We start from the raw sequence: 51,540 nt of genomic DNA, 5'->3' as shown, positions 1-51,540 counted from the left end.
GAGCAGCAGGCACCGCGCCGAAGCGCGACACGATGCTCAGGCCCAGGAACCAGTCGCCGTAACCGCTCTTGTTCGGCTGGCTCTTGTCGTCCCAGTCGTAGCGGTAACCGCCTTCCACGCGCACATCGGAGCTGTCGGTGATCGACTTGGACAGGCCCAGACCCAGTTCGGCCGCCGGATCCCAGCCGCTGTCCGCCGGGTTCTTGTGATGGCTGCCCATCACGCCCGCCAGCAGGTAGGGGCGCCACGCGGTGCTGCCCAGGTAGTAGCGCACGGCGACGCCCACGTTGTTGCTGGCCCAGTTGCCGGCGTTGTGGTCGATCTTGCGCTTGGTACGGTCGAAGAACAGATCCAGCGAGGTGTTGGACGAAATGAACTTGCCCACGCCGAGGCCATAGTAGAACTGGCGGCTGTGGGTATTGCGGTCCGTGTCGTTGTAGTAGCCGCCGATGGTCGGGGCGATGTACCAACGGTCATCGAAGCCGTTCGGCCACGCCGGTGCGGCGGTGCTGTCGCTGCTGCCCGTCGTCGTCGCCGTGTTGTCCTGCGCATGGACGGCACCCACGCCGCCCAAGGCCAGGGCAACCATGAAATAAAGGCCCTTGTGCTTCATCAGGTCTCTCCCTTTTTTGGTATTGAAACAATCGCGACTGCTTTCCGATGCGGCGACTCTCGCTCGTACCGGATTGATCCATTCGTCTTTACATAAATATAACACGTTACGAATGTCGTGACAATTTGCGCTGCCTGTTATTGCCAGGCAGAGCAAGCCTTGGCGAGATTTGCCGCCAGTGCGTATTCAGAGCGTGAACAGGCCGAGGAACTCCTGGATCGGCATCGCGTCCAGCTTCGCCGGATCGCGGCTGGCTTCGAGGATCGCCCTGACCTTGTGCGCCGGCAGATGGCTGCGCATGGCCGCCTCGAATTTCTTCAGCAGCACCGGGATGCCCTCGGCGCGGCGCTTGCGGTGGCCGATCGGGTAGTCGATGGACACCTTCCCGGTGCTGCTGCCGTCCTTGAAGAACACCTGCACCGAATTGCCGATGTAGCGCTTGTCGGGATCGAAGTAGTCCCTGGTGAACTGCGGGTTCTCGCTCACCGTCATCTTGTCGCGCAGCGCGTCGATGCGCGGATCGGCGGCCACGTCGTCGTTGTAGTCGTCCGCGGTGAGGCGCCCGAAGATCAGCGGCACCGCCACCATGTACTGGATGCAGTGGTCGCGATCGGCGTAGTTCGCCAGCGGGCCGGTCTTGTCGATGATGCGGCAGCCGGCCTCCTGGGTCTCGATCGCCACCTTGTCGATCTGGTCGAGCTTGCCGGCGACCTGGGCGTGCAGCTGCATCGCGCACTCCACCGCGGTCTGCGCGTGGAACTCGGCCGGAAAGCTGATCTTGAACAACACGTTCTCCATCACGTAGCTGCCGAACGGACGCTCGAACGCGAACGCGTCGCCCTTGAACGCCACGTCGTAGTAGCCCCAGGTCTTCGCCGACAGCGCCGACGGATAGCCCACCACGCCGCGGTACACCGCGTTGATCGCATGGGTGACGGCGCGGCGGCAGGCGTCGCCCGCGGCCCAGCTCTTGCGAGGCCCGGTGTTCGGCGCGTGGCGGTAGGTGCGCAGCGCGCCGTTGTCGATCCAGCTGTGCGACACGGCGGTGACGATCTGCTCCTTGTCGCCACCCAGCATGTGCGTGGCCACCGCGGTGGAAGCCAGCCGCACCAGGATCACGTGGTCCTGGCCCACGCGGTTGAAGCTGTTCTTCAGCGCGTAGCAACCCTGGATCTCGTGCGCCTTGATCGCGTAGCCCAGCACGTCGCCCACGGTCAGCGCAAGGCCGCCCTCGCGTGCGGCCTTGCGGCCCAGCCAGTCAGCCACGGCGAGGATGGCGCCGAGGTTGTCCGACGGATGGCCCCATTCGGCCGCCAGCCAGGTGTCGTTGAAGTCCAGCCAGCGGATCTGCGTGCCGATCGCGAACGCAGCCTGCACCGGATCCAACTCGTGGCTGGTGCCAGGCACGCGGGCGCCGCCCGGCAGCGTGGCGCCAGGCACCACGGGGCCGAGGTGCTTCACGCACTCGGGGAACCTCATCGCCATCATCGCGGTGGCCAGCGAATCCAGCAGCATGTAGCGCGCGGTGTCGTAGGCTTCCTTCGACTCGATCCGGCAGTCGGCCACGTAATCGGCGATGTCGACCATCGGCTGGTCGGGATCGGGGCGGACGGCGGAACGGATGTCGTGAGTGCTCATGACGGTTCTCGCGGCGAGGAGAAACGCCCATTGTAGCCGGCCCACGTCACCGGCAGGAGCGCAGCGCGCTTGACCCCTGCCCCGGCCGCCACGAAAATGACCGGACTACCACCCAAAGGGGAGTAGTTCCGGATGCGGCCATGCATCCGTGCGGTGTTCGTCATCACGAGCGATGCCTTGCTCCGGACACCGCGGCGGCCGATGTCGCGAACGAGACTTTTGCGGTGACGACGGTCCTGCGCGCGTCCGTCGTCGCTGCATGTGCTCGGCGCGTCGGACCCTCGCATGGAATTCCCAGCCAACTTTCTCTCCGGCCTGTCCACCATCATCCTGCTCGACCTCGTGCTGGCCGGCGACAACGCCATCGTGATCGCGCTGGCCGCGCGCAAGCTGCCCCCGCTGCTGCAGAAGAAGGCCGTGTTCTGGGGCAGCTTCGGTGCCGTCGCCGTGCGCATCGCGCTTACCGCCGTGGTGGTCTGGCTGCTGGAGTTGCCCGGCCTGATGCTGGCCGGCGGCCTGTTGCTGCTGCCGATCGCCTGGAAGCTGCTGAAGCAGGACGAGGCGTCGCACGACATCGCCGCCGCCGACGGCTTCTGGGCCGCGTTGCGCACCATCATCGTCGCCGACGCGCTGATGGGGCTGGACAACGTGCTGGCGATCGCCGGCGCATCGCACGGCAACCTGCTGCTGGTGGTGCTTGGCCTGGCCATCAGCGTGCCGCTGGTGGTGTGGGGCTCGACCCTGATCCTGAAGCTGATCGAGCGCTTCCCCGTCATCGTCTACCTCGGCGCCGGCGCGATCGCCTGGACCGCGGCGCGCATGGTTGCCCACGACCACCTGTGGTCGGGCTGGTTCGCGACACATGCCTGGGTCAAATACCTGCTCGACGCGGCGCTGGTGGTCGGCGTCTGTGGTGGCGGCTGGCTGCGGCGGCGTCGGTGCCGACCCGCAGCAACCTGACCGGCCGGCGCTACCCTCAGAACGCCATCGGCATGCGCAACGTCATCAGCACATCGGGTGTATCGCGGGTCACGCCGACGCCCAGCGTGAAGTTCAAGGTCCGCTTGGGGTTGATGCGATAGGAGCCGCCCACCAGCAGCGAGCCCAGCCAGATCTTGGTCGAGCCCGGCACCTTGGAGCCGGCCTCGCGCGTCACGCCGATGAAGCTCTGGTCGTAACCGAGGCTCAACGACACCTTGTCGTTCATCGCGAAACCGACGCCGATGCTGGCATCGGCGACATTGCCCACCTTCACGTTGCCGATGAACTGCTTGCCGACCACCAGGTTCTCGGACACGTTGTGCCGTTCGAAGTTGTACATGTAGCTGAGGTTGCCGAAGATCACCACGGGATCGGACGGCAGCAGCCAGGTGAGTCCGGGCTGCAGGGAATAGAAGCCCGAGCCGGTCGGCAACTCCAGCGGCAGGCCCGTGCCGGTGACATTCTCGATGCAGCGCGTCTGGCAGTCGGTGCGCACGTCGAAGGGGTCCTGGCCGGTACGGGATTTGAAACGGAGCCAGCCGATGTAATACGGCTTGTCCGCGCCACCGTCGTTGAACTGATAGCGCGCGGTGGCCTCGATGTCGCCGAGGCCGCTGCCGCTGGAACTCAGCACGTTGTTCGTCGCCGTGCCGGTGAACACCTCGCGGCTGACGATGTTGCTGCCCTCCCAGACATACGGCACGCGCACCTCCAGTTCGAGGCGATTGGTGAGGCCATAGCGCCCGGTGAGCGTCACGGTGTGGCTGGTGGTGCGCACCGTGCGGATGTCGATCAGGCCGATCAGGATGGCCGGGATGATGGTGTAGCCCACCAGATCGACCTGGTTGGCGGCGGAGTAACCGAACTGGTACGAGGGCTCCAGCACGAAGCTGTGCCTCGGCGTCAACACGCCGGGCTGGTTGGTGATGGGGGCCACCTCGGGTGGACGGGTATCCTTCGGCGGCGCCTGGCCAACCTCCTGAGGATGGGCGGCCGTCACCGTTTGCACGGCGGATGCGACCGGCATGGCTTGCGTCGGCGAATTCACCCCGGTCGTTTGCAGGTTGCCACCACGCTGTTGATCCAGCTCGCGCACGCCGACCGCGTGACGCAGCGATGCATAGTCGGCCGCTTGCTGGGCCAGCTGCTGGCGCATCAGCTTGAGCTGCGCCATCTGCGCATCGATCTGGTGGCGCATCGCGTCGATCTCCGCATCCTGCTGCTGCAACCGCTGGCGTATCGACGCGGAAGACGATGGATCGCCATGTCCTGCATCGGCGGACGACCCGTGTCCCGCCTCGGCGGGCGACGCGGGCGGCGACGCTTCCTGCGCGCTCGCCAAACCACCGAACGCCATCAACCCGACGCAGCTGGCCGCGCATGCCCATTGCCGACTTTTGCGTTCCATTTCAGCTCCTTGTCTAACCGATCGTGGGAGACTTCGGCACCATCAGGCACGCGCAGGCAGCGTTCGCGTGGCGCTCAATGCCCGAACGAGAGCATTTGCGCCGACTGCAAGGTGCTCTGCAGATTCATCTGGCGCAGCGCCTGCAACGTGTTCACCGAGACGTTGAGCGTGGTCAAGGTCTGGATGGATTGATTGTCCAAGGTGTTCTGAATGACTTGTGCCAATCCCCCACCCTGCACGAGCGCGGATGCCGCGGCTGCGGCGCCCAGGTTGTTCCGGGTGGCTGCCGAACCCACGCCGCCGGCACCGAGCACAGGCACGCCAACCGTTTCCGGTGGCGCATCCACGGCGGGCGTGATGGTGCTCCGCTGATTCGGAACATGCGCGACGACGGCGCCGTTCGATGCGTTCGATCCGGTCACTGCCGCCGGAGGGCTGGATGACTGGGCGGTCGAACCGGTATTGGGCGCGGTGGCTGACTTGCCGGGAACGACTCCGTTGTCCGGTCCGTTCTGCACGAGGTTCAAGCCGTCGAGCGTCGATGCCAGAGCGGCGGCCTGTTGCTGCGTGATCTTGCTGATGTCCGGGATATTGATGCTCGTGGACATCACCAGGAGGCCGTTGATGTAGGTCTCCTCCTGCAGGCCGAACGAGGCCACCAAGCCGCCGCCGAGATCGAAACCGCCACGCGCATGGTCGAGGTTGGCGTCGCTGACCGGCTGCCCGAGGCCGGCGATATCGGGCGGTGCCTGATCCGCCGACGGCGCCGTCGATGGCTGTGGCTGGGGGGCGGCGTTGCCCGCCTCGCTGCCGGGCATGGCATGGGCGACGCCTGCGCTGCCGAGCAGACACAAGGGCAACACGACTCGCAGACCCGTTCTCGATTTTGGATTCTTGCTTTGCATCACCATCACCTCAGTACTGCCCGGGCCCGAACTTCGGCATGGTGGTGTAATCCATCAGGCGTCGGTCGATGCCCATGCCCAGCGGCGCAAGAGGCGCCGCGCGCCAGTCGCTGACCAGGTTGAAGTGCGCTTCATCGCGCCGGTTGTGAATCACGAACAGCAACTTGTCCTGCCACATTTTTTCGAACCGTTCGCGCGGAATCGAGCGCGTGCCCAAGGCGGGATCGCCCACCAGCACGCGACCGTCCAGCAGACCCTTGACGACCACGAAATGGTGGTAGCGATTCACCACGATCAGCACGATCGCCGGCAGGTGCTCCTGGGCGAGCTTGTCCAGCGACAGGCGGAAGCCGTCGGCCTCGAAACCGAGCGTCTGCAGGTAGTTCTTGATGTCCAGCAGGGAGAAGCCTTCCTTGCTGATCTTGGCGCGGTCGCCGTGTGCGTACATCTGCGCGAATGCCGCCTGCTCGGTGACCGGATAGCCGTACTGGTAGGTCAGCAAGGTGGCCACGGCGGCGGAGCCGCAACTGAAGTCGTACCTCTGCCGGATGGTGTTCCTGAATTTCGCTTCCTTGATGGTGGTCAGATGCAGCGTGTAGGTCGAGCCCGTACCGCCGTTGATCTCCACCGACCCGGCCAGCACGCCGCCGGACCAGGCCAGAGCCAGCACGATCGCAAGCGCCGGGAGCATCCTGCTCATGGCTTGAACTGCACGTTGACGATGATGCCGGACTGGATCAGCACGTTGTTGCCGGAGTTCTGGATCACCGTCGGCAAGCCAACCGCACCACTGAACGCGCCGCCGTCGATCAGGTTGGATCCGGTCACCACGTGGTTGTCGGTGTTGTGGTCCACCGAGCCGTTGAGCGTCATGGTTTCGGTGGTCGTCTCGATGCCGCCGCGCGATTGCGCCAGGGTGGAACCGCTGACGCTGGTGCCCAGGCCGTCGACATAGGCGGACTGCGCCGGTGCCGCCACGAGAGCTGTCGTGGCGCCCGTCCGGGGCGCCGGCACGGCGGACCGCGGCGCGTCCGTCGCCAGCGCATCAAGACTTGCGACGCAAAGCAACAGCAGGAACCCGCAACCGAATCGGAACGTTCGCATGATTCTGTACTCCCGCCGCGACTGCCTGTCGCGGAGGACGCCGTCGGGTGTCACGCACGGCTGCCCATGCATGGCTGCCCACTTCCGGCTCCCTCGTGGCACGCAGTCGCCGCAAAGCCGCGGTGGGGCGTTCGCGCCCCACCGCGGGAGGTTCCATCAGTGGCCGACCGTGAGGTTGGCCTGCACATTCACGCTCTGCTGCACGAGTGCCGCCGCGCCGCTGTTCTGCGCGATCACTGCGATGCCGGCTGCGCCCACGGCCGTACCGGTCATCTGGTTGGACATGTCGAAACTGCCGGCATCCGCCGCGGCCGTCCCGCCAGCGCCGCCCATGCCGCCCGCGCCCATGCCCGAGCCGCCCGTGCCACCGGCGCCGCCCGCGCCGCCCATGCTGGCGCTGTCGCCGCTGTTGCCGCCCGTGCCCGAGCCCGAGCCGCTGCTCGCGTCGGCGGAGCCGCTGCCGCCTGCGCCGCCTGCCCATGAGCCGTTGCCGCCACCGGCCGAACTCGAGTTGTTACCACCGTTGCCACCATTGCCCGAACCATGGTGACCACCGTTCGCCGCCAGACTGCCGTTCGTGCCGTCGCCAGCGCTGCCGTTGCTGTTGCCGCCATCAGCCGAGTTGGAGCCGCCTACCGCGGCGCTCAGGCCCAGCCCCGCTCCGCCGTCACCGCTATGGCTGTGCGCATCGCCGCCGTTGCCGCCTGGGGCAGAGGTGGCACCCACGCCCAAGCCGAGCCCGCCGTGACCGCCATTGGCGTTGCCCGAGTTCATCGCGCTGTTGCCGATGCCGGAGACGCCGACGCCCGATACCGAACCATTGAGCACGCTGTTCGCCACAACGGTGTTGAGCGTGGTCGTGGTGTTGTTGGAACTGCTGGTGTTGTTCGAATTGCTGGTGTTGTTGGAGTTGTTCTGGTTGGCCACGTTCTGCAGCGCCGCCGAGCTGTCCTGGGCGTTGGTGCCGCCGGCGTTGGTCTGATGGTTGTGGTCGGCCATGGCCGAGATGCTGAAACCCAGGCCCAGGCAGATGGCGGTAGCGATGAGTGTCTTGCGCATGGTTCGTTCTCCTTGGAAAAGCCCGATCAGGACTTGCATCGTCAATTCCGGCTGATGCCGGAACCGGTTGCCTGCAGCGCCAGACACCGCCGCCACTTCCCGGCTTGTGCCGGATTGCGGTTGTGCTCGGGAATCCCCTGGTTGACTTGGGCTATCCCGCCTAGTCTTGCGTGTGCAGCAAGCTGAACTGGCAAGGGCAATGCCAAGCGGACATGCGCGAATAATTCATCTGCAAATCAGGTAGTTGGGGTCATTGCATCGGCAACGTGGCATCAGCCCGCCGCATGCACTGTTCCAGCCGCGTTACAGGTTGCATCGGGCGGGATTGCCGCCTCATCTCCTCCGATGCTGCAGAACAAGGCTCCGGAGCCCAGGGATTCGTGATGTCGAGACCTGTATCAAATCTGCAACACCTGTAACGAGTGCAAGCGCCGGCAGCGCGAACGCCTCGGCACGGCCACGAAAAAGGGAGCCTCGCGGCTCCCTCCCTGTTTCGGATTACCGACGCTTCAACGCTTGTCGATCGGCACGTAAACCTGGTCTTCCGGCCCGGTGTAGTTCGCGCTGGGACGGATGATCTTGCCGTCCTGGCGCTGCTCGATCACGTGCGCGCTCCAGCCGGAGGTACGCGCGATCACGAACAGCGGCGTGAACATCGCCGTCGGCACGCCCATCATGTGGTACGCACTGGCCGAGAACCAGTCGAGGTTCGGGAACATCTTCTTGATCTCGCCCATCACCTTCTCGATGCGCTCGGACACCTCGAACAGCACCGGGTTGCCGCCGTCCGTGCACAGCTTGCGCGAGATCTCCTTGATGATCTCGTTGCGCGGATCGGACACCGTGTAGACCGGATGGCCGAAGCCGATCACGATCTCCTTGCGCTCGACGCGGGCGCGGATGTCGGCCTCGGCCTCGGCGGCGTTGCGGTAGCGCGCGATGATCTCCATCGCCACCTCGTTCGCGCCGCCGTGCTTGGGGCCACGCAGCGCGCCGATCGCGCCGGTCAGCGCCGAATACATGTCCGAACCGGTGCCGGCGATCACGCGTGCGGCGAAAGTGGAGGCGTTGAACTCGTGCTCGGCGTACAGCACCAGCGACTTGTCCAGCGCGTTCGCGTGCAGCTCGCTGGGCTTCCTGCCGTGCAGCACGTGCAGGAAGTGCGCGGCGATGGAGTCGTCGTCGGTTTGGGTCTCGACGCGCTTGCCGTTGTGGCTGAAGTGGTACCAGTACAGCAGCATCGAGCCGAAGCTGGCCATCAGACGGTCGGCGATGTCGCGCGCGCCGGTGATGTTGTGATCGTCCTTTTCCGGCAGCACGGTGCCCAGCACCGAGCAGCCGGTGCGGAGCACGTCCATCGGGTGGGTGGCGGCGGGCAGCAGTTCCAGCGCACTCTTCACCGGTGCCGGCAGGCCGCGCAGGCGCTTCAGCCTGGCCTTGTAGTTCTGCAGTTCGGTCCAGTTCGGCAGCACGCCGTAAACCAAGAGGTGTGCCACTTCCTCGAAGCAGCCCTTTGCCGCCAGGTCATGGATGTCATAGCCGCGGTAGTGCAGGTCGTTGCCGCTGCGGCCCACCGTGCACAGCGCGGTGTTGCCCGCGGCCACGCCGGACAGGGCGACGGACTTCTTGGCCTTGGGAAGGACTTGCTCGGTCATCGGGTGTCTCCTGTGATGCAGGGATTGCGAAACGGCGGAAAACGGAGCGTGTAGGAGCGCACCCTGTGCGCGAAAGCTCTTCGCGAAAAGCGTCATCGCGCACAGGGTGCGCTCCTACAGCGACCGCGTGTCAGCTCTTGTTGGAAAACAGCGCGTCGAGCTTGTCCTCGTAGGCGTGGTAGCCCAGGAAGTCGTACAGCTCCTCGCGCGTCTGCAAGGTGTCGATGATGTGCCTCTGCGTGCCCTCGCGGCGCACCGTCTCGTAGAAGTGCAGCGCCGCCTTGTTCATGGCGCGGTAGGCGCCGCAGCAGTACAGCGCGATGTCCACGTCGGCCGAACGCAGCTCGTCGGTGGTGAAGAACGGGGTGGAACCGAACTCGGTGAGGTTGGCGAGGATCGGCACCTTCACCGCAGCCTTGAACCGGCGGTAGTCGTCCAGCGTCTTCATCGCCTCGGGAAAGATCATGTCGGCGCCGGCCTCGACGTAGGCCACCGCGCGCTCGATCGCCGCGTCGATGCCCTCCACCGCCGCCGCGTCGGTACGCGCCATGATCACGAAGCCGGGATCGGTGCGCGCGTCCACCGCAGCCTTCACGCGATCGACCATCTCTTCCTTCGGCACCACTTCCTTGCCCGGGCGATGGCCGCAGCGCTTCTGGCCGACCTGGTCCTCGATGTGCACGGCGGCCACGCCGACGCGCTCGAAGTTGCGGATGGTGCGCGCGATGTTGAAGGCGCCACCCCAGCCGGTGTCGATGTCGACCAGCAGCGGCAGGCCAGTGGCCTCGACGATACGGCGCGCGTCGGTGAGCACGTCCTCCATCGTCGAGATGCCCAGGTCCGGCATGCCCAGCGAATTGGCGGCCACGCCGCCACCGGACAGGTACAGCGCCCGGTAGCCCACCCGCTTGGCCATCAGGCCGGCGTAGGCAGTGATCGCGCCGATCACCTGCAACGGGGATTCGGCGGCAAGCGCGGCGCGGAAGCGGGCGCCCGCAGTGGCTGGCTGTGTCATGTGGCCTCCGTCAAAACGCCCATTTTAGCCCACTCGGCAAGAAGCCATGCCTGCACCTTGGTCGCAGCCCCGCTCGACGCTCCGGGTACATCATCGCGAGGGCCGGCAGAGTATCGAAAAATCCTGCGTGACCGCGCCGCGACCACCCCGTACAGTCGGATGGATGAGCACAACGACGACACTCGCAAAACGCATCCTGTGGGGCCTGATGATCGGCGTGGCGGCCGCGGTGGCCACGCTCGGCATCGGCCAGCTGCATCCGCCGGCCTTGGTGCTGATGCAGAAGTTCTCCGGCGCAGTACTCGACCCGTTCGGACAGATCTTCCTGCGCATGCTGTTCTTCGTGGTGATCCCGCTGGTGTTCACCTCGCTGGCCTCCGGCGTGACCCAGCTCGGCCGGCTCGACCGGCTGGGCCCGCTGGCCGGGCGCACGTTCGCGCTGTTCTTCGCCAACATGGCGATCGCCGTGGCGATCGGCCTCGTGCTGATGAACACCTTGCAGCCCGGCCACCACCTGGACGACGCCGCGCGCACCCAGCTGATGGCCGAATACGGCAACAAGGCGCAGCAAGCCATCTCCCGCGAAGCCACCCGGCCCGGCATGAGCCTGGCCACGCTGGTGGAGATGTTCATGCCGCGCAACCTGTTCGGTGCCGTGGCCGGCTCCAGCCGCGACGCGCTGGGCGAGGTGCTGCCGCTGATCCTGTTCGCGATCCTGGTGGGCGCCGCCGCCACCCAACTGCCGGGGAAGCAACGCAAGCGGGTGCAGATGGCGCTGGACACGGTCACCGACCTGATGACGCGGATCGTGGGCTTCGCGCTGCAGTTGGCGCCACTGGCGGTGCCGGCGATGATCTACAGCGTGATCGTCAAGGTGGGCGTGGACGTGCTGCTGGCGCTGTCGGTGTTCGTCGTCGGCTGCACTGCGGCGCTGGCGCTGCACCTGTTCGGCACCATGTCGCTGTGGATCCGCTTCCTGGCGCGGCGCTCGCCGCGGGAATATTTCCGGCAGATCCGTTCGCTGCTGATCGCCGCGTTCTCCACCAGCTCAAGCAACGCCTGCCTGCCCGCCTCGCTGGCGGTGGCGCATGACGAGCTGAAGCTCGCGCCGAGCACCGCCGGCTTCGTGCTGCCACTGGGCGCGACCATGAACATGAGCGGCACCGCGCTGTTCGAGGGCTGCGTGGTGCTGTTCGTGGCGCAGGCTTTCGGCGTGGAGCTCGGCCTCGCGCACCAGGCCATCCTGATGCTGCTCGCGGTGCTGAGCGCGGTGGCGGTGGCCGGCATTCCCGGCGGCTCGCTGCCGCTGATCGCGGGCCTGCTGGCCACCTTCGGCATACCGCCGGAAGGCATCGGCATCGTGATCGGCGTGGACCGCATCCTCGACATGGCGCGCACCACGGTGAACGTGGGCAGCGACATCGTCACCGCCACCGTGGTCGATCAGCAGCTGCGCGAGCGCTTCGCCGCCGCGCCCTGAACCGTCCGGAACACGCCTTGCGCGGCACCGCCGAGTCGAGCCGGCGGCGCCATAGCCTGCACCGATTGCCCCCATGCCAACTATCAATTGGACTAATCGTGAACGCCCCCTACAATTGAACCCATCGATTCATCCATTACCCACAACGGAGGCTGCAAAGTGTCTTTGATCAATACCGAAGTAAAGCCGTTCAAGGCGCAGGCGTTCAAGGCTGGCCAGTTCATCGAAGTGACCGAAGCCGACCTCAAGGGCAAGTGGTCCGTGGTGTTCTTCTACCCCGCCGACTTCACCTTCGTCTGCCCGACTGAGTTGGAGGACCTCGCCGACCACTACGCCGAGTTCCAGAAGCTGGGCGTGGAAATCTACAGCGTCTCGACCGACACGCATTTCTCGCACAAGGCGTGGCACGACACCTCCGACGCGATCAGGAAGATCGGCTACACCATGGTGGGCGACCCGACCCACGCGATCAGCCGCAACTTCGAGGTGCTGATCGAGGACGCCGGCCTGGCCGACCGCGGCAGCTTCGTGGTCGACCCGCAGGGCAAGATCCAGATCGTCGAGATCACCGCCGGCGGCATCGGCCGCGACGCCAAGGAACTGCTGCGCAAGGTGAAGGCGGCGCAGTACGTCGCCAGCCACCCGGGTGAAGTGTGCCCGGCCAAGTGGAAGGAAGGCGAGAAGACCCTGGCGCCCTCGCTGGACCTCGTCGGCAAGATCTGATCCATCGCTGCACCTGCAACACCGGACCCGGGCGCGCTGCGCCCGGGTTCCACCGAGGATGCTTGTGCCAGCGGCCAGCGCCCGGCTTCGCTTCCCCTCCGCAGCCGCCCTCCCCACGGCGCCGGCCGCTGCCACAAGTCTCTCTCTTTTCCCATCCCACCGGAGTGGTCACCATGCTTGATGCCGCCATCAAGGCCCAACTCGCGGGCTACCTGGAAAAACTCACCCAGCCGATCGAACTCGTCGCCGCGCTCGACGAGGGCACGAAGTCGCGCGAGCTGGACGAACTGCTGCACGAGATCGCCGCGATGAGCGACAAGATTGCCCTGCGCCGCGACGACAGCGAGACGCGCAAACCCTCGTTCGCGATCAATCGCATCGGGACCGACATCGGTGTGCGCTTCGCCGGCATCCCGATGGGCCACGAGTTCACCTCGCTGGTGCTGGCGCTCTTGCAGGTAGGCGGCCATCCGTCCAAGGCCACGGCGGAAACCATCGCGCAGGTGCAGAACCTCGAAGGCGAGTTCCACTTCGAAACCTATTTTTCGTTGTCCTGCCAGAACTGCCCGGACGTGGTGCAGGCGCTCAACCTGATGAGCGTGCTTAACCCCAACATCCGGCATGTGGCCATCGACGGCGCGCTGTACCAGGACGAAGTGGATCGCCGCCAGATCATGTCGGTGCCCACCGTGTACCTGAACGGCGAAGTGTTCGACCAGGGCCGCATGAGCCTGGAGCAGATCGTGGCGAAGCTCGACACCGGCGCCGCCGCGCGCGCCGCCGAAACGATCAAGACCAAGGACGCCTTCGACGTGCTGGTGGTGGGCGGCGGGCCGGCCGGTGCCGCGGCGGCGGTCTACGCCGCGCGCAAGGGCATCCGCACCGGCGTGGCGGCCGAGCGTTTCGGCGGCCAGGTGCTGGACACCATGGCGATCGAGAACTTCATCTCGGTGGACTACACCGAAGGCCCGAAGCTGGGCGCCGCGCTGGAAAACCACGTTCGCAACTACGACGTGGACATCATGAACCTGCAGCGCGCCACCCAGCTGGTGCCCGCCGCTGAATCCGACAGCGGCCTGATCGAGATCGAGCTCGAGAACGGCGCCACGCTGAAGTCGAAGTCGGTGGTGTTGTCCACCGGTGCACGCTGGCGGCAGATCGGCGTGCCCGGCGAGAGCGAGTACCGCAACAAGGGCGTGGCCTATTGCCCGCACTGCGACGGCCCGCTGTTCAAGGGCAAGCGCGTGGCGGTGATCGGTGGCGGCAACTCCGGCGTCGAGGCGGCCATCGACCTGGCCGGCCTGGTGGCCCACGTCACCCTGGTCGAGTTCGACCACCACCTGCGCGCGGACGAAGTGCTGCAGCGCAAGCTGCGCAGCCTGCCCAACGTGGAGGTGATTGTCAGCGCGCAGACCACCGAAGTGCTGGGCGACGGCCAGAAGGTCAACGGCTTGGTTTACAAGGACCGCACCGACGGCACCATGCACAGTCTCTCGCTGGAAGGCATCTTCGTGCAGATCGGCCTGCTGCCGAACACCGAATGGCTGAAGGGGACGCTGGAACTCAGCCCGCGCGGCGAGATCGTGATCGATGCCCGCGGCCAGACCTCGCTGCCCGGCGTGTTCGCCGCCGGCGACGCCACCACGGTGCCGTACAAGCAGATCGTGATCGCGATGGGCGCCGGTTCCACCGCCGCGCTGGGCGCGTTCGACCATCTGATCCGCAGCTCGGCGCCGGTGGCGGAGGCGATCACGGCTTGAGGATTGTTGCAAGGCTGGTCGTACCTGCCTTGCTCCAGATGCCCTTCGACTTCGGCCCTCCGGGCCTACGCTCAGCGTGAACGGACAGATGTCGCCTCATCCGTTCGCCCTGAGCGTAGCGAAGCGAAGTCGAAGGGCTATCCCGATCCCATCTTTCAGCATCCCTGATCCGGGCCGCGCTCCAGCGCCTTGCGGATCTCCTCCAGCGCCGCCGGGTCGTCCAACGTCGACAGGTCGCCCGGATCGCGCTGCTCGGCCAAGGCCTGCAGCGAACGCCGCAGCAGCTTGCCCGAGCGCGTCTTGGGCAAGGCATTCACCACGTACACCCGCGCGGGTTTCGCCACGCTGCCGAGCTGGTCCACCACGCATTGCTGCATGCCGCGCGCGACTTCCGCGGCGCCGCTGCCGGCATCCTGCTTCAATGTGACGAACACCACCGGCACCTGGCCCTTCAGCTCGTCGCGCACGCCGACCACCGCCGCTTCGGCCACCGCCGGGTGGCCGGCCACGGACTCCTCGATCTCGCGTGTGCCCAGCCGGTGCCCGGCCACGTTGATCACGTCGTCGGTGCGGCCGAGGATGAAGGTGTAGCCGTCCGCGTCGCGGATCGCCCAGTCCAGCGAGCTGTACAAGAGTTCGCGGAAGTGGCTGAAGTAGCTGTGCACGTAGCGGTCGTCGTCGCGCCAGATCGTGCTGAGGCAACCTGGCGGCAGCGGCGGCTCCAGCACCAGCACGCCCTTCTCGCCGGCGGGTACTTCCTTGCCGGTGTTCTCGTCGATCACCTTCATCTTGTAGCCGGGTGCCGGCAGGCCGGGCGAGCCGAGCTTGGCCGGTTTCATGTCCAGCCCCGGCATCAAGGTGATCGCCGGCCAGCCGGTCTCGGTCTGCCAGTAGTTGTCGATCACCGGCACGCCCAGTTCCGTGTTGATCCATTGCGAGGTGGGCTCGTCCAGCGGCTCGCCGGCGAGGAACAGCCACTTCAGTTTCGACAGGTCGTGCGCGTGCAGGAAGCGTGCGTCCTGCTTCTTCAGCACGCGGATCGCGGTGGGCGAGGAGAACATGCTGCGCACGCCGTATTGCTCGCACAGCCCCCGCCACACGCCCGGGTCGGGCCGCGTGGGCAGGCCTTCGTAGAGCAGCGAGGTGGCGCCGCCGATCAGCGGGCCATACACGTTGTAGGAATGCCCCACCGCCCAGCCCACGTCGGAAGTGGAGAACATCACCTGCCCCGGCGCGATGTCGAAGATGCAGCGGATCGACATCGCCATCGCCACCGCGTAGCCGCCGGTGTCGCGCTGCACGCCCTTGGGCTTGCCGGTGGTGCCCGAGGTGTAGAGCAGATAACTCGGCTCGTTCGACTCCAGCCACGCCACCGGCACCTCGGCGCCATCATGCTTCGCGCGAAGTTCGGCGTAGTCCACGTCGCGACCTTTGATGCGGGTCATCTGCGGGTCGAGCCCGCGGTTCACCACCAGCACCTTCGGCGGCGGCGCCGAGGCCTCGTTCAAGGCCGCATCCACCAGCGGTTTGTACGGAATCACCTTGCCCGCGCGCATGCCGGCGTCCGCGCAGATCAGCAGCTTCGGCTGCGCGTCGTCGATGCGCAAAGCGAGGTTGTGTGCCGCGAAGCCGCCGAAAACCACCGAGTGGATCGCGCCGATGCGCGCGCACGCCAGCATCGCGAACACCGCCTCGGCGATGTTCGGCAGGTAGATCACCACGCGGTCGCCGCGGCCCACGTCCAGCGACTGCAGCACCGCGGCAAACGCGTTCACCTCGCGGTGCAGCTCGCGGTAGGTGAACTCACGCGTGATGCCGGTCTCGCTGGACACGGCCACCAGCGCCAACTGCTCCGCGCGTTCGGCCAAATGCCGGTCCACCGCGTTGTGGCAGAGGTTGGTGGTGCCGCCGACGAACCAGCGGCGGAACGGCGGATTGGACTGGTCGAGGATCTGCCGCGGTGGCGTTTCCCAGTGGATGCGCCGCGCCTGCTCGGCCCAGAACAGTTCCGGCTGTTCGACCGACTGCCGGTAGAACGATTCGTAGTCCATGCCGCCTCCCGTGCCGACCCGCCTCAAGCCTAGCCTCGGCATTGCCGCCTGGGCAGCGCGACGATGGTCGAAACAACGGGCGCCCCGCCCCGAAACGAAGAAGGGCGGCCCATGGCCGCCCTTCGGTTCACTCTGGCGCGTCGCGCTTACTTCGCGAACAGGTGCTCGACGCCCGCGCGCTCCTCGCGCAGCTCCTTCTCGGTGGCGTCGATGCGCGCCTGCGAGAACGCGTTGATCGCCAAGCCCTGCACGATGGCGTACTTGCCGTCCTTCACCGTCACCGGGTAGCCGAAGATCACGCCCGGCTTGACGCCGTAGGAGCCATCGGACGGAATGCCCATCGACACCCAGTCGCCCTCGACCGTGCCTTGCGCCCAGGTGCGCATGTGATCGATCGCGGCGGAAGCGGCCGACGCCGCCGACGAAGCGCCACGCGCCTTGATGATGGCCGCGCCGCGCTGCTGCACGGTGGGGATGAAATCGCTCTCGTACCAGGCCTGGTCGACCAGCGACAGCGCCGGCTTGCCGTCCACGGTGGCGTGGTGCAGGTCGGGATACTGGGTGGAGCTGTGGTTGCCCCAGATCGTCATCTTGCGGACGTCGGTGTTGTGCTTGCCGGTCTTCTCGGCCAGCTGGCTCTTGGCGCGGTTGTGGTCCAGGCGCACCATCGCGGTGAAGCACTTCGGATCCAGGCTCGGGGCGTTCTGCTGCGCGATCAGTGCGTTGGTGTTGGCCGGGTTTCCCACCACCAGCACCTTCACGTCGCGCTTGGCGTGGTCGTTCAGCGCCTTGCCCTGCGGGGCGAAGATCGCACCGTTCGCTTCCAGCAGATCCTTGCGCTCCATGCCCGGGCCGCGCGGACGGGCGCCAACCAGCAGCGCGTAATCCACGTCCTTGAAGGCCACGTTGACGTCGTCGGTGGCGACGACGCCGGCCAGGGTCGGGAACGCGCAGTCGTTGAGCTCCATCACCACGCCCTGCAGCGCGGGCAGCGCCGGGGTGATCTCCAGCAGGTGCAGGATCACCGGCTGGTCGGGGCCCAGCATGTCGCCAGCGGCGATGCGGAACAGCAAGGCATAGCCGATCTGGCCGGCGGCACCGGTAACGGCAACTCGAACGGGGGCTTTCATGATGACGACTCCTTCGATGATGTGTTCAATGCGTCGTATTTCGCAGGAGCGCACCCTGTGCGCGAAGCTTCGTGCCTCAAAGAGCGTCGCGCACAGGGTGCGCTCCTACAGGTGATGTATTCAAACGAGTTCGGCGAAGAACTCCTGGATGCGTTGCAAGCCGGGCTGCAACTGGGCTGCCGGGCAGGTGTAGGAAATGCGCAGGGCGCGCGGTTCGCCGAAGGCGGAACCAGGCACGCAGGCCACGCCCTTGGCTTCCAGCAGCGCGGCGCAGAACTCCACGTCGTTGGAAATCCTGGTGCCGTTGTGGCTCTTGCCGAATGCCACGGAAATATCCGGGAATGCGTAGAACGCGCCCTGCGGCCGCGGGCAGGTCACGCCCGGGATCGCGTTGAGCGCGGCGACCACGGTGTCGCGGCGCGCGGCGAATTCGGCGCACTTGGCCTGAGGAACGTCCTGCGGGCCGGTGAACGCGGCCACCGCGGCGGCGGTGATCACTTCCGGCACGCTGGTGATGTGGTTGGAGTTGAGCGTGGTGACCGCCTTGGCCACCGACTCCGGCCCGGCCAGCAGGCCCACGCGCCAGCCCGGCATGCCGTAGGTCTTGGACACCGAATCGACGAAGATCAGGCGCTCCTTCAGCTCCGGCTTCGCGAACACGAAGTTGTGGTAGCCGATGCCGTCGAACACCATCGAGTTGTAGATGTCGTCGGTGATGATCCAGGTATCCGGATGCTTCGCCAGCACCGCGGCCAGCGCGGCGATTTCCTCGCGCGTGTAGACCATGCCCGTGGGGTTGGACGGATTGTTGAACAGGAACACCTTGGGCTTGCGCACCAGCGCCGCGTCGAGTTGGGCCGGGGTGAGCTTGTAGTGCTGCTCCGGCCCGCAATGCAGCACGTTGGTCTTCGCGCCCACGATGTCGGCGATGTCGCGGTAGGTGGTCCAGTACGGCGCGGCGAAGGCGATCTCGTCGCCCTCGTCCAGCAGCGCCTCGGCCAGGTTGTACAGCACCTGCTTGGCACCGATGCCCACCGACAGGTTGGCATGGCCGTAGCCGGTGAAGCCCAGCGCCTCGATGTGTTTCAGGAACGCGTCCAGCAGCGGCTCGGCGCCGCGGTTGCTGCCGTACTGGCCACTGTCGTGGCTGAGCGCCTCACGCGCCGCCGCATACACGTGTTCGCCGGGCAGGAAGTTCGGCACACCGATGGAGAAGCTGATGATGTCGCGGCCGGCGGCCTTGAGCTGCTTCGCCTTGGCGGCGATGACCATGATCGCGCTGGGCTTCGCGCGGCCGACACGCTGGGCGAGCTGGGGCATGACTTCCTCGGGTTCGTGGGGGACGGAAGCGGCAAACCCGGCGATTTTAGCATGCGATATCGCATCCCCCGAGACCCCCGCAAAAGCTTGCGTCATCACGATCCGTGGATGCATGCCCATGTTCGCGGATGGCATGATGCCGCCGCTGCCACGCCTTCAACACGGTGCGCGGCAGGGGCCGCAGGGAGGCGCGGCTTCCGCACTATCCAGGGGACTTCATCAACCACGCATGGGGACACACGGATATGCATTGGCTCTGGGTCATCATCATCGGCTTCATCGTCGGCGTCATCGCCAAGTTCATCCGCGGCGGCAAGGACTCGGTCGGCTTCATCGTCACCATCATCATCGGCATCGTGGGCTCGATCCTCGCCACCTGGGTGGGCGAGCGGCTGGGCTGGTGGCCCGCGCACGGCTTCGTTCATTTCATCGCTTCGGTGGTGGGCGCGATCATCCTGCTCGCGATCTACCACGTGCTGTTCAAGCCCAGCGCCTCCTCGTGAGACGTGGCCGTGCGGGCGGGGCATGCCTCGCCCGCACGGCCCCATGACGTGTCGGCGAAGCTCAGCCGAACAGCTTGCCGGCCAGCCCCGCCAGCGAGCCGAGATCGAAACCACCGCCCTGCCCCTGCGCCGGCACCTGGCCGCCGGGAGTCAGGTGGTCGACCACATGCGGCAACACCTGCGCCAGCGCACCGGACAGCTGGCCTTGATCCATGCCCAGCTTGCCGGCCGCCTCCTGCAGCACCGAACCCAGGCCGCCGCTCTGCAACGCCTGGTTGAGCTGGTCGCCGGACACTGCCTGGTTGGTGCCATTGCCGACCCACGACTGCACGGCTTCGCCGAGCCCGCCCTGGTGCAGCATGCCGGCCAGCCCCTGCACGCCGCCCGCCTGCTGGATCAGCTGCCCCGCCACCGACACCAGATCCGAACCGCCGGCCTGACCGCCGCCGCCCAGCAAACTACCGAGTAATGACATGACTGCTCTCCCTGGATGATGGAAACCGCGCGCTGATGACGTGTGCGGCCTGCGGATTCTATGGGGCACATGCAGTCGCCGCCGTGACCGGTGCGTGAAAAAGCCACCGCCCGGGGACGGTGGCTTGCAGGGGTGACGCCTGTCGCGGATCAACCGCGCTGGTCGAGCACGCTGTTCCATTCCTTCACGCGGTCGGCCTTGGCCGCCAGCAGCGCGTCCACGTCGCCCTCGACCGTGACCTTCTCGATCACGTCGTTCTGGCGGATCGCGTCGACCACCTGCTGGTCGTTCGCATCGATCACTTCGCCGAACACGCTGTGCTTGCCGTCCAGCCACGGCGTGGCGCCGTGGGTGATGAAGAACTGGCTGCCGTTGGTGCGCGGACCGGCGTTCGCCATCGACAGCACGCCGGGCTTGTCGTGACGCAGCGAGGGATGGAATTCGTCCTCGAACTTGTAGCCCGGGCCACCGCGGCCGCTGCCCTCGGGGCAACCGCCCTGGACCATGAAGTCGGCGATCACGCGATGGAACGACAGGCCGTCGTAATAGCCGCGCTTGGCCAGGTTCACGAAATTCGCCACGGTCAGCGGCGCCTTGTCGTCGTGCAGGCGCAGGCGGATCGGGCCGCGGTTGGTGTGCAGGGTGACTTGAATGGCCATGGGCGTTCCTCGGCTTTGGACGGAGTCGATACGCCGCAGGCACGGCGCGTGGATCGCCAAGCATAACGCAGCCCGACGGGACGATCGAAAAGATACGGGCAAACCTTCGCACGAGTGCGTATAATCGACCGATTCGCCTTCCGAAAACCTACGTGACGACCCCGCGTCGCCCGAGCCGATCCCATGTCCATCGAAAACCTGCGCAATATCGCCATCGTCGCCCACGTCGACCACGGCAAGACCACCCTCGTCGACCAGCTGCTGAAGCAGTCCGGCACGCTCAACGAGCGCACCGTGCTGGCCGAGCGCGTGATGGACTCGAACGACCAGGAAAAGGAGCGTGGCATCACGATCCTGGCCAAGAACACGGCCATCACCTGGACGGACAAGAAGACCGGCACCAAGAACCGCATCAACATCGTCGACACCCCCGGGCACGCCGACTTCGGCGGCGAGGTGGAGCGCGTGCTGTCGATGGTGGACACGGTGCTGATCCTGGTCGACGCGATGGACGGCCCGATGCCGCAGACGCGTTTCGTGACCCAGAAGGCGTTCGCCATGGGCTTCAAGCCCATCGTCGTGGTCAACAAGGTGGATCGCCCGGGCTCGCGTCCGGAGTGGGTGGTCGAACAGGTGTGGGATTTGTTCGAGAAGCTCGGCGCCACCGACGAGCAGATGGAATTTCCGATCGTCTACGCCTCGGCGCTGAACGGTTACGCCTCGCTGGACGAAAACGCCCGCGAAGGCGACATGACCCCGCTGTACGAAGCGATCATGCAGCACGCGCCCAAGCCGGACGTCGATCCGGAAGGCGCCTTCCAGATGCGTATCAGCCAGCTGGACCACAACAACTTCGTCGGCGTCATCGGCATCGGCCGCATCCAGCGCGGCACCCTGAAGAAGGGCATGCAGGTCGCCGTCATCGACCGTCATGGCAAGAAGCGCCAGGGCAAGATCGGCCAGGTGCTCGGCTTCATGGGCCTGGAGCGCATCGAGCAGGACAGCGCCGAAGCCGGCGACATCGTCGCCATCTCGGGCATCCCCGAGCTGACCATTTCGGACACCATCACCTCGCCGGACGTGCCCGAAGCGCTGCCGGCGCTGAGCGTCGACGAGCCGATGATCAGCATGACCTTCCAGGTCAACAACTCGCCGTTCGTCGGCAACAAGGATCTGTCGGGCGGCAAGTTCCTCACCAGCCGCCAGCTGCGTGAGCGCCTGGACCGCGAAAAGGTGCACAACGTGGCGCTGCGCGTGGAAGATGGCTCCGACGCCGACAAGTTCCTGGTCTCGGGCCGTGGCGAACTGCACCTTTCGGTGCTGATCGAAAACATGCGCCGCGAAGGCTACGAGCTGGCCGTGTCGCGTCCGGAAGTGATCATCAAGGAAATCGACGGCCAGAAGATGGAGCCGATCGAGCAACTGGTGGTCGACATCGAAGAGCAGCACCAGGGCGGCGTGATGGAGCGCTTGGGCATCCGCAAGGGCGACCTGAAGAACATGGTGTCGGACGGCAAGGGCCGCGTGCGACTCGAGTACATGATCCCGGCGCGCGGCCTGATCGGCTTCCAGAACCAGTTCAAGACCCTCACCCAGGGTTCGGGCCTGCTGTTCCACGTGTTCGACCACTACGGTCCGTACACGCCGGTCGCGATCGCCAAGCGCCTCAACGGCGTGATGATCGCCAATGCCGGCGGCACCACTCCGGCCTACTCGCTCGGGCCGCTGCAGGATCGCGGCAAGCTGTTCGCTGCCGAAGGCGACTCGGTGTACGAAGGCCAGTTGGTCGGCATCCACGCCAAGGACAACGACCTCACCGTCAACGCCATCAAGCCCAAGCCGCTGACCAACATGCGCGCCTCGGGCAAGGACGACGCGATCCAGCTGACCCCGGCGACCAAGTTCTCGCTGGAGCAGGCACTGGACTTCATCGACGATGACGAGCTGGTCGAAGTCACCCCGAAAGAAATCCGCATGCGCAAGAAGCACCTCACCGAGAACGATCGCAAGCGCGCCTCGCGCGGCGGCTGAGCAAGCGTTCGACGCAATGCAACCAAAGGCCGCCGCAAGGCGGCCTTCGGTTGATGGGGTGCTTACGAGCGACGATGCGGAAGCGTAGGATGCAGCGCGCCTTCATCGAAGCATGCGACCGCGACTGTGTGCGCGGACGGATCGCCTCGCCCCATTCTCATCCGGAGAACTCGCCATGCAGACACATATCCAGGGCACCACCATGCCGGTGCTCGAAGTGCAGCTCGATCCCGGCGAAAGCGTATTTGCCGAAAGCGGCGAGCTGTCGTGGATGAGCGCATCGGTGCAGATGACCACCCACACCCAGATGAGTGGCGGCGGCGGCCTGCTTGGCATGTTCAAGCGCGTGGTCGGCGGCGGCAGCCTGTTCATGACGGACTACCGCGCCGTCCAGTCCCCCGGCACCGTGGCGTTCGCCACCAAGGTACCCGGGCACATCGTGCCGGTGCCGGTGGCACCGGGCAGCGAATACATGGTGCATCGCCACGGTTTCCTCTGCGCCACGCCGCAGGTCGCCATCGGCGTGGGCTTCCAGCAATCGCTGGGCGCCGGCATCTTCGGCGGCAGCGGCTTCCTGCTCCAGCACATCGGTGGCAGCGGCACCGCCTGGCTGGAACTGTCCGGCGAACTGATCCAGAAGGACCTGGCCCCCGGCGAGACGCTGCGCGTGCATCCCGGCCACGTCGGAGCCTTCCAGGCCTCGGTGGGCTTCCAGATCACCACCGTGCCCGGCATCAAGAACGCCATCTTCGGCGGCGACGGCATCTTCCTGGCATCGCTCACCGGCCCCGGCACGGTGTGGCTGCAGACCCTGCCGATCTCGCGCCTGGCCCACCAGATCGCCGAATACCTCCCGCGTGACGGCAACCGGGCGGCATCGACCGGCATCGGCGCCGGCCTGCTCGGCGGCGTCGTCGGTTCGCTGCTGGGCGGCGACAACAACTAGCGGACCCCGCGTCCCGGCGATGCAAGCCGCCGGGCACGTAGCAAGACGCGCATCCGATGCGGCACGGTGTGCCGGCAGGCAAGGCAGGAGACGCAAGAATGCGCGTCGTGGCGGCCAGGTCGCAGCTCAGGCTGCGCCGTGCGGAAGCCGCCAACGTGCGGTCACACCACCTCGTCAGCCGCGATTCACGCGCCGGATTGCGGCGCTGCGCCATGCCTGTCCGCGACGATACGCCAGCCCTCGCGATGGCTCATCCGGATACGTTGACAGCCCCGGTAGCGCCGACTACAGTGCGCGCGCCTTCGGCCCGGCTGACGGCTTCCTTGGCCACTTCCAGCGAGAAATGGACAGTATTCCCAGTCGATGCGTCGGCGACCGCAAGCCCCTGCGGATGCCGACGTCGCACAACCCGATGAACGCCTGCGACCGCCTGCGGTCGGCCCGCGCTTTCCTCAACTGAGGAACGGGCCGCCCCCATGCGCCGCGGGCGCATGCAGAGGCGAGCCCATGCTGCTTCACCGCTTTCCTGTCTCAAGAACATCGCGCGCGACGCCATTGCGTCGCGTGTTCGCGCGTGCCTGCCATCTGCCCGCCACCGGCGCACGGCACGATGCACTCCGCCATGCCGCGGATCACGGAGGCCCCTGATGCCCGGCGACAGTCGACCTCCCTCCGCGCCCCGTCCGGGCGCATCACCCACGAATCCACCTCCCACCGGGCCACGGCGCCCGGCGTGATGCACGGCTGAATGCCCGTTTGCATCCGCCGCCGCCCGCCCGGCCGCCACGGATGCAAGCCATGTCCAAGAACATCCTCCATCGGCGTATCGCCGCGTGCACGTTCGCCATCGCCTCCGCCCTCGCCTGCCTGCTTGGCGGCGCACTCGCGCTTTCCTGCAACGCTCGCGCCGACGACGCCCCGCTGTTCATCCCGCAGTGGCTGGGCGCGCAATACACCTTCGTCGACCAGCATCAGGGCACGGTGCATTCGCCCTACGCCGGCCCGTTGAGCCTGCAAGCCCGAAGCGACACCGAACGCTCGCACACCTTCGGCGCCTACTTCGGCGTGGCGCTGCCGTGGCACCTGGCGTTCTATTTCGACGTGGAGATGTTCCGCGGCGAAGGCGTGAGCGGCGCCACCGGCCTGGGCGGCCTCACCAACGGCGACGTGATCCGCGCCGGGGTGGCCGGGCTGGGCCGCGGCGCCTACGTGGCACGGCGCTACCTGCAATGGTCGCTGCCGCTGGGTGGCGACAGCGAAGCGGTGGAGCGCAGCCAGGACCACCTGCCCGGCACGCAGGCCACGCGACGCCTCGACGTGAAGCTGGGCAAGCTGGCGGTGAACGACGACTTCGACCGCAACCGCTACGCCGATGGCACGCGCACCCAGTTCATGAACTGGGATCTGTTCAACGCCACCGCCTGGGATTTCGCCGCCGACACCCGCGGCTACACCGATGGCCTGATGCTGGCCTGGGCCAACCCGGCCTGGACCCTGCGCTACGGCGTCTACCGCATGCCTTACGAAGCGAACGGCCAGCGACTGGAAAGCGACCTGTTCCACGCGCGCGGCGAGCAGCTGCAACTGAGCCTGCACCCGCAGCCGAACGGCTGGGTGCTGCGCCTGCTCGCCTTCCGCAACATCGCGCGCATGGGCAACTACCGCGACGCCCTCGCGCAGGCGCCGGCCATGGGCCGCGTGCCCGACGTGCATGCGGACGATGCCCCCGGGCGGCGCAAATTCGGCTTCGTCGTCAACGGCGAACTGCCGCTGACCGACGGCGGCGACACCGGCCTGTTCGCCCGCGCCGGCTGGAACGACGGCCACACCGAATCCTTCGTGTTCACCGAGGTGGACCGCACCGTCAGCGGCGGCTTCCAGCTCTCCGGCGTGCACTGGGGCCGCAGTGCCGACCACCTCGGCGTGGCCTTCGCGCTCAACGCACTCTCGCCCGCGCACCGCGACTATCTCGAAGCCGGCGGCAGCGGCTTCGTGCTGGGCGACGGCGCGCTGAACTACGCGCACGAGGAAATCGCCGAGGTCTACTACAGCTACGCACCGTTCGCCCACCTCACGCTCAGCCCCGATTTCCAGTGGATTCGCCACCCCGGCTACAACCGCGACCGCGGGCCGGCGGCGTTCGCGGGGCTGCGTGCGCACGTGGAGTTCTAGGCGCACGTAGGTCGGGATTCATCCCGACACCGGGCTCGCCGGAAAGGCGGCGTCGGGATAAATCCCGACCTACGCACGCGATGCCCGGGCCGGCATCTGCGCCCGCTCCAGCGCCGCGATATGCCGCTCCAGCCGCGGCCCGAGATAGCAATGCGAACCGCAAGGCAGCAGCCCCACCTTGCCGAACTCGCGCAGATACCAGGCCGGCGCGCGTGACACGAAGCCGTGGCGGTCACCGTCCACGTCGTCGCGGCTGGTGAACAGTTCGAGGAAGGCGATGCCTTCGAGCATCTCGCCGATGCCGACGAGGCCGGCGCGGATTTCCGCGGGCTTCAGGTAATGCAGCACGTCGGTGCACACGATGAGATCGAAGCGCGTGTCAAAGCGCAGGTGTTCGAGCTGGCCGAAGCGCGCGAGGCCGAGGTTGCGGCTGCGCCCGTAGCGGGCCACCGCGTACTCGCTGGCGTCCAGCCCGCGGTAGTCGAGGCCGGGCCGCAGCGCACGCAGCGGCGCGCGCCAGGTGCCTTCGCCGCAGCCCACATCGAGCACGTTGCGGATCGGCCGGCCGAGGTAGTACTCCGCCTGCGCCACCACCATCGCCACCTTGCGCCTGAGCTCGGCCGGCGAGCCCACCGCATGCGCGGGGTCGCGGTACCACTTGTCGAAATAGGCGCGGTCGTAGGTCTTGGGCATCGCATCGCTCCGGCGGGGAGCGCATGGTAACCGGCGCACCGCCGCGCAAGATGCTGCGAAAGATGAATCGCCAGCGAATCCACTCGATGCGTCACGGCGGCGGCGTCATCCGCTGCGGCATCCTCGCCGTTGAAGCCACCCGACACCAACACCGGAGAACGGACGCATGCCTGCCGCACCGCTACGCCGCCGCCTTGCGCTGGGCTTGTTGCTGGGCTGCCTGCCCGCGCTGGCCTGCGCGGGTCAGGCCACGCCGCAACGCCTGCCGGTCGCCACCGTCACCGCGAAGGTAGACGGGCTGAGCCTCTCCGACATCGCCTGGCTGCGCCGCGACGGTTTCGGCCTGGACAGCGCCACGCTGGCGCGTTACCGCCAGCTCGGTAGCACGCGCTTCCTCGACGAACAGTTGGCCGGCGGCGACGACCGCCTGCCCCCACAGGTCGCCGCACAGATCCGCTCCTTCCCCGTGGTGAACACACCGCTGCCCGAGCTGTGGGCGGATTTCCGCGAGCGCCAGAAACAATACAAGGACACGCCCGCCGGCCCGGCCAAGGACACCGCGAAGAAGGCGCTTGCGCAATACCGCCGCGGACTCGAACAGCAGGCCGCACAGGCCGAGCTGCTGCATGCGATCTATGGCGGTGACCAGCTCAAGGAGCAGCTGGTGTGGTTCTGGCTGAACCACTTCAGCGTTTACGCGAACAAGGGTCCGGTGCGCGTGTTCGCCGCCGACTACGAGGAGAACGTGATACGCCCGCGTGCGCTGGGCAAGTTCAAGGACCTGGTGATGGCCACGCTGAAGAGCCCGGCCATGCTGGTGTTTCTCGACAACGTGCACAACGTCAAGGACAAGACCAACGAGAACTACGCACGCGAGCTGATGGAGCTGCACACGCTGGGCGTGGGTTCGGGTTACACCCAGGCCGACGTGCAGCAGCTGATGCGCGTGCTGACCGGCGCCGGCATCGTGCCGCCCAGGCTCGCCGCGCGCGAGGGTCGCTTCGCGCGCATACCGCCGGGCGTCGTGCGCGAGGGCTTGTTCCAATTCAACTCGCGCCAGCACGACTACGGCGACAAGAGCTTCCTGGGCCAGACGATCAAGGGCAGCGGCTACGCCGAGATCGAACAGGCGGTGGACCTCATCACGCAGCAACCCGCTTGTGCGCACTTCGTCTCGCAGCAGCTCGCCGAATACTTCGTCGACGACAAGCCCTCGCCCGCCCTGGTGGACGCGATGGCGCAGACCTTCCAGCGCACCGATGGCGACATCGCCCAAGTCATGCGCACGATGTTCCTGTCGAAGGAGGCGGCTGCCGTGGGCGGACACAAGTTCAAGGACCCGACGCGCTTCCTGGTCTCCGCGATGCGCCTGACCTATGACGGCCAGCCCATCCCCAATGCGGTGCCGCTGGTGAACTGGCTGCGCCAGATGGGCGAACCGCTGTACGGCCGCATCACGCCCGACGGCTGGCCGCTGGACTCGGCGAGCTGGACCGGCTCGGGCCAGCTCAGCAAGCGCTTCGACTTCGCCCGCGTGATCGGCAGTGGCCGCAACCGGCTGTTCGCGGATGACGGAGGCGCGAACGCCGCGAACGATCCGCCGCCCGGCGCGCCCGACCTGCAAGGCTCCGCGCTGTACCGCGACGCGATAGCGCCGCGACTTGCCGATGCCACCCGCGACGCGTTGGCCAAGGCGAAATCGCCGATGGAGTGGAACACCTTCCTGTTGTCCTCGCCTGACTTCAACTACCGCTGAGGTGCTGCCATGAACCGCCGCGAATTCCTGCTTGCCGCCGCTGGCGCAGCCGCTGCCTCTACGTTGAGTTTCTCCGGCCGACTGTTCGCTGCGCCGGCAAACACGCCGCGCTTCCTGCTGGTGTTCCTGCGTGGCGGCTACGACTGCAACAACCTGCTGGTGCCTACCGGCAGCGATTTCTACTACGACTCGCGCCCTACCCTCGCCATCGCGAAACCCGACGCGAACAACCCCGACAGCGCGGTGGCGCTGGATGCGAACTGGGGTCTGAACCCGGTGGTGCGCGACTCGCTCTACCCGCTGTGGCAGAAGAAGCAGCTCGCCTTCATTCCCTTCGCCGGCACCAATGATCTTTCACGCAGCCACTTCGAGACGCAGGACCACATCGAGCGCGGCCAGCCGGTGGGCGTGAACGGCAACTTTCGCTCCGGCTTCCTAGCGCGGCTCTCGGGTCTGCTCACCGGCGTGCCGGCGATCGCCTTCACCGACAACCTGCCGCTGTCCTTCCAGGGCGCCGCGCGAGACATTCCCAACATCGCGCTGAAGGCCGATCCCAAGGCGCATTTCAACGAACGCCAAGCGGCCATCCTCGCCGGCATGTACAAGGGCACGTCGCTTGCGCAAGCCAGCGCCGACGGCCTCGCGCTGCCGCAGTCCATCTCCAGGGATCTGCGCGACGAGATGGTGGCGGCCAGCCGCGGCGCGCCCAGCGCGCACAACTTCGCCGCCGAGACGCGGCGCATCGCCACCCTGATGCGCGACCAATACCGCCTCGGCTTCGTGGACGTGGGCGGCTGGGACACCCACGTCAACCAGGGCAGCACCAAGGGCGGCCTCGCCAACAACCTCAAGAACCTCGGCGAAGGCCTCGCCGCCTACGCCGACGCGCTGGGCGACGCCTGGAACGACACCACCGTGGTGGTGCTCTCCGAGTTCGGCCGCACCTTCCGCGAAAACGGCGACCACGGCACCGACCACGGCCACGGCACCGTGCACTGGGTGCTCGGCGGCAAAGTGGCAGGTGGCCAGATCGCGGGCGAGCAGATGGCGGTGACGCAAGCGAACCTGTTCCAGAACCGCGACTACCCCATCTTGAACGACTACCGCGACGTGCTGGGCGGCATGTTCGCGCGGCTGTGGGGCCTCAACCAGAGCCAGTTGCAGACGGTGTTTCCGCAGGCGAGGCCGAGGGATCTGCGGCTGGTGTGAGCGCTCCATTTCGAACGGTGTGGCGCGCCGTACCGTGCCCTCATGCCCCCGACGGATCGGAAGCTGATGCCGCGGCGCGCGCGGATATCTGCCCCGCGGCGTCCGATCCGCCTCGAATCACTCACAGCCTCTTGGTTGCCTTCGGCGCATTCGGGAAGTACCGCATCGCGACGTCGCAGCGTTCGTACTCGGCACCGTATCGCGCCATGATTTCCTTGTCGTGCCGGAAGCCAAATTTCTCGTACAAGTGCACGGCCGCGGCGCAGCGCTTGTTGGTGAGCAGGTACAGAGGATCAGCATGCAAGGCCATCGCGCGCCGGATGATCTCGGCCAAGAGAAACTCGCCGGCCTTCAAGCCGCGCGCGCGCTCGCGCACACCCATCTTGGTCAGTTCATAGGCACTTGGGCCGGATTGCAGCAGCGCGCACGCACCGACGATGCCCAACCCGCGCGCCTCGACGAACAGGATCACGCCGCCGGTGTCGATGATCCTCTCGCGCGGATGGTTCAGTACCTCGTTGTCGATTGCTTCAAGGCGGAACATGTCATTGATCCACTCCGCATTGATGTCGCGGAAGTCCCCGGCGAGCGTGTCGTCGTACTCGCGGATCGTCAGCACTTCGCGGCTGCTGCGTGCCGCGAGCACATCGATCGGTGCCGTGGACAACAGATTTTCCAGCTGGCTGATCTGCTCCATGAAGGCGTCGAGCCTGCCGTCCATCAAGGCATGAACGGCATCCTCCACCGCCGGTATGACGTGCAAACGGGCGCGCGCCAGCGCAGTGACTCCGGCTGGCGTCAGCGACACCGAGCGCTTGCGCTGATCGACACCTTGCTGCGATTGCACCAGCCCCATCTCGACCAACTGACGCACGCCGCGCGTGACCCCCGGCTGGCTCGTACCCACGGCTTGCACCAGCTCCCCCACCGTCAACGCCTGTCCATCCAGCGCGGAAAGCAGGGGCATGTGGCTGGGTTGCATCGGCAGGCCGGCATCCATGGTGAGTCGCGCCGCGCCCGCCTGCATGCGTTCGCCGAGACGTTTGAGGCGACTGCCCAGGTAGGCAGGCCCAAGCTCACGCAGGACGTCGTTGGCCATGATACATACCTCGTTATATACCGTTGCATGTTTGTACTCCTCGCCTTCGCTGCCCGCAAGTCATCGCAGGAGTCCATGACCATGCAGTGCTGGCCGAGCCGGGATGTTTCGAGGGCCTCGACGTATCCATCCAGCCACCTCGATCCTGTGGATTGCCGGCATGGCAATCCGCTGCGCATGATTCGTCTGCCCGCGGATACTCGTCATCAGGTTCGCCGTGGCCAGCCGCAAACACACTCCTGCCGAGATCGATAGCCTATGCGACTGACACGCTTACGCCCTCGCATCCGAAGGTTCGCGAAAGTTGCCCTGCTCGCGCCGCTGATGCTGTTGCTTGGCGCCTGCGCAAGTGCTCCTGCGCATCCCGACACGGCGACCACGGGCAGTGCCCTCACCCGCGACGACCTCACCTGGCTGCGCCGCGATGGTTTCGGCGTGGACAGCGCGGATGTGGCGCGCTATCGCCGGCTCGGTCGCGCGGGATTGCTGGACGCCCAGTTGGTCGACCGCGTACCCGGCGCACCGCCGCCGCCGGTCACTGGCCTGATCCACGGCTTCGAGGCTGTGCGCACGCCGATGCCGCAACTACTGGCCGCGTTACACGACGCCCAAGAGCAGGCCAAGGCCCTGCCCGCCGGGCCGGAGCGGGACGCCGCCAACAAGGCCTGGCAGAAGCACGGCTACGAGCTGATGCAACAGGCGCGGCAGGCCGAGCTGCTGCAGGCGGTGTACGGGCCGAACCAGCTCAAGGAACAGCTGGTGTGGTTCTGGCTCAACCACTTCAGCGTGTTCGCGCCCAAGGGCCGCATCCGCTGGGAGCTGGCCGACTACGAACAGCATGTGATCCGCCCGCACGCGCTGGGCAAGTTCCGCGACCTGGTGATGGCCACGCTGGAAAGCCCGGCGATGCTGGAATACCTTGACAACGCGCAGAACGCCAAGGGCCACGTCAACGAGAACTACGCACGCGAGCTGATGGAGCTGCACACGCTGGGCGTGGGCTCGGGCTACACCCAGCAGGACGTGCAGCAGCTGGCGCTGATCCTCACCGGCGCGGGCATCGCGCCCATCGCCGGCAAGCCGCAACGCTTCAACGCCAAGGCGGCGCCGCTGGTGGTGCGCCACGGCCTGTTCGAGTTCAACCCCTACCGGCACGACTTCCGCGACAAGATTTTCCTCGGCCAGCGCATCAAGGGTCGCGGCTACGACGAGGTGAAGCAGGCGGTAAACCTCATCGTCAGCCAGCCGGCCTGCGCGCAATTCATCTCGCACGAACTGGCGCAATACTTCGTGGCCGACAACCCGCCGCCCGCGCTGGTGGCGCGCATGACGGCGACCTTCCGCCAGACCGACGGCGACATCGCCGCCGTGCTGCGCACCATGTTCGACTCGCCCGAGCTGCTGACCAGCGGCCGCCAGTTCATGGACCCCACCCGCTTCGTGGTGTCGTCGGTGCGCCTCGCCTACGACGGCAAGCCCATCGCCAATGCCCTGCCCCTGGTCTACTGGCTGGATCAACTGGGCGAACCGCTGTACGGCCGCATCACCCCCGACGGCTGGCCGCTGGACGGCGCGAGCTGGACCGGCTCCGGGCAACTCTCCAAACGCTTCGACATCGCCGCCGCGATCGGCAACGGCAACACCCAGCTGTTCACCCCGCCCGGCAGCAAGACCCGCGAAGCCGGCTTTCCCATGCTCACCACGCGGCTGTACTACGACGCGATCGAACCGCACCTCTCCGCGCCCACGCGCAGTGCGCTGGCCAAGGCGCAGTCGCAGCAGGAGTGGAACACCTTTCTGCTGGCGTCGCCGGATCTCAACTATCGGTGACGTGGCAAGGTCGCGCGGAGTGAATTCGGTTCGCTCCGCGCCTGCCATCGCGCCGGCTTGCCGCTTATCGTTTATCGGCATACGATAAGCACCGTGATACGGACGTTCGCCGACAAGGACACGGCAGCCCTCGCGCGCGGCGAGTACGTGAGGCGCTGGTCGGGTATCGAGACTACGTGAGGCGCTGGTCGGGTATCGAGACCGTCGCCCGCCGCAAGCTGGCGCAGCTTGATGCCGCGGCCACGCTGGACTTCCTGCGCGTGCCACCAGGCAACCGGCTGGAAGCCCTGAAAGGCAATCGCAGCGGACAGCACAGCATCCGCATCAACGATCAGTTCCGTATCTGCTTTGCCTGGAAGGATGGTGGCATCCACAACGTCGAGATATGCGACTACCACTAGGCATTGCGTGTGTAGCGACCTGAGGCAGGAAAAAACATGACCCACAAAAAAACTCTTCCCCCGGTGCATCCTGGCGAAATCCTGCGCGAGGAGTTCATGAAGCCGTTCGGGCTGTCGGCCAACGCCTTGGCGAACGCCATTGGCGTCACTGCCGCCCGCGTGAACGAGATCGCCAATGAACGACGCGGCATTACCGCCGACACGGCCTTGCGGCTGGCCGCGTACTTCGGAACCGATGCGCAAAGCTGGCTGAACCTGCAAAAAAACTATGAGCTCGAATGCGCGCGCATTGCGCTGGCCGGCGAGCTGGCGCACATCCAGCCACGCGCCGCCTGAACCGCCAGACCTGCGCCCCGGCGCAATGCGAGAATGCGCCGATGGCCCCGCTGAAATATCTCCAGGCGTACTCGCCCACCGTGCAGGACAAGGTGCGCCAGCTGATCGCGCAGCAGCGCCTCGGCGAACATCTGGCCACGCGCTACCCGGATCGCCACGACGTGCAGAGCGACAAGGCACTGTACGCCTACGTGGCCGCGCTGAAACAGCAGCACCTGAAGACTGCGCCGGGCATCGACAAGGTGCTGTACGACAGCAAGCTCGACGTGGTGCAGCGGGCGCTTGGCCTGCACACCGCGATCTCGCGCGTGCAGGGCGGCCGGCTCAAGGCGAAAAAGGAGATCCGCGTGGCCAGCCTGTTCAAGGCCACCGCACCGGAGTTCCTGCAGATGATCGTGGTGCACGAGCTGGCGCACCTCAAGGAAAGCGAGCACAACAAGGCGTTCTACCAGTTGTGCGAGTACATGCTGCCGGACTACCACCAGCGGGAATTCGACCTGCGCCTGTACCTGACCTGGCGCGAGTTGCCTGCGACCCACACCACCGACCCGCAGGAATGACGATGGATAGCACGGCACTGCAGAAATACCTGTTGCGACTCTTCGAGCGGCGCGACGTGCAGCTCGATGCCGACGAGGATGGCTGGCTGACCACCGACGGCGACTTCCCGACCGTGCGCGCCCAGTGGCACGAAGGCGCGGCCGGCGCGCCGGGCCACCTCGACATCGACGTGGTGCTGAGCGAGGAACGCTGCATCGAGGAAAGCTTCGCCGGCCACGGCGACGGCGCGGACGGCTGCATGGCCGCCCTGCGCGCGTTCGAGCACAGCGCGCTCCATCCGCTGCTCGCCGCCTGCTGGTACGTCACCGACGACCGCAAGCTGACCATCACGGCATGGGAGATCGGCGTACGCACTTGGGACGTGTTCGCCGGCTCCTTCACGCTGCACGGCGCGGACAACACCGACCTGGAGGTGCTGGAACAGGTGCCGGCAGCGATCGAGTCCGTGCTGCAGCGCGAAGCCTTGACTCCCGAGCTGCACTGGCTGCGGCTGGTATATCGCCGGACAGCCGATGGTGAAGCGTGCTGCGAAGTCCTGCTCGACAACGAGCCGTGGGCGGCGGGGAGCGAGGCGCTGGCTGCGTTGGCATGGTCGCATGAGGGCAGTTACAGCGCGCACGGATTCATGATGCTGGACGTGCGGGACTATTGAACAGAGTGCTCCGGCTTGGCGGGACTTTATTTGTCCCTGACCCCTTTTTCTTTTTTGCGCAGACACCTTTTTGCGCGCTTTTCTGTAAGATCTCACGATACTGGTCAGCGGCAAGGGAGATCGCATGGCTTCTTGTAGTCACTGTGGAGCGTTCGTCGCCGACTCCGCCACCTTTTGCGCACAATGCGGCACTCGCTTACCTGCAAACCAGCCGCCTTTGCCACCACCGTTGCAGAAGCCGCCCGCGGCCACCCCGATTACACCAGCTAGGGACGCCACGAAGGTCAGCCCAGATACGCCGTGGAGACCGTTCTTTGGCTGGGTGATTGTCTTAGAACTTGTCAGTGTCGCGCTTACGCTTTGGTTAGGTACGGCACATCCGGCGACCATTGGCGGCGTGCTTGGATACGCGTCAAGTGGATTGGTCATTGGTGCTGGAGTCGCTGTCATCGCGGGACTCTTTGGTGCACGATCCCCGCGAAGAATCGCCTTGATCCTTTGGGTAATTGCCATATTCATTTTGTTTGTCATCCCGGCCATTGAGCGTGCGACCCAACAGGGATGAGGCCATCCGAGTCGTACGGGCCGCACAGGAGATTAGTCAGGATGTGAATGTAGGCATCGATCGGGCGGAAGCTCCGGCGACAGCGACTACTTCTATAGCCAACCTTTCTGGCCGCGATGCGGGCAGTGCTGAGACGCCAGGCTTTTACTCGCCTACCGTGATTTACTTGCCCCCAATAATCGAAAAGTAGCGTCGCTTTCCTCAGATATTGAGAAATTAAACTAATCAAGCGCACTCGCACCCAAAACTCTCGGCGATTCAGAGCGAATCGCGATGACAAATATGACCTTGGCCCGCTACAAATACCTGCGTGAGGAAGATCAACTCGAGGAAAAGGTGTCAGTGACAACTCCTGATCCCCTTGTCCCCGACACGTTTCGCGCCTGGATCAACAATCGGGCGTAGCGTGACCTACGATGCGTTGCGTTGCTGGATCTACGACAAAACGTTCTAGGCAGGTAGCGCCCATATCTAGACCGGTGCGAAAGTCTATGGCGTGCAGACCGCCATCCCAAGTGTAGACTTGTTTGCCATTGGGCAGCGTCTCCAGCTTGAGAGGCTGCCCCCGCTGCACAATCAACTCGCTAATGTCGCGACCCGTCCACTGACTCATCGCCTTGTCGCGATTTGCGGCCCGCTGATGGATGACCGCGGCCCGCTGCTCTGGAGTCAACTTGGAAGACGTGGCGCAGCTGGCCAGGAGGGCAATTCCTGCTGCCAATGTGATTCGAGCCCACGTGTACATAACATTGCCCTCCCATTAGTTGATGTAGTGGAAGCGTTGGGGCGAGGCGAATCTCTTGGCAACAGCCAACCGTTCAATAGTCGGTCTGCTGCACATCAAGCCGCCTTCAACGTGAAGTCCACATGCACTGCGTCATACGGAAAGCATACGCCTTGCACCGTGCGTTCCAACACGCCAGCATCGATCAAGGCAGTGACATCACCATGCACGCTCTTCACGTCGCGTTCCACGCGGCGCGCCACCTCGCGGATAGACAGCTCGCCCTGCCCGGTCATGGCGCGCAGGATTTCCCAGCGCTTGGCGGTGAGCACCTTCCATAGAAGCTCGACCGTGGCGAAGGTGATGAACTCGCCCTGCGCCTGCCCGGCCAGCGCAGCGGCGAGGCGTCGCTTGCTGGCGGTGCGCGAGGAAACGCCCAGGGTCACGGTTTTCATGCTTTGGCCTCCCATGCTTCCACGTCCGCCCAGAAGTCGTCTTGTAGCGCCGCCAGGCCACGGAAACGATAAGCCGTCTCGCGACCGTCGACGTGCTTGTGGTCGCCCTTGCCGCTCTCGTTGTCGTAGCGCAGCACGCAGGCGCCGTCAGCTACCAGCGCCAAGCGATACTTGAAGTCGTGCGCACTGCCGGGAGCAGGCTGCGGCAGACGCCATACCACCAACTCCACGAAGGCCGTGGTCGTCAATGCGTGGCGTTCGCGCAGCAGCAACTCGGCCTTCATGTTGGCGAGAATACCAACATGCGAAACCTGTTGGCAAATGCCCCAACATGCTGGCCTGCCGCCTGCCGGAAACGGGAAGAGATGCCAAGCTCAATCCCTTGAGCCAACCATCATCCCGCCCCTCAATTCACATGATCAAACTCTGGCATGGCCTTGAACAGCTGCCCACTACGCCACGCCTCCGCTCCCTTCCGCTGATACACCACCTTGCCACCCACCACGGTGTACAGCACCCGCGTGCGCAGGATCTGGTCGTCGGGGATGGTCAGCAGGTTGCCGGAGAACACCACCAGGTCGGCGAGCTTGCCGGGGCTGAGCGAGCCGAGTTGATGATCCTCGAACAGCGCGTAGGCGTTGTTCCAGGTGTAGGAGCGCAGCGCCTGCATCCGCGTCTTGTCCTGGGCGGGGAAGAAGCGCTGGCCGCGGCCGTTGTCGCGGGTCACCGCGCAGTAGAAGCCGGCGATGGGGTTGGTGTCTTCCACCGGCGTGTCGCTGCCGTCCAGCACCATCGCGCCGCTTTCGATCAGTGTGTGCCACACGTAGGCGCCTTCCTTCGCACGCTGCTCGCCGAGGTGGGGCACCACGTAGGGTGCGTCGGAGCAGGCATGGATGGACTGCATCGAGGCGATCACGCCCATCTGCGCGAAGCGCGGGATGTCGGATGGCGCCAGGTGCTGCGCGTGCTCGATGCGCCAGCGCAGCGCGTGGGCGGCCGGGTCCTCGTCGAAGATCTGCTGGTACATGTCCAGCACTTCGCGGTTCGCGCGGTCGCCGATCGCGTGGATCGACACCTGGAAACCGTCGCGCGCGGCGATGCGCGCGATCTGCGCCAGCGTGGCCATCGGCGTGACGTTCTTGCCGGTGACGCCCGGCGCATCGTTGTATGGCTTGAGGAACCATGCGCTGTGCGTGCCCAGCGCGCCGTCGGAAACGTCCTCGCCCACGCCGCGCACGGTGAAGTGATCGTCGGCGTAGCCGATCGTGCGGTACCTGGCGAGGTTCTTGTCGAGGCTGGCGACGTCCAGCACGCCGACGTTGACGTACAGGCGCAGTGGGAAGCCCTTGGCCGCCTGCTGCTTGAGCCAGTCGATCGTCTGGAAGTCCTGGCCCATGTCGACGAAGCCGGTGATGCCCTTGCTCACCTCGTTCTGCATCGCGAGCTTCAGCGACTGCTCCCTGCGCGCGGCCAGTTCCTGCGGCGGCAGGCTGGCGAGGTAGCGGTTGTAGGCGGCGTACACCGGGTCGCCGGCGGTGTCGCGCAGCGCGCCGATGGCGTTGCCCTGCGCATCACGCACGATGCTGCCGCCGACGGGATCGGGCGTGTCGCGGACTATGCCGGCGAGCTTCAGCGCTGCGGCGTTCGCGTAGATCGCGTGGCCGCTGGTGTGGGCGAGCAGTACAGGGTTGTTCGGCGACACCGCGTCGAGGCTGGCCGGCAGCGGCAGGCCGTCGATGTTGGGCTGCGGCACCTTGTTCCATTTGCTCTGCTGCCAGCCCTGGCCGACGATCCACTCGCCCGGCTTGGCCTTGGCCACCGCGGCCTTGACCATCGCCACGATGGCGTCCCAGTTCGGCGCCATGCCCACGTTGAGCTGCATCAGCGAATCGCCGGTGTCCATCAGGTGGCCGTGGCCCTCGATGAAACCGGGCGTGACGAAGGCGCCATGCAGGTCCAGCACCTTGGTGTGCGGACCGATGTAGTGCGCGATGGCTTCGTCGCTGCCCAGCGCGGCGATCTTGCCGTCCTTCACCGCCAGCGCCTGCGCGTGCGGCTGCAACGGATCGAGCGTGGCGATGCTGGCGTCGCGCAGCACCAGGTCGGCGGGCATCAGCGCGGGCGGAAAGCCCTTGATCGGCGCGTCGGCGGCGGTGGCCGTGAGCGACGCCAACAGCAGAACCGGAAGCCAGGAGCGACGGAAGCGCATGGTGTTCCCCGATGAGCGCACAGGTGCGCCGGGGCAGCGTAGGTAGCTCGCCCGGCGGGGTCAACCGCCATGGGTCACGAAGCACCCCTCCCCAGCCCTCCCCTGCGCGCAGGGGAGGGAGCAAGGCCTGTGGCTACGCCACGCGCCGGTAGGTGCCGTGCATCACCGGCTCCCAATGCACGCCGCCGTCGAACGAGCTTTCCAGCGCCAGCTCGCAGGCGTCTTCGCGGAAGGCATAGATGTGCCGCGTCTGCCCCCGCGGCGAGCTGCGCAGGAACACCAGCCGCGCGCCGTCCCAATGCCCCGGCGCCGGTTGCGCGGGCGCAAAGCCGTAGCTGTCGAACCAGTGCAGCGCGTACTCGTCGTGCCCGGGACCGGCGGTGAACACGGCGTGCGCCTGCAAGGCGGCCTTGCCGTCGCGCTCTTCGCGGTAGTCCATCAGCAGCGCGCGCCCGCCGAGATCCAGCCGCGCGGAAAAGCATCCATGGGCCGGGCCACCTTCGCCCCAGCGCGTGGTGGCGATGGCTTCCTCGCCTTCCCACTCGCCGGCCAGCAAGCCCAGCGCGTTCTCCATCACCATGGTCACGCCCTCCGCACCAGCAGGTGCTTGGCTAGCTGGCCGTGCAGGTAACCCAGGCCACGCACCACGTGCAGCAGCAGGAAGAACAGCAGCAGGCCCAGCAGGCACAGCACAGTCGCGCCGCCCCAGCCGCTCAGCCACTCGACGCCGCCGCAAATCCACTCGGGCGCGCCGACGCAGGTGCCCACGTCCCAATGCCCCAGCACGGCGACCAGCTTCACGACCGGTGCAGCGATGAAGCTCAACGACACGGCGAGCCAGGTCACGATCAGCGTGAAGTAGAAGATGCCCAGCGGCAGCAACAACAATGCATACAGCATCGAGCTCCAGCTGCGCGGGTCGGTGAACATGGCGCCGATGCGCTGGAACAACGACATGTGCTTCTGCGGATACGGCGGCCGCCTCGGCATGCGCACGCCCAGCATGGTCTCCACCAGGCGCCCTTCCAGCAAGGCCAGGCCACGCACGCTGCCGAAGAACAGCACGATGAACGGCAGGCCGATGATGAGTACCGAGAAACCCGCCGACATCGAGAGGCCGGCGACCACCCAGGTGAAATACGCGATGCCGGTGACCAGGCCGAACAGCAGGTAGAACAGCGCGCCCCAGGCGCGCGGGTCGGCGATCACGCCGAAGAAGCGGCCAGCGGCCGAGCGGCGCTTTGGCGCCGGCGGCGGACGGATCGCGCGCTGGATCTTGATCTCCTGGTCGCGATAGATCTCTGCCACCTCGTCCGGCGCGCCGTAGCTCTCCACCACGTGTTCGAGCATCGCGGCCTCGTCGCGGCCGGGGCGCTCGTAGAGTTCGGCGCGCAGGTGTTCCTCGGCGTCGTACAGCGCGTCCTGGATCAGCGCGGGGTCGGCACCGCGCAGCGCGGCGCGCAATTGTTCAAGGTATTCCGCGATGGTGCGCGGCGGATGCTGGCTCGATGCGTTCATCACCACTCTCCCTGCAACAGCTTGTCGACGGAATCGCGGGTGGCACTCCACGCGGCAACCCACTCGCGCAGCACCTCGCGGCCCAATTTCGTTATGCGGTAATAGCGCCGCGGCGGGCCGCTCACCGAAGGCTCCACCTCGCTGGCCAGCAGGCCCGCGCCCTCCAGGTTGCGCAGCACCGGGTACAGCGCGCTCTGCTTGCCAGCCAGCACGCCCTCACCCGCCTCCTCCAGCCGCTTGGCGATCTGGTAGCCGTACAGCGGCTGGCGCGACTGCCCCAGCACCGCCAGCAGCACCAGCGACACGGTGCCGGCGGACAGCTCCTTCTGGAATTTCTTCAGTTGGCCGTCGATCTCGTCCACGCACTCGCCTGCACTGCTGCTTAGCTTGGACTGAAGCATAGTGTTGACTTCGCACTAGTGCATGCGCCGGAAGTCATGGCCGAAGCCATGATCACCGGTGGGACCGCGCCGGAGACGCTACTCATGCAGGCGGCGATGGCACAGGCGTGGGCTCGGCAGGAATCGGGCTGGCGGCGACAACGCCGGCGCGGCTCGTGCTTGCGCCGCGACCGCCTGCCGATCCATGCTTGCTGCATCCCGAAGCTCTACCGCCGATGATCCTTGATCGCCGGATCGACGGGGCCAGCGCTCCGCAACGACAGGACGATCCACCGATGGCCGTCACCCGCACCGCCGAGCATGAGGAGCTGAACCGCCTGCTGCAGCAGGCCGGACGCAGCGACCAGCAGGCGTTCGCCGAGCTCTACCGGCGCACCTCGTCGAAACTGTTCGGCGTGTGCCTGCGCATGCTGCACGACCGTGGCGCCGCGGAAGAAGTGCTGCAGGAGATCTACATCACGGTGTGGAACCGCGCGGCCAGCTTCGACGAGGCCAAGGCCAGTGCGATCACCTGGCTGACCACGCTGTCGCGCAACAAGGCGATCGACCGCCTGCGCCAGCATCGCGAGGAACTGCCGGACGACCCGCGCACGCTTGACGAAGCCGTCGACGAGCAGCCCTCGCCAGCGGCCCAGGCCCAGACCAGCCAGGAGCATCGCCGGCTCACGGACTGCCTCGACGCGCTGGAACCGCAACAGCGCAGTTCGGTGCGTGAAGCCTTTTTCAGCGGAGCTACGTATAACGAGTTGGCGACACGCTGCCAGGTGCCGCTTGGAACCATGAAAAGCTGGATTCGCCGTAGCCTCATGCAACTTCGCACGTGCCTCGACTCATGAACACGCCCGCCGACGAAGGCAACCACAACCTGCGCTATGCCGAATACGTGCTGGGCGTGCTCGATGCCGACGCGCGCGCCGAGGTGGCTCACGAGGTGCGCACCAGCAGCGAGGCCGCGACGGCGGTGGCCTTGTGGCAACGCCGACTGCAGCCGCTGGCCGAGGAAATCACGGAAGCGACGCCCGCCCCCTACGTATGGGCTCGCATCCACGATGCGCTGCAACTGGATGCGCCGCCGCAGGCAGTACCGCGCAAGCGGTTGTGGGACAACCTGGCGCTGTGGCACTGGCTGGGCCTCGGCGCGAGCGCGGTGGCCGTCGCGCTGCTGCTGGTAGTGGCGCTGCCGCGACGGACCCCGCCACCGCTTCCGACGACGACCGCCGTCGCCTACATGGCCTCGACGATCAAGCAGGACAACGGCACCACCGGCTGGACCGCCACGATGGACCTGCAGCACGCCCGCATGGTGGTGGTACCGGCCGCGCCCGCCACACTGGCGCAGGGTCGCGCGCCCGAGCTGTGGCTGATCCCGGCCGGCCAAAAGCCCATCGCGGTCGGCATGATCTCGCGCGACCAGCCCACCACTCTGGCGCTCGCCCCGGCCCTGCTGGCGCAACTCGGCCCGACCGCCGCGCTCGCCGTCTCGGTCGAACCGCCGGGCGGCTCGCCCACCGGCCAGCCGACCGGCCCGGTCATCGCCAAGGGCACCATCGGCGCGGCACCCGAAACCGGCGGCGACAAAGTGGCTGGCAATGCCAGAAAATCGACCGAGCGACCCCGGGTCTGACCCAGCTCGGTCCGATCCCCTCATGAGCACCGCACTGGTCTTGTTCCGGCGCGATCTGCGCTTGGTCGACAACCCGGCATGGAGCGCAGCCTGTGCAACGCATACGCAGGTGCTTCCCGTATTCATCCATGCGCCTGACGAAGACGGTGGTTGGTCGCCCGGCGCCGCCAGCCGCTGGTGGCTGCATCATTCGCTCGCTGCGCTGGACCGGCGGCTGCGCGCGCAGCAAGCCGAACTGCATCTGCGCCAAGGCGACACGCTCGATGTGCTGCGCGAACTGATCCGGCACAGCGGCGCCAGCGCGGTTTACTGGAACCGGTTGTACGAACCCGCCGCGATCGCCCGCGACACGCATATCAAAAACGCGCTGCGCGAACTGGGCATCGCAGTGCACAGCTGCAACGCCGCGCTGTGGTGCGAGCCTTGGCAGATCGCCACGCAACAAGGCGATCCGTACAAGGTTTTCACGCCCTACTGGCGCAACTTGCGAACGCAGATCCAGGCAAGCCAGCCATTGCCCGAGCCCGTTCTGCCCGGCTGGCAGAACTTGCCGGACGGTTTGCCGTTGCCGGCACTCGATCTGCTGCCGCGCATCGGCTGGGCCAGCGGGCTGGCCGACACGTGGCAGCCGGGCGAAGCCGGCGCGCTGGAGCTGCTGGAGATCTTCGCCGACGATGCCCTCAGCGACTACGCCCATGCCCGCGACCTGCCCGCGCGTCATGGCACTTCGCGGCTGTCGCCGCATCTGCATTTCGGCGAAATCTCGCCACGCCAGATCCACTTCGAACTCGATCGCCGTACCCGCGCGACCGGCGCGAAACGCCGCCCGGATATCGAGCCTTATCTGCGCGAACTGGGCTGGCGCGAATTCGCCCATCACCTGCTCTACCACTTCCCGCGAACGCCGAGCGACAACTTCAACCCGCGCTTTGACGGCTTCCGCTGGGCACCCGCCGATCAGGCCTTGCTCGAACGTTGGCAGCACGGCCGCACCGGCGTCCCGCTCGTCGACGCCGGTATGCGCGAGCTATGGCACACCGGCTGGATGCACAACCGGGTGCGCATGATCGTGGCGAGCTTCCTCACCAAGAACCTGCGCCAGCACTGGCATCACGGCGCCCGCTGGTTCTGGGACACCCTGGTCGATGCCGACTTGGCCAACAACACGTTGGGCTGGCAATGGGTGGCCGGTTGCGGCGCGGATGCCGCACCGTATTTCCGCGTGTTCAATCCGTATACGCAGGCAGCCAAGTTCGATCCCGACGCGAGCTACCTGAAGCGCTGGCTCCCCGAACTCGCCACGCTGCCGCCGAAGTTGTTGCATGAGCCGTGGCGCGACCCGGCGGCGCTAGCGGCCTGCGGTTATCCCGCGCCGATGGTGGACCTGGGTGCCACGCGGGAGGCGGCCCTTGGTGCCTGGCAAGCGTTGACGCCCCGCTGAATCGCTTTTCGATGGAGGCATCCAATAGCGTTCCATGGCCGTATGAACGGGAGTGAGGGATGGCCTGCCGCCAGCCCATCCGCCCGGACATCGCGCCATGACACGCTTGAAGTCGTCCGTTGCCGCCGTGCTGCTGGCCGTGCTTTCGCTGGCGGCCTGTGCCGGCACCGCCGATCCGATCAAACCGGTCAGCGGTGTCGACCTGCCACGCTACATGGGTCGCTGGTACGTGATTGCCTCCATCCCCACCCGCTTCGAACGCGACGGCCGCAACGCGGTGGAGACCTACAGTCGCAACCCCGACGGCAGCATCTGCACCTGGTTCCGGCAGCGCCCAGACAGTTTCACCGCCCCCGTGAAACTGCTTCATTCCAGCGCCCGTGTGGTGCCGGGCAGCGGCAACGGCGAGTGGCGTGTGCGCTTCTTCGCCTTCCTCACAACCCAATACCTGGTCGGCTGGCTGAAGCCCGACTACAGCCAGGTCATGGTCGTGCGCGATGGACGGGACTACCTCTGGTACATGGCGCGCACACCCGCGGTTTCGGACGGCGACTATCGGGCCATGCTCGATCGGGCCAAGGCGATGGGCTACGACGTCAGCAGGATCGAGAAGGTGCCGCAGCGCTGGCCCGAAATCGGCGAGGGCAGCCAGACGTTCACGGGAGCCTGTTCATGAAATACCTCGTCGCACTGTTCGCCCTGGCCATGCCCGTCGTCGCGTGGCTGTCCAACACGGGCGTGTTCGGGCCGACCAATGGCGCCATCTCGGACCGTTACCCCACGCTGATCGTGGCGGCCGGCTACGCCTTCGCGATCTGGGGACCGATCTTCCTGCTCGATCTGCTTTACGGCATCCGGCAACTGTTCGACCGCCGGCCGGACGAGCGCCTGCGACGTACCCGGCCTTGGACGGCCGCGGGTTTCGCGTTCACCGCAACCTGGATGATCGTGTTCACCTTGCAGTGGTTCTGGCTGGCGCTGGCGATCATCTGGGCCAGTCTGGCGTGCCTGCTGTACGCGGCCTGGCAGGTGTCGCATACCGTGCACCATCCGCGCAGCCGCTGGTGGCCATGGCTGCCGCTGTCGCTGCACGCCGGCTGGGTGTCGCTGGCGGTGTTTCTCAATGTCGCCCAGGTGATCGTGGCTTTCCGGCTGCTCCCGACCGTGCAGATGCTGCCGTGGACGCTGGTCCTGTTCGCCCTGGCCGCCGTCTTGCTGCTGACGACGATCGTGCGCCTGCGCGGCAATCCCTGGTACACGCTGGCCGCCGTTTGGGGCCTGGTCGGGGTATACGCCAAACAGCATGTTTCGACGCTGGCAGGCGCGACGGTCGCGGCATGGGTTGCCTTGGGGCTGGCTGCCGTTGTGGTGGTGACGTCGTTGTGGCAGCAAGTCGGGGCATCGCATCCAGGCCAGCCCCGGATCGGTGATTAAACGCAGGCGGATGACCGGCGATGACCATGCTGCGGCTGCTGCTGGGTGATCAGTTGAATCCGCGGCACTCGTGGTTCGAGGCCGTCGACCCCAACGTCCTGCATGTCCTGATGGAGGTGCGCCAGGAAACCGACTACGTCCTGCACCACGCCCAGAAAATCCTGGGCATTTTCGCCGCGATGCGCGATTTCGCGCGGCAACTCCAGTCGGCGGGCAACCGCGTGTGTTACCTCGCGATCGACGACCCCTACAACCTGCACGCCATCCCGGCCAACCTCGACCGCTTGATGGTCGACCGCCACGCAACCACCTTCGAATACCAGGCACCCGACGAGTGGCGCCTCGACCGGCAATTGGCCGATTACGTGCAGACCTTGGCCATCCCGGCGCGCATGGTCGACAGCGAGCATTTCCTGACGCGGCGCGACGACGTCGCGGGACTGTTCGGTGCGCGCAAGCACTGGCGGATGGAAACGTTCTATCGCCACATGCGCGCGGTACACGACGTGCTGATGGAAAAAGACGGCCAACCAGCGACCGGGCGCTGGAACTTCGATGCGGAGAATCGCCGATCCTGGTCGGGCATGCCGCTGGAGCCGCCGGACAACCGCCCCATCCACGATCACCGCGCCCTGTGGGCAAGCATCGTCGCCGCCGGCGTCCGGAGTTTCGGCCAACCACATGCCGGGGATTTTCGCTGGCCCTTGAATCGCGCCGAGGCCCTGCAGCAGCTGGATGCCTTCGTGGAGCAGGCGTTGCCGCATTTCGGCAACTACCAAGATGCGATGAGTACCCAGGCGGCACGCCTGTTCCACTCCCTGTTGTCTTTCGCCCTCAACGTCAAGATGCTGTCGCCGCGCGAAGTCATCGCCCGTGCCGAATCGGCATGGCGCGCAGGAAAGGTGCCGCTGGCCGCTGCCGAGGGTTTCATCCGCCAGATCCTGGGTTGGCGCGAATACATCCGCGGCGTGTACTGGGCACACATGCCAGCCTATGCCGAGAGCAACGCCTTCGGCCACCAGCGCGATCTGCCGGCGTGGTTCTGGACTGGCGACACCCGGATGAATTGCCTGCACCACGCGATCACGCACTCGCTGGAGCATGCGCATGCCCACCACATCCAGCGGCTGATGCTGACCGGCAACTTCGCGCTGCTGGCCGGGCTGGATCCCGGGCAGCTGCACCGCTGGTACCTGGGCATCTACATCGACGCGTTCGAGTGGGTGGAACTGCCCAACACCCTGGGCATGAGCCAGTACGCGGACGGCGGCTTGCTCGCCACCAAACCGTATGTCGCGTCGGCGGCGTACATCCATCGCATGAGCGACTATTGCCGAGGCTGCCGGTACCGGCGAGACAAGCAAGTCGGCGACGACGCCTGCCCGTTCAACGCCTTGTACTGGGATTTTCTTGCGCGGCATCGCCACATGCTGGCCGACAACCCCCGCCTTGCGTTTGCGTACCGGCAGCTCGGTCGCTGGCCCGAAGCTCGTCTTGCCGTGCTGCGCGACCGCGCGACCGAACTGCTGAACAACCTTGACGATCTATGACACCGGCACGAAAGCATCCGAACCCAAGCAGCTTCCATGCAAGCCCGGACTCTCTGCAAGCCGACTGAAGGTCGCTCACGAACCAATCTGACGGGTCGCATGAATCTATCGAGGAGTCGACCGATGCGCTTTCATGGTATTGCGGCATTTCTGTGCATCGTGCTTGCCGGATGCCCGGCGGTCGCAGCGTCCGAACAACCGGCTGAGACGGACAATCTCGCCACGGCTGGCCTCCAGGCGGATGTCGACATCCTGCAGCGCGCCTACGAAACCCTTCATCCCGGACTTCTTCGATACAACACACCCGAGGAGATTAAGGCGCATTTCGCGTCGCTGCGCCGCGCGCTCGACCACGATCAATCACGCGCATCCGTCTTCGTCGCCCTTTCGCAGTTAGCCGCAACCATCGAGTGTGGCCACACCTATGCGAACTTCTACAACCAGTCGCCTGCGGTGCAGGCAGCCTTGTTCAAGGGAACCAACCGCGTGCCGTTCTATTTCCGCTGGCTGGACGGACGCATGATCGTCACCCGCAATTTCTCCAGCGACACGCGGCTGCGCCCCGGATCGGAGATTCTCGCCATCGATGGCGTGGCGACACCGCAAATCCTGAAAACGCTCATGACGGTCGCACGCGCGGACGGCGCGAACGACGCCAAGCGCATCGCCTATCTCGAAGTGCAGGGAAACGACGATTACGAAGCCTTCGATATCTTCCTGCCGCTGTTCTACCAGCAGATCGGCCCGGCCATCGCACTCAAGGTGCGCGATACGAACGGAGTCGCCTGGACAACGTCCGTTCCCGCGCTCTCGTACAAACAACGCCTGTCGTTCCGGCCCAAAGCCGCCGCCGGTTCCGGATCGCCCTGGCAACTCACGTTTCCGAGGCAAGGTGTCGCGTTGCTCGATATGCCGACCTGGGCGATGTACAACAGTACCTGGGATTGGCACCGTTACCTCGATGGCGTCTTTGCGAAACTCCAGGCAAGGCATGCCCGCTCGCTGATCATCGATCTTCGCGCCAACGAAGGTGGCGACGACGTCGGCAACGTGATTCTGGCGCATCTGGTCGCACGCGATCCGACCTTGCCCGACTACCTGCGTCTGGTGCGCTATCGCAGCGTGCCGCGGGATCTCCTGCCCTACCTCGACACGTGGGATGCGTCGTTCAAGGACTGGGGCGACAAGGCGAAGCCGTACAACCAGCGCTTCTACCGACTCACGAAGTACGACGACGATGCGCGAGGCACGATCATCGCCGCCCTGTCACCACGCTTCACCGGTCACGTCTTCGTCCTGGTCGGCCCGACCGACAGCTCGGCGACGTTCCAGTTTGCCGGCATCGTGAAGTCGCAACACCTGGGCACCCTGATCGGACAGCGGACAGGCGGCAATCGCCGCGGCATCAACGGCGGCGCATTCTTCTTCGTGAGGCTGCCGCATTCGGGACTGGAGATGGATCTGCCCCTGATCGGCACGTTTCCCGTCGTTGCGCAGCCCGATGCCGGCATCGACCCGGATATCCGCGTGGCGATCACCATCGACGACATCAAGGAAGGACGCGATCCCGAGTTGGAAAAGGCGCTCAGCCTGGCGAGTGCGCAGCCGTAGGAATGGAATCCGCTGACCGAGCGGGGAAGGTTTGGATGCGTGGATTCCGACACGCCATGACCAGGAACATGCCGCGCAGGTGGCGATCAACGTAGCCAAGTTTGCCGCAATGCCTGCTGCAGCTTTTACAACCCCACAAGCGGCTGCAGCTTGCGAGCGAGCCAACCCGGGAAGCGCAAAGGCGCATCCATTGCCGCGACACAAATACACGGCGCGCCCGGCGCGGTGATCGGCTGATGCTCCGTTTCGTTGTCGAGGTCGGCCGCATCCCCGGGGCTGAAATGACCCAGTGCATCGTCGTAGGCACCTTGGAGGATCTGGGTCAACTCGGTGCCTTGATGGCTATGCACGGGCATGCTCTTGCCCGGCGCGATCTTGAGCAAAAGCAAGGTGTCGCCGCTGGTGTGCGCAGCCCGGATCATGTGCACGCCGGGCGCGACCCAGCGCCAGCGCAGTGCACTCCATGTGGGGCCGAAATAAGCCCGCAGCGGTTGCGGCAGGCCATCCGGATCGCCGGGGCTCACGTCAGGCGAGAGCGCCTGGATGGTTCCGTCGTGGCGGCTTTGCGTTGATTCGTCGAGGCGATCCAGCATTTCCCGGCGCAGGCGGCCGCGCTTGGCTGCATCCAGCTCGGCGGCCTGCTGCTGTCCCAGCAAGAGGCCACCGATGCGTTCGGCGTGGGCCAACCTGTCGCGGCAATCGCGGCAGGCTTCGAGATGCGTGGCCGCCACCGCGGTCATCTCGGGCGACAAGGCGCCGGCAGCAAAGCTGACCAGGGTGGCTTCATTGAGATGATGACGCGGAGTCATGCGCCCCTCCTTACACCCAGCTGCAGGCGCAGGAATGCGCGGCGCAGGCAGGATTTCACCGTGCCCAGCGGCATGCCGAGCTCGTCGGCAATTTCCTGGTGGGACTTGGCTTCGAAATAGGACATGCGGATCAATCGGGCTTGGGTGGCCGGGAGCTGCTCGATGCGGTTCCTGAGGTCGACGTGCTCGGCGTAGCTCTCCGCCGGCGAGGGCCCGGCATCCTCAGGCTCGTCGAGTCGTTCCAGCGCGTCTTGTACCGGTACCCACTGCGGTTCCCTACGGACGCGGTCGATATGCAGATTCCGGGCGATCCGGAACAACCAGGTCGACAGGCCACTACGCGCCGCATCGTAGAGTTCGGCCCGCTGCCAGAGTCGCAGCAACGCTTCCTGGGTCAACTCCTCCGCGACGGCTTCAGGCGAACCCAGTCCCTTCAGGTAGAGCTGAACACGGGGCGCGAAGTGGTCGTAGATGCGCATGAAGCTATCCCGATCGCGCGTGCACGAGACGGCCACCATCTGACCGGCCCAGTAGCCCGCATCCTTCGCGTGGGTTTCGATGCTCGACATGGCTCGCGCCGCCTCGAACGGCGACAGGCTTCCGTGTGTGCGATGGGTAGCCATGGTAGGACAGAAAGCCTGGATTCCGAATGTTTGCTCTCCCTCATACGTGAAGCCACGCTCCTTGGATGCAGTCGCCGCTGCGAATCTGCGGGCAGGCAGGCGAACGCGCACAACCTCGTGCAATTGCCTTTTCGGTATTCAACCAAACAAGACCGCTCGCAACCGAAGCTTCCTTCTCATGCGAGCTCGCGACACGCCCGGGACGTTTGTGTCGATTCCGCTTGAAGAACCAAACGTGGCGCCGAACAGCCGCTTTCCCCGCCGCGCTGGACGCCCACCTCCGTACCCCCATCCATCACGCATCCGCACGCCTTCGCCAGCCGTATCTAGCTCGGCAGGCATTTGCCTGCGTCGAGCGGGTAGATACGCGATGAAAGCCTCGGTCCTGACCTGTTCGATCCTGCTGGGCGTGCTGTGCTTGCAGCCATCCCTGGCCACCGCGCAAACGCAGGTGCCACCTGCGGCCGACACCCAGCAGCGGCTGGTCGGCAGCCACGGAATGACGCTGTACACCTACGATCCGGACGGTAACAGCGGCCATAGCCAGTGCAACGGGACCTGCGCCGCGTTGTGGCCGCCGTATCTCGCCGCGACAGACGCCAAGGCGGCGGGTGGGTTCGGACTGGTTTCGCGTGCCGATCACAGCCGGCAGTGGAGCTATCGGGGGCGCCCGCTCTACCGCTACGCCGGCGATACCGCGCCCGGCACGGCACTGGGCAACGGGGTGAACGGCAACTGGCACGTGGCGCGAGTCCAATGAAAAACGCTCGCCGTGCATCCTTGGACGCATTTGCTCCGTACCTCCCTCATGGCGCAAGTGGTGCGCCAAAGAGGGAGGACATGGCAATGCACAAATTTCGCAGGCAAAAGCTGCTGCTGGTCGGCGCCTTGGCGCTGGCTGGCGGACTGGTTTCGCTCCAGGCGATCGCCGCCGACGGCGGCGATCCAGCTGACAACGTCAGCGGCAAGCTGCTGCTCACCGGCGGCGTGTCGCAGATCGAAGGTTCCGCCGGCGGCGGTCTCACCCCGTGGGCGCTGATCGGCAGCTACGGCACGCAGGGCCAGTTCGGCGCGAACGCGTTCTACACCCGGGTCAACGTGCAGGACTACCACCTCGACGATGCCGGCGCGATGTTCGGCATCGACAACCGCGTCGAGTTTTCGGTGGCACAGCAGCGTTTCGACACCGAGGACGTGGGCGCCGCGCTAGGGCTGGGTCGCGGCTTCAGCTTCCGGCAGAACGTGATCGGCGTGAAGGTGCGGCTGTTCGGCGACGCCGTACTCGACCAGGACAGCTGGTTGCCGCAGGTATCGGTGGGCATGCAATACAAGAGCAACGACCAGGGCGCGGTCCTGCACGCGATCGGCGCCAAGAGCGACCACAGCACCGACTACTACATCAGCGCGACCAAGCTGTTCCTGTCGCAGAGCCTGTTGCTGGACGCCACCGTGCGCTTCACCAAGGCCAACCAGATCGGCATCCTCGGCTTCGGCGGCGACAAGAACGACAGCTACCAGGCCGAATTCGAAGGCTCGGTCGCCTACCTGCTCAGCCGCAACTGGGCCATCGGCGCGGAATACCGCCAGAAGCCGAACAACCTCGGCATCGCCAAGGAGGACGACTGGTACGACGCCTTCGTCGCCTGGGCGCCGACCAAGCACGTCTCGCTGACGCTGGCTTACGCCAACCTCGGCAACGTCGTCATCAAGGACAACCAGCACGGCCTGTACGCGTCCGTGCAGGTGGGCTTCTGACCCGATCACGCCACGAGGAATTGACCATGTACAAGATCCTGCCCTGCGCCCTGCTCCTCGCCGCCGGCCTGATGGCCGGCACCACTGTTTCGGCGCAAACCGCCATGCAACCGGCCGGTTCCAACGCCGGCGGCGATGCCTACCCGACCGCGCCGCGCGATCCTTCCCTCAAGCCGGTATTCGAGCAATTCGGCGGCAAGCCCGGCCTGGTCGCGCTGATGAACGATTTCATGGACAACCTGATGGCCGACCCGGTCACCCGCCCGTTCTTCCAGAACGCCGACCGCGAGCACATCAAGGTCGAACTGGTGGACCAGTTCTGCGTGATCCTGGATGGCCCGTGCAGCTACACCGGCAAGGACATGGCCTCGGTGCATCGTGGCATGAACGTCGACCGCGCCGATTTCAATGCGCTGGTCGAAGACCTGCAGAAGGCGATGAGCAAGCACGACATCCCGTTCCGCGCCCAGAACAAGCTGCTGGCCAAACTCGCGCCGATGAACCGGCAGATCATCACCAAGCCATGAGGAAGTGATCTCTCACGCGAACGTCGCGAGCCAACCGCGGCGTTCGCGTGGTGTCGCTTTCCATGAAAAAGCTGCGCCCGCAAAGGCGCAAGCACTTTGCTTACAACAGCCACAGGGGGCTGTCATGCT

49 protein-coding genes and 1 pseudogene (1 of these 50 running past the window's edge) are annotated in these 51,540 nt (G+C 66.1%); 26 read left to right on the top strand and 24 right to left on the bottom strand.

The features are described from left to right. Together B0E52_RS11225 and B0E52_RS11220 are read right to left on the bottom strand one after the other, a co-directional pair. A pseudogene (locus B0E52_RS11225) lies at positions 1-613 on the bottom strand (outer membrane beta-barrel protein); the annotation flags it as partial. 186 nt (positions 614-799) lie between these two features. Further along, on the bottom strand, positions 800-2,251 hold the full coding sequence (locus tag B0E52_RS11220) for a bifunctional 2-methylcitrate dehydratase/aconitate hydratase (protein WP_077483918.1): 1,452 nt from the start codon (positions 2,249-2,251) through the stop codon (positions 800-802). A gap of 285 nt (positions 2,252-2,536) precedes the next feature. Between B0E52_RS11220 and B0E52_RS11215 the strand changes: the two genes are divergently transcribed. Next, a complete protein-coding gene (locus tag B0E52_RS11215; RefSeq protein ID WP_077483917.1) occupies positions 2,537-3,211 on the top strand; it encodes a TerC family protein in 675 nt (224 codons plus the stop codon). A gap of 16 nt (positions 3,212-3,227) precedes the next feature. Here B0E52_RS11215 and B0E52_RS11210 read toward each other — a convergent pair whose 3' ends face one another. The 7 genes from B0E52_RS11210 to prpB all read right to left on the bottom strand — a co-directional run bounded on the left by B0E52_RS11210 (position 3,228) and on the right by prpB (position 10,378). Continuing rightward, positions 3,228-4,640: an acetate kinase gene (locus tag B0E52_RS11210; protein ID WP_077483916.1), complete on the bottom strand. Its 1,413-nt coding sequence runs from the start codon at positions 4,638-4,640 to the stop codon at positions 3,228-3,230. Positions 4,641-4,714: 74 nt separating this feature from the next. Next, entirely contained in the window at positions 4,715-5,545 is an 831-nt protein-coding gene (locus tag B0E52_RS11205; RefSeq protein ID WP_139351648.1) for a flagellin, read from the bottom strand. Between the two features lie 10 nt (positions 5,546-5,555). Next, a complete protein-coding gene (locus B0E52_RS11200; RefSeq protein WP_077483914.1) occupies positions 5,556-6,245 on the bottom strand; it encodes a C39 family peptidase in 690 nt (229 codons plus the stop codon). Next, positions 6,242-6,523, bottom strand: a complete 282-nt coding sequence (locus B0E52_RS11195) for a hypothetical protein (protein ID WP_077483913.1) — start codon at positions 6,521-6,523, stop codon at positions 6,242-6,244. Before B0E52_RS11195 ends, B0E52_RS11200 begins: the two co-directional genes overlap by 4 nt. A 282-nt stretch (positions 6,524-6,805) precedes the next feature. Then, positions 6,806-7,747: a hypothetical protein gene (locus tag B0E52_RS18790; RefSeq protein ID WP_217316680.1), complete on the bottom strand. Its 942-nt coding sequence runs from the start codon at positions 7,745-7,747 to the stop codon at positions 6,806-6,808. Between the two features lie 470 nt (positions 7,748-8,217). Continuing rightward, positions 8,218-9,363 (bottom strand): 2-methylcitrate synthase, encoded by a 1,146-nt coding sequence (prpC, locus tag B0E52_RS11185; RefSeq protein ID WP_077483911.1) that lies wholly within the window; start codon positions 9,361-9,363, stop codon positions 8,218-8,220. Positions 9,364-9,493: 130 nt separating this feature from the next. After that, positions 9,494-10,378: a methylisocitrate lyase gene (prpB, locus tag B0E52_RS11180; protein ID WP_077483910.1), complete on the bottom strand. Its 885-nt coding sequence runs from the start codon at positions 10,376-10,378 to the stop codon at positions 9,494-9,496. A 163-nt stretch (positions 10,379-10,541) separates the two neighbouring features. Here prpB and B0E52_RS11175 point away from each other — a divergent pair, with 163 nt between their 5' ends. The 3 genes from B0E52_RS11175 (at position 10,542) to ahpF (ending at position 14,341) form a co-directional block, all read left to right on the top strand. Then, positions 10,542-11,858, top strand: a complete 1,317-nt coding sequence (locus tag B0E52_RS11175; RefSeq protein ID WP_077483909.1) for a dicarboxylate/amino acid:cation symporter — start codon at positions 10,542-10,544, stop codon at positions 11,856-11,858. Positions 11,859-12,017: 159 nt separating this feature from the next. Next, a complete protein-coding gene (ahpC, locus tag B0E52_RS11170) occupies positions 12,018-12,581 on the top strand; it encodes an alkyl hydroperoxide reductase subunit C (protein WP_077483908.1) in 564 nt (187 codons plus the stop codon). A 173-nt stretch (positions 12,582-12,754) separates the two neighbouring features. After that, positions 12,755-14,341 (top strand): alkyl hydroperoxide reductase subunit F, encoded by a 1,587-nt coding sequence (gene ahpF, locus B0E52_RS11165; protein ID WP_077483907.1) that lies wholly within the window; start codon positions 12,755-12,757, stop codon positions 14,339-14,341. 155 nt (positions 14,342-14,496) lie between these two features. Here the strand turns inward: ahpF and prpE are convergent, their stop codons facing one another. The 3 genes from prpE to B0E52_RS11150 all read right to left on the bottom strand — a co-directional run bounded on the left by prpE (position 14,497) and on the right by B0E52_RS11150 (position 18,842). Next, positions 14,497-16,392: a propionate--CoA ligase gene (gene prpE, locus B0E52_RS11160; RefSeq protein ID WP_077483906.1), complete on the bottom strand. Its 1,896-nt coding sequence runs from the start codon at positions 16,390-16,392 to the stop codon at positions 14,497-14,499. A gap of 146 nt (positions 16,393-16,538) precedes the next feature. Further along, positions 16,539-17,522: a malate dehydrogenase gene (locus B0E52_RS11155; RefSeq protein ID WP_077483905.1), complete on the bottom strand. Its 984-nt coding sequence runs from the start codon at positions 17,520-17,522 to the stop codon at positions 16,539-16,541. A gap of 120 nt (positions 17,523-17,642) precedes the next feature. Next, positions 17,643-18,842 carry an aminotransferase class I/II-fold pyridoxal phosphate-dependent enzyme gene (locus B0E52_RS11150; RefSeq protein ID WP_077483904.1) on the bottom strand — a complete coding sequence of 400 codons (1,200 nt, stop codon included), beginning with the start codon at positions 18,840-18,842 and terminating at the stop codon, positions 17,643-17,645. 245 nt (positions 18,843-19,087) lie between these two features. Between B0E52_RS11150 and B0E52_RS11145 the strand changes: the two genes are divergently transcribed. Further along, positions 19,088-19,345: a GlsB/YeaQ/YmgE family stress response membrane protein gene (locus B0E52_RS11145; protein WP_077483903.1), complete on the top strand. Its 258-nt coding sequence runs from the start codon at positions 19,088-19,090 to the stop codon at positions 19,343-19,345. A gap of 61 nt (positions 19,346-19,406) precedes the next feature. Here the strand turns inward: B0E52_RS11145 and B0E52_RS11140 are convergent, their stop codons facing one another. Together B0E52_RS11140 and B0E52_RS11135 are read right to left on the bottom strand one after the other, a co-directional pair. Then, positions 19,407-19,820, bottom strand: a complete 414-nt coding sequence (locus tag B0E52_RS11140) for a YidB family protein (protein ID WP_077483902.1) — start codon at positions 19,818-19,820, stop codon at positions 19,407-19,409. Between the two features lie 149 nt (positions 19,821-19,969). After that, positions 19,970-20,479: a peptidylprolyl isomerase gene (locus B0E52_RS11135; RefSeq protein ID WP_077483901.1), complete on the bottom strand. Its 510-nt coding sequence runs from the start codon at positions 20,477-20,479 to the stop codon at positions 19,970-19,972. Between the two features lie 183 nt (positions 20,480-20,662). Between B0E52_RS11135 and typA the strand changes: the two genes are divergently transcribed. The 3 genes from typA to B0E52_RS11115 all read left to right on the top strand — a co-directional run bounded on the left by typA (position 20,663) and on the right by B0E52_RS11115 (position 25,628). Further along, positions 20,663-22,510 carry a translational GTPase TypA gene (gene typA, locus B0E52_RS11130; protein ID WP_077483900.1) on the top strand — a complete coding sequence of 616 codons (1,848 nt, stop codon included), beginning with the start codon at positions 20,663-20,665 and terminating at the stop codon, positions 22,508-22,510. 175 nt (positions 22,511-22,685) lie between these two features. Continuing rightward, a complete protein-coding gene (locus B0E52_RS11125; protein ID WP_077483899.1) occupies positions 22,686-23,456 on the top strand; it encodes a TIGR00266 family protein in 771 nt (256 codons plus the stop codon). Positions 23,457-24,254: 798 nt separating this feature from the next. Continuing rightward, a complete protein-coding gene (locus B0E52_RS11115; protein ID WP_077483926.1) occupies positions 24,255-25,628 on the top strand; it encodes a carbohydrate porin in 1,374 nt (457 codons plus the stop codon). Between the two features lie 69 nt (positions 25,629-25,697). Here the strand turns inward: B0E52_RS11115 and B0E52_RS11110 are convergent, their stop codons facing one another. Continuing rightward, the gene (locus tag B0E52_RS11110; protein WP_077483897.1) at positions 25,698-26,321 is read right to left on the bottom strand and encodes a class I SAM-dependent methyltransferase; all 624 of its coding nucleotides are present in this window, start codon (positions 26,319-26,321) and stop codon (positions 25,698-25,700) included. A gap of 166 nt (positions 26,322-26,487) precedes the next feature. Between B0E52_RS11110 and B0E52_RS11105 the strand changes: the two genes are divergently transcribed. Next, positions 26,488-28,077: a DUF1800 domain-containing protein gene (locus B0E52_RS11105; RefSeq protein ID WP_077483896.1), complete on the top strand. Its 1,590-nt coding sequence runs from the start codon at positions 26,488-26,490 to the stop codon at positions 28,075-28,077. Between the two features lie 9 nt (positions 28,078-28,086). Beyond that, a complete protein-coding gene (locus tag B0E52_RS11100; RefSeq protein ID WP_077483895.1) occupies positions 28,087-29,286 on the top strand; it encodes a DUF1501 domain-containing protein in 1,200 nt (399 codons plus the stop codon). Positions 29,287-29,407: 121 nt separating this feature from the next. On the opposite strand, the gene B0E52_RS11095 is transcribed toward B0E52_RS11100, so the two are convergent. Further along, on the bottom strand, positions 29,408-30,385 hold the full coding sequence (locus B0E52_RS11095) for a bifunctional helix-turn-helix transcriptional regulator/GNAT family N-acetyltransferase (protein ID WP_077483894.1): 978 nt from the start codon (positions 30,383-30,385) through the stop codon (positions 29,408-29,410). Between the two features lie 324 nt (positions 30,386-30,709). Between B0E52_RS11095 and B0E52_RS11090 the strand changes: the two genes are divergently transcribed. The 5 genes from B0E52_RS11090 (at position 30,710) to B0E52_RS11070 (ending at position 34,165) form a co-directional block, all read left to right on the top strand. Continuing rightward, entirely contained in the window at positions 30,710-32,215 is a 1,506-nt protein-coding gene (locus B0E52_RS11090; RefSeq protein WP_139351647.1) for a DUF1800 domain-containing protein, read from the top strand. Between the two features lie 176 nt (positions 32,216-32,391). Beyond that, on the top strand, positions 32,392-32,616 hold the full coding sequence (locus B0E52_RS11085; protein ID WP_343124502.1) for a type II toxin-antitoxin system RelE/ParE family toxin: 225 nt from the start codon (positions 32,392-32,394) through the stop codon (positions 32,614-32,616). Between the two features lie 36 nt (positions 32,617-32,652). Then, positions 32,653-32,952, top strand: a complete 300-nt coding sequence (locus tag B0E52_RS11080; RefSeq protein WP_077483891.1) for a HigA family addiction module antitoxin — start codon at positions 32,653-32,655, stop codon at positions 32,950-32,952. A 41-nt stretch (positions 32,953-32,993) separates the two neighbouring features. Continuing rightward, a complete protein-coding gene (locus tag B0E52_RS11075; protein WP_077483890.1) occupies positions 32,994-33,512 on the top strand; it encodes a M48 family metallopeptidase in 519 nt (172 codons plus the stop codon). A 2-nt stretch (positions 33,513-33,514) separates the two neighbouring features. Then, entirely contained in the window at positions 33,515-34,165 is a 651-nt protein-coding gene (locus B0E52_RS11070; protein ID WP_077483889.1) for a DUF6348 family protein, read from the top strand. Between the two features lie 1,405 nt (positions 34,166-35,570). Here the strand turns inward: B0E52_RS11070 and B0E52_RS11060 are convergent. The 6 genes from B0E52_RS11060 to B0E52_RS11035 all read right to left on the bottom strand — a co-directional run bounded on the left by B0E52_RS11060 (position 35,571) and on the right by B0E52_RS11035 (position 39,998). Beyond that, positions 35,571-35,909 carry a transcriptional regulator gene (locus tag B0E52_RS11060; protein WP_077483887.1) on the bottom strand — a complete coding sequence of 113 codons (339 nt, stop codon included), beginning with the start codon at positions 35,907-35,909 and terminating at the stop codon, positions 35,571-35,573. Further along, positions 35,906-36,193, bottom strand: coding sequence for a DUF6516 family protein (locus tag B0E52_RS11055; protein WP_077483886.1), 288 nt, complete (start codon positions 36,191-36,193; stop codon positions 35,906-35,908). Before B0E52_RS11055 ends, B0E52_RS11060 begins: the two co-directional genes overlap by 4 nt. A gap of 122 nt (positions 36,194-36,315) precedes the next feature. Continuing rightward, positions 36,316-38,082, bottom strand: coding sequence for an amidohydrolase (locus tag B0E52_RS11050; RefSeq protein ID WP_254426775.1), 1,767 nt, complete (start codon positions 38,080-38,082; stop codon positions 36,316-36,318). Between the two features lie 169 nt (positions 38,083-38,251). Continuing rightward, positions 38,252-38,698, bottom strand: a complete 447-nt coding sequence (locus B0E52_RS11045) for a DUF1579 domain-containing protein (protein ID WP_254426774.1) — start codon at positions 38,696-38,698, stop codon at positions 38,252-38,254. Positions 38,699-38,700: 2 nt separating this feature from the next. Further along, on the bottom strand, positions 38,701-39,636 hold the full coding sequence (locus B0E52_RS11040; protein WP_077483884.1) for a sensor domain-containing protein: 936 nt from the start codon (positions 39,634-39,636) through the stop codon (positions 38,701-38,703). Continuing rightward, positions 39,636-39,998: a PadR family transcriptional regulator gene (locus tag B0E52_RS11035; RefSeq protein ID WP_077483924.1), complete on the bottom strand. Its 363-nt coding sequence runs from the start codon at positions 39,996-39,998 to the stop codon at positions 39,636-39,638. The genes B0E52_RS11040 and B0E52_RS11035 overlap by 1 nt, the downstream gene beginning before the upstream one ends. Positions 39,999-40,225: 227 nt before the next feature. On the opposite strand from B0E52_RS11035, the gene B0E52_RS11025 reads away from it, so the two are divergent. The 7 genes from B0E52_RS11025 to B0E52_RS10995 all read left to right on the top strand — a co-directional run bounded on the left by B0E52_RS11025 (position 40,226) and on the right by B0E52_RS10995 (position 47,697). Further along, positions 40,226-40,873: a sigma-70 family RNA polymerase sigma factor gene (locus B0E52_RS11025; RefSeq protein ID WP_254426773.1), complete on the top strand. Its 648-nt coding sequence runs from the start codon at positions 40,226-40,228 to the stop codon at positions 40,871-40,873. Next, the gene (locus B0E52_RS11020) at positions 40,870-41,661 is read left to right on the top strand and encodes an anti-sigma factor (protein ID WP_077483882.1); all 792 of its coding nucleotides are present in this window, start codon (positions 40,870-40,872) and stop codon (positions 41,659-41,661) included. Before B0E52_RS11025 ends, B0E52_RS11020 begins: the two co-directional genes overlap by 4 nt. 22 nt (positions 41,662-41,683) lie before the next feature. Further along, positions 41,684-43,102 carry a deoxyribodipyrimidine photo-lyase gene (locus tag B0E52_RS11015; RefSeq protein ID WP_077483881.1) on the top strand — a complete coding sequence of 473 codons (1,419 nt, stop codon included), beginning with the start codon at positions 41,684-41,686 and terminating at the stop codon, positions 43,100-43,102. Positions 43,103-43,208: 106 nt separating this feature from the next. Next, on the top strand, positions 43,209-43,778 hold the full coding sequence (locus tag B0E52_RS11010; RefSeq protein ID WP_254426772.1) for a lipocalin family protein: 570 nt from the start codon (positions 43,209-43,211) through the stop codon (positions 43,776-43,778). Beyond that, positions 43,775-44,536, top strand: a complete 762-nt coding sequence (locus B0E52_RS11005; protein WP_077483879.1) for a hypothetical protein — start codon at positions 43,775-43,777, stop codon at positions 44,534-44,536. Before B0E52_RS11010 ends, B0E52_RS11005 begins: the two co-directional genes overlap by 4 nt. A gap of 20 nt (positions 44,537-44,556) precedes the next feature. Beyond that, the gene (locus B0E52_RS11000) at positions 44,557-46,086 is read left to right on the top strand and encodes a cryptochrome/photolyase family protein (protein WP_077483878.1); all 1,530 of its coding nucleotides are present in this window, start codon (positions 44,557-44,559) and stop codon (positions 46,084-46,086) included. A gap of 123 nt (positions 46,087-46,209) precedes the next feature. After that, positions 46,210-47,697 carry a S41 family peptidase gene (locus B0E52_RS10995; protein WP_168174179.1) on the top strand — a complete coding sequence of 496 codons (1,488 nt, stop codon included), beginning with the start codon at positions 46,210-46,212 and terminating at the stop codon, positions 47,695-47,697. Between the two features lie 125 nt (positions 47,698-47,822). Here B0E52_RS10995 and B0E52_RS10990 read toward each other — a convergent pair whose 3' ends face one another. Together B0E52_RS10990 and B0E52_RS10985 are read right to left on the bottom strand one after the other, a co-directional pair. Then, positions 47,823-48,506 carry a ChrR family anti-sigma-E factor gene (locus tag B0E52_RS10990; RefSeq protein WP_077483876.1) on the bottom strand — a complete coding sequence of 228 codons (684 nt, stop codon included), beginning with the start codon at positions 48,504-48,506 and terminating at the stop codon, positions 47,823-47,825. After that, positions 48,503-49,075, bottom strand: coding sequence for a sigma-70 family RNA polymerase sigma factor (locus B0E52_RS10985; RefSeq protein WP_254426771.1), 573 nt, complete (start codon positions 49,073-49,075; stop codon positions 48,503-48,505). The genes B0E52_RS10990 and B0E52_RS10985 overlap by 4 nt, the downstream gene beginning before the upstream one ends. A gap of 424 nt (positions 49,076-49,499) precedes the next feature. Between B0E52_RS10985 and B0E52_RS10980 the strand changes: the two genes are divergently transcribed. The 4 genes from B0E52_RS10980 to B0E52_RS10965 all read left to right on the top strand — a co-directional run. Then, positions 49,500-49,889: a hypothetical protein gene (locus B0E52_RS10980; protein ID WP_077483874.1), complete on the top strand. Its 390-nt coding sequence runs from the start codon at positions 49,500-49,502 to the stop codon at positions 49,887-49,889. Between the two features lie 80 nt (positions 49,890-49,969). Further along, complete coding sequence (locus tag B0E52_RS10975) at positions 49,970-50,884, top strand: DUF3034 family protein (protein ID WP_254426770.1); 915 nt, start codon at positions 49,970-49,972, stop codon at positions 50,882-50,884. A gap of 26 nt (positions 50,885-50,910) precedes the next feature. Then, positions 50,911-51,411 (top strand): group 1 truncated hemoglobin, encoded by a 501-nt coding sequence (locus tag B0E52_RS10970; RefSeq protein WP_077483872.1) that lies wholly within the window; start codon positions 50,911-50,913, stop codon positions 51,409-51,411. A 124-nt stretch (positions 51,412-51,535) separates the two neighbouring features. Further along, on the top strand, positions 51,536-51,540 hold the 5' end (the start) of the coding sequence (locus B0E52_RS10965; protein ID WP_168174178.1) for a hypothetical protein. Its footprint extends 934 nt past the window's final position; the window shows 5 of its 939 coding nt (coding positions 1-5); it begins with the start codon at positions 51,536-51,538; its stop codon lies beyond the right edge, outside the window.

The sequence above is a fragment of the Rhodanobacter sp. C06 genome, assembly GCF_002001105.1.
Taxonomy (GTDB): Bacteria; Pseudomonadota; Gammaproteobacteria; order Xanthomonadales; family Rhodanobacteraceae; genus Rhodanobacter_A.
Note: the sequence above shows the minus strand (reverse complement) of the source record. Positions and strands in the feature narration are given on the sequence as shown.

What these genes read in the sequence shown, in the direction of transcription:
- B0E52_RS11090 (WP_139351647.1), top strand. Translation starts at nt 30,710, where the DNA reads ATGCTGTTGCTTGGCGCCTGCGCAAGTGCTCCTGCGCATCCCGACACG.
- typA (WP_077483900.1), top strand. Translation starts at nt 20,663, where the DNA reads ATGTCCATCGAAAACCTGCGCAATATCGCCATCGTCGCCCACGTCGAC.
- B0E52_RS11060 (WP_077483887.1), bottom strand. Translation starts at nt 35,909, where the DNA reads ATGAAAACCGTGACCCTGGGCGTTTCCTCGCGCACCGCCAGCAAGCGA.
- B0E52_RS11125 (WP_077483899.1), top strand. Translation starts at nt 22,686, where the DNA reads ATGCAGACACATATCCAGGGCACCACCATGCCGGTGCTCGAAGTGCAG.
- B0E52_RS11135 (WP_077483901.1), bottom strand. Translation starts at nt 20,479, where the DNA reads ATGGCCATTCAAGTCACCCTGCACACCAACCGCGGCCCGATCCGCCTG.
- B0E52_RS10995 (WP_168174179.1), top strand. Translation starts at nt 46,210, where the DNA reads ATGCGCTTTCATGGTATTGCGGCATTTCTGTGCATCGTGCTTGCCGGA.
- B0E52_RS11020 (WP_077483882.1), top strand. Translation starts at nt 40,870, where the DNA reads ATGAACACGCCCGCCGACGAAGGCAACCACAACCTGCGCTATGCCGAA.
- B0E52_RS11155 (WP_077483905.1), bottom strand. Translation starts at nt 17,522, where the DNA reads ATGAAAGCCCCCGTTCGAGTTGCCGTTACCGGTGCCGCCGGCCAGATC.
- ahpF (WP_077483907.1), top strand. Translation starts at nt 12,755, where the DNA reads ATGCTTGATGCCGCCATCAAGGCCCAACTCGCGGGCTACCTGGAAAAA.
- B0E52_RS11095 (WP_077483894.1), bottom strand. Translation starts at nt 30,385, where the DNA reads ATGGCCAACGACGTCCTGCGTGAGCTTGGGCCTGCCTACCTGGGCAGT.
- prpC (WP_077483911.1), bottom strand. Translation starts at nt 9,363, where the DNA reads ATGACCGAGCAAGTCCTTCCCAAGGCCAAGAAGTCCGTCGCCCTGTCC.
- B0E52_RS11070 (WP_077483889.1), top strand. Translation starts at nt 33,515, where the DNA reads ATGGATAGCACGGCACTGCAGAAATACCTGTTGCGACTCTTCGAGCGG.
- B0E52_RS11110 (WP_077483897.1), bottom strand. Translation starts at nt 26,321, where the DNA reads ATGCCCAAGACCTACGACCGCGCCTATTTCGACAAGTGGTACCGCGAC.
- B0E52_RS11145 (WP_077483903.1), top strand. Translation starts at nt 19,088, where the DNA reads ATGCATTGGCTCTGGGTCATCATCATCGGCTTCATCGTCGGCGTCATC.
- B0E52_RS11045 (WP_254426774.1), bottom strand. Translation starts at nt 38,698, where the DNA reads ATGGTGATGGAGAACGCGCTGGGCTTGCTGGCCGGCGAGTGGGAAGGC.
- B0E52_RS11215 (WP_077483917.1), top strand. Translation starts at nt 2,537, where the DNA reads ATGGAATTCCCAGCCAACTTTCTCTCCGGCCTGTCCACCATCATCCTG.
- B0E52_RS11080 (WP_077483891.1), top strand. Translation starts at nt 32,653, where the DNA reads ATGACCCACAAAAAAACTCTTCCCCCGGTGCATCCTGGCGAAATCCTG.
- B0E52_RS11015 (WP_077483881.1), top strand. Translation starts at nt 41,684, where the DNA reads ATGAGCACCGCACTGGTCTTGTTCCGGCGCGATCTGCGCTTGGTCGAC.
- B0E52_RS11150 (WP_077483904.1), bottom strand. Translation starts at nt 18,842, where the DNA reads ATGCCCCAGCTCGCCCAGCGTGTCGGCCGCGCGAAGCCCAGCGCGATC.
- B0E52_RS11175 (WP_077483909.1), top strand. Translation starts at nt 10,542, where the DNA reads ATGAGCACAACGACGACACTCGCAAAACGCATCCTGTGGGGCCTGATG.
- B0E52_RS11115 (WP_077483926.1), top strand. Translation starts at nt 24,255, where the DNA reads ATGTCCAAGAACATCCTCCATCGGCGTATCGCCGCGTGCACGTTCGCC.
- prpB (WP_077483910.1), bottom strand. Translation starts at nt 10,378, where the DNA reads ATGACACAGCCAGCCACTGCGGGCGCCCGCTTCCGCGCCGCGCTTGCC.
- B0E52_RS11210 (WP_077483916.1), bottom strand. Translation starts at nt 4,640, where the DNA reads ATGGAACGCAAAAGTCGGCAATGGGCATGCGCGGCCAGCTGCGTCGGG.
- B0E52_RS10990 (WP_077483876.1), bottom strand. Translation starts at nt 48,506, where the DNA reads ATGACTCCGCGTCATCATCTCAATGAAGCCACCCTGGTCAGCTTTGCT.
- B0E52_RS11040 (WP_077483884.1), bottom strand. Translation starts at nt 39,636, where the DNA reads ATGAACGCATCGAGCCAGCATCCGCCGCGCACCATCGCGGAATACCTT.
- B0E52_RS10980 (WP_077483874.1), top strand. Translation starts at nt 49,500, where the DNA reads ATGAAAGCCTCGGTCCTGACCTGTTCGATCCTGCTGGGCGTGCTGTGC.
- B0E52_RS10970 (WP_077483872.1), top strand. Translation starts at nt 50,911, where the DNA reads ATGTACAAGATCCTGCCCTGCGCCCTGCTCCTCGCCGCCGGCCTGATG.
- B0E52_RS10975 (WP_254426770.1), top strand. Translation starts at nt 49,970, where the DNA reads ATGGCAATGCACAAATTTCGCAGGCAAAAGCTGCTGCTGGTCGGCGCC.
- B0E52_RS11000 (WP_077483878.1), top strand. Translation starts at nt 44,557, where the DNA reads ATGACCATGCTGCGGCTGCTGCTGGGTGATCAGTTGAATCCGCGGCAC.
- B0E52_RS11205 (WP_139351648.1), bottom strand. Translation starts at nt 5,545, where the DNA reads ATGCAAAGCAAGAATCCAAAATCGAGAACGGGTCTGCGAGTCGTGTTG.
- B0E52_RS11140 (WP_077483902.1), bottom strand. Translation starts at nt 19,820, where the DNA reads ATGTCATTACTCGGTAGTTTGCTGGGCGGCGGCGGTCAGGCCGGCGGT.
- B0E52_RS11220 (WP_077483918.1), bottom strand. Translation starts at nt 2,251, where the DNA reads ATGAGCACTCACGACATCCGTTCCGCCGTCCGCCCCGATCCCGACCAG.
- B0E52_RS11105 (WP_077483896.1), top strand. Translation starts at nt 26,488, where the DNA reads ATGCCTGCCGCACCGCTACGCCGCCGCCTTGCGCTGGGCTTGTTGCTG.
- B0E52_RS11075 (WP_077483890.1), top strand. Translation starts at nt 32,994, where the DNA reads ATGGCCCCGCTGAAATATCTCCAGGCGTACTCGCCCACCGTGCAGGAC.
- prpE (WP_077483906.1), bottom strand. Translation starts at nt 16,392, where the DNA reads ATGGACTACGAATCGTTCTACCGGCAGTCGGTCGAACAGCCGGAACTG.
- B0E52_RS11005 (WP_077483879.1), top strand. Translation starts at nt 43,775, where the DNA reads ATGAAATACCTCGTCGCACTGTTCGCCCTGGCCATGCCCGTCGTCGCG.
- B0E52_RS11100 (WP_077483895.1), top strand. Translation starts at nt 28,087, where the DNA reads ATGAACCGCCGCGAATTCCTGCTTGCCGCCGCTGGCGCAGCCGCTGCC.
- B0E52_RS11055 (WP_077483886.1), bottom strand. Translation starts at nt 36,193, where the DNA reads ATGAAGGCCGAGTTGCTGCTGCGCGAACGCCACGCATTGACGACCACG.
- B0E52_RS10985 (WP_254426771.1), bottom strand. Translation starts at nt 49,075, where the DNA reads ATGTCGAGCATCGAAACCCACGCGAAGGATGCGGGCTACTGGGCCGGT.
- B0E52_RS18790 (WP_217316680.1), bottom strand. Translation starts at nt 7,747, where the DNA reads ATGCAAGTCCTGATCGGGCTTTTCCAAGGAGAACGAACCATGCGCAAG.
- B0E52_RS11200 (WP_077483914.1), bottom strand. Translation starts at nt 6,245, where the DNA reads ATGAGCAGGATGCTCCCGGCGCTTGCGATCGTGCTGGCTCTGGCCTGG.